The following is a 56,489-nucleotide window of genomic DNA, read 5'->3' on the forward strand; positions in this document are numbered from 1 at the left end:
GTATTACGCCTTGCCGGTCGTCCCTGGCTATCAGGGAGGCGATGTCGAGGAGCTTTTCCGTCTGTCCGGCCGTAGCGCGTGTGGCCGCCAGAGCCTGGACGGCCTCCTTGTGCGGCTCGGCACCTGGCGCGGACATCGCTGCGAGGCAATCGCCAAGCTCGGCTTCGGAGGTTGCGGCCGCATAGCGGCGCAGCAACGCGCCATTGATCGTCTCGCCAAAGCCGCCGGGCGCCAGAAGCGTCAGCGAGGCGACGCGTTCGGGCTGGGCGAGGGCGGCGAGGGCCGCGACGGCGCCGCCCATCGAATGGCCGATGAGATGAGCCTTTTCGATGCCGCGAGCCTCAAGGTCGGCAAGGACCGCGCGTGCAGCCGTCTTGGCCGGACCGGCCTCCGGCCAGTCGAGCGAACGCCCGTGGCCCGGCAGGTCGTAGGCGATCGTGCGTCTTGAGCCGTCGGCGAGGGCAGTGGTGATCGGCCGCCAGACGCCGTGGAATGCCCCGAAGCCGTGCAGCAGGACGACCACGCTGGGGCCTGTGCCGAGTTCCTCGGCGAATAGCGAAGGCGCTAGAGCTTGCAACGAACTGGGCTCCTCAGCTTGGATCGGCGAGGCCGGACGCCCGAAGGGTGGTCACCAGCCTGTCGACGAGATCGGAAGGATATTTTGCTGTTTCGAAGAACTGGCGCGGGTCGGCTGCGAAGGACGGAAAATCGGTGACGATCTCGTTGGCGAGGCTGTCTGCCAGACCGGCATTGCCGGCGTTGCCGGCCGCGATCAGCCTGGCGGCGAGATAATGGGCCTTCTTCGTCGACATCAGAGCCTCCGTGGCCCGCGATGCCCGGTCGGTGTCGCCTATCATGAACTCGGCGAGAAACAGGGCGTAATCCCACCAGCCCGGGTGAGCACTGGACGCCTCGACCGCGCGTTCAATGATCGGCGCGGCTGTCTGGTAGTTTCCGGAAAAGACGAGCACGTAGCCATAGGCTGCCGCCATGCTGAGGTCGTAGGTGTTTAGCTCATAGGCTTTGCGCATGAAGCGGATCGCCTCTGTGGGGTCGCCGACGCGCGAGTTCGCGAAGCCGTAGGCGCGGTGTGCGCAGGGGCTGTTGGGTCCTGTCAGGACGGCGCGATGGGCGAGCGTCAGCGCCTGATTCGGCGAGGCGTCACGCGGATAGCGATGGCCCTCGGTGACGGACTTCAGGACCAGAACGGCCAGTTCGGCGTAGACGAGCGGCGATTTGGCCTCGCCGTCAGCAAGTCGACTGAAACAGCGGTAGGCCGCTTCGTGCTTTTGCGGCGTCGGGTCGAGATAGTAGTGGTTATTGAGGAGCAGGCACTCGACGAGGCCGGATGCGAGACGGTTCTGGTCGAGATAGCCATAGAGCGCGCCCGAGACGGGGATCGTGGCGCTCAGCAGGTCGGCAATATGGTTGTCGAGGGCATCTGCATCCAGCTCCTCAGGCGCCAGCACTCGCGACAGCAGAACCCTGCCGCTGACACTGTTTTCCAAATCGATCGTCACGCTGCCGGCCATCGATCCCGGCGATACTTCAAACACGAACTGCAGTGGGCTGATGATCGTATCGGCATCGGTCGACGGGTCGCGTGCGATCAGACCGATGGTGTCGAAGCCGCTCAGGCCGGTGCGCAGCACGGCGGCGACGCGCGCGATGTCGGCACTCTCTCCTCGGGGCTTGATGTAGACCGTGGGCAAGGCCAGCGCCTTGGCAGGAATTGCGATGCTCCCGGTCGGGGTGGACGAGGCATCCTTCATGGCAATTTCGCCAGGAGCAGCGTGCATCCGGAAGATCACGAAACCAAGCATGGCGATCACGACCGTCATGGCTGCCCAGAAGTAGCGCAGATGCCGCATGACCCGCGCCTCCGCCGCGAGGGCTGCAGCCGGAACGGCCGTATCTATGGCGGCAGCCGCCGTGCTTGCCGGCTGTTTCGGCGGCTGTGTGCTTGTCGCTTGCTCCCGCCGTGAGATTGCAGGCAGGGGGGCTGCTTCCAGCGTGTCGGCTATTTCATAAGTGGGAACGTAGCTTCCGCGTGCGATGACGATCCGAATCGGGTCGTCGGCGCCTTCGGTCTCGGCATACTGCTTCAGAAGCTCGCGCAGCCGCCGCGCCTGCACCCGCACCACCGCATCGGCTGAGGAATCGAAATCGGCGTCGCGGCCGAAGACGTCGATGGCGATGGTGAAGCCCTTGAGACGGTCGGCGTGTCCGGCCTGCTCCTGCTCGACCAGATAGCGCAGCAGCTTGCGTGCGCGCTCCGAACGTCCAAATGTCTCGCTGGCAAGCGTTCGCTTCAGCGCGTCGAGCACTGCGGGGGCAGCAGGCCTATTGTGTGGCAAGCGTCGGACCTTTCGAGAGCGGCGCCCAGGATAGGCCGATGATAACGCGCGCCCAATCCGCGACAAGAAGCCAATGCGGGATCGTCAAGCGACCCGGCCCGAAATCCACCGGCCGGGTCTGACATGGTTAATGAAGGCCTAACTCAGCCGATGATGCGGTTGGCCGCCGACACCACCGCCTCGAGCGAGGCTGCGACGATGTTGGTGTTGATGCCCACGCCGAAGGTGCGCCCGCCCGGATGCTCGACCTCCATGTAGCAGACGGCCGAGGCGTTCGAGCCGCGCTGGATCGAGTGCTCGGAATAGTCGAGCACCGAGAGCGGCACGCCGATATGGCGCGAGAGCGCGTCGACGAAGCCGTCCACGGGGCCGTTGCCGGTGCCGGTGATGGAGACTTCCTTGCCGTTGTCGACGATGGTCGCCTCCACCACGCGCTGGCCCTTGTTGGCCGTGTCGGGATAGGTGTGGTGGTCGACGAATTTCAGCCGCGCGCCGGGCTGGTCCACATAGCGCTCGATGAAGCGCTCATGGATACGCTTGGGCGACACTTCCTTGCCCTCGGAGTCGGTGATTGCCTGGATGTCCTGGCTGAACTCGACCTGCAGGCTGCGTGGCAGGTTGAGGCCATAGTCGGCCTGCAGCACATAGGCGATGCCGCCCTTGCCGGACTGCGAGTTGATGCGGATGATCGCCTCGTAGGAGCGGCCCACGTCCTGCGGGTCGATCGGCAGGTAGGGCACTTCCCACAGGGGCTTGTTGGCGGTCTTGATCGCCTTCATGCCCTTGTTGATGGCGTCCTGGTGCGAGCCGGAGAAGGCCGTGTAGACCAGCTCGCCGACGTAAGGGTGACGCTCGGCGATCTTCAGCTGGTTGCAGTATTCGTAAACGTCCTTCATCCGGTTGATGTCGGAGCAGTCCAGCTCGGGATCGACGCCCTGCGTGAACATGTTCAGCGCCAGGTTGACGATGTCGACATTGCCGGTGCGCTCGCCATTGCCGAACAGCGTGCCCTCGACGCGATCGGCGCCGGCCATCAGCGCCAGCTCGGTGGCGGCCACGCCCGTGCCGCGGTCGTTGTGCGGATGCAGCGAGATGATCAGGTTCTCGCGGTTGTCGAGATGCCGGATCATCCACTCGATGCGGTCGGCATAGGTGTTGGGCGTTGCCATCTCGACCGTCGACGGCAGGTTGAGGATCAGCTTGTTTTCAGGCGTCGGCTTTACGATCTCGGCCACCGCGTTGCAGATCTCCAGCGCCACTTCCAGCTCGGTGCCGGTAAAGCTCTCGGGCGAATACTGGAAGCGATAGCCACCGCCGGCCTTGGCCGCCATGTCGGTGATCATCTTGGCGGCGTCGGTCGCGATCTGCTTGATGCCGGCAACGTCCTTGGCGAAGACGACGCGGCGCTGCAACTCGCTGGTGGAATTGTAGAAATGAACGATGGGGCGATGCGCGCCCTGGAGCGCCTCGAAGGTGCGGGCGATCAGCTCCGGGCGGCACTGCACCAGCACCTGCAGGGACACGTCATCGGGAACGTTGCCTTCCTCGACGCACCAGCGGTTGAAGTCGAAATCGGTCTGCGAGGCCGAGGGGAAGCCGACTTCGATCTCCTTGAAGCCCATGTCGAGCAGCAGCTTGAACATGCGCACCTTGCGGTCGTGGCCCATCGGATCGACCAGGGACTGGTTGCCGTCGCGCAGGTCGACCGAACACCAGATCGGCGCCTTGTCGATGGTCTTCGAGGGCCAGGTGCGGTCGGGCAGATCGATCTTGGGGTAGGGCTCGTACTTGATGCCGGCCGTCGGCATGCCGTGGCGGCTGGATACGACGGGTTCCGAAGTCATCTTGTTCATTCTCGATCTCGTTCTCTCTGCCGCCATGCGCGGATGCGCGTCGTCAGGCGGTCTTAAACCAGAAATTCAGTTCGGTTGTGAAGAGCAAAGGAGCATCTGCCTGGCGGCATTTCGACCGCCGGACGCTCCTTCAACGAGCCCGGCGATCGCCGATAAGGCCGAGAAGAAGAAGCGTAGCCGAAAGCGCGCGCGCGGTCTCGGCCGCGAAAGCGGTCGGACGGGAGGCGAGCTTGTTCGGACGCGATGTCATGCCGCGCTTCATACAGGAGCTACGCTGCGGAAGCAAGGGGCGCCGGCGCCTCCATCCCCCTTGAGGGGAGGGTGCCGAGCGAAGCGAGGCGGGAGGGCAGGCCCAAGCAGCGCTCTGGCGCAACCTCTGACGGCAGGCGCGTTGGAGGAAGCGCGGTTCGGGTCTATGCTGGCCGGCGTGCAGACGGAGGAAGGGGCAGCGATGAAGGTGACGCCCGTTTTGGCCCTGTTCAGCATTGGCGGCACGCTGGCCTATCTCGGGCTGGCGATCCTCGGCAAGGGTGGGTTTGCCGCCTTTTTCGGAAACCCGGCCCTGGTAGCGCTGGCGGTGATCCTGCTGGTGATGGCCGGCGTTGCGCTTTTCACCCAGGGCAACCTGAGTTCCGGCGAGCGCGAGGATCGCGCCAACCGCTGGGTTCTCGTGGCCTTCGGGTTGCTTGGGGTGGTCGCCGGCTATCTGCCGGCCTACACCGACCGGATCGACTTCTGGACCATCGACGGCCAGCCGCTGCGCTGGATCGGCGTGGCACTGTTCGCCATTGGCGGCGCGCTGCGCCTTTGGCCGGTCTTCGTGCTGGGGCGCAGGTTCAGCGGGCTGGTCGCCATCCAGCCGGGGCACAGGCTGGTGACGACCGGCATATACCGGGTCATCCGCAATCCCAGCTATCTCGGCATGCTCATCACGGCGCTGGGATGGTCGCTGGCGTTCCGGTCCGGCGTCGGCGTGCTGCTGACCGTGCTGCTTCTGCCGCCTCTCGTCGTGCGCATCCGCGCCGAGGAGGCGATGCTGCGGAGCCAGTTCGGGGAGGAGTACGATGCCTATTTCGCTCGGACGTGGCGGCTGGTGCCGGGGATTTACTAGGGGCCGGCCTCACTCCCTCACCAGCTTCGCCACCAGCCGCGCGACCGAGGGACCGAAGATCAGAACGAACAGAAAGCGCGCGGTCTGCAGCGCCATGATGAAGGAGAGGTTCACATTGCTGGAAGCGGCGGCGATGATGGCCACCGAATCCATGCCGCCGGGGCTCGTCGCCAGGTAGGCGGTGAGCGGATCGACGCCGAGATAGTGGCTGAGCATCCAGGCGAGGCCGCCGCAGAAGGCCATCAGCGCCAGGATCGACATGATGATCTGCGGCAGGGCGCGGGTGGCGTGGATGAGGATGCCGCGGGTGAAATTCAGCCCGACGGTCCAGCCGATCAGCGCGTAGCTGATGGCGAGCAGCCATTCCGGCAACTGGAACGTCACCAGCCCGCCCAGATGCAGCGCCACGCCCAGGATCATGCTGCCGAGGAAGAAGGGCGAGGGCAGGCGCAGCCAGCGCCCGGCCAGTCCGCCGACGACCGCGACGCCGATGGTCGACAGGAAGGCCGGCCATTGGATGGGCGGGAACCACGGCACGGGCGGCAGCTCGACGCCCGAGGTTTCCACCCACAGCCGCGCGATGAAGGCGGCGGCGACCGAGACGAAGATGACGCGCATATATTGCATGAAGGCGACGAGGCGGGCGTCGGCTCCGAAGGCGCCGGCCATCAGCACCATGGCGGTGGAGGCGCCCGGCGCCGTGCCCCAAACAGCGGTGGTGCCGGGCAGGATCTTCCAGCGGCTGATGAGCCAGCCGAGGAAGCTGGACGCCGCCAGCGTGGCGAGCACCGAGCCGACGAAAAGCGGCCAGTCGTGCAGGAAGGAGACGAAGATCTCGAACTCGATGGAGGCGGCCACGAGGCAGCCGATGACGGCCTGCGCGGCGTAGAAGATCGGACGCGGCAGCCGCACGGTGGCGCCATTGGTACCGGCGACGATGGCGGCGAGCATCGGCCCGATCAGCAATGCGGCGGGCAGGTTCGCAAGCTCCAGAAGGCCGGCGAGGATGAGCGAAAGCAGCAGGATGACGCCCCACTGCAGGCCGGGCGCCAGGCGGGCCAGGGGCTCCGAGGCGGTGCTTTGGGCTGACGTCTCCATGGATGCTCCGTGTTCCTGCCGGGCCCGCTTCGGCGAAAACGGCACCATTTCCCCTTACGCGATTCCTGCGCCCGAGCGAACGGCCGGCTTGCGCTCGATAGCTGGTCCAGGCACGGCGAGGTGCTCCACCTAAGGGCGGACACGGGCGCAAATTGCGCGCGGCGCACTTTTTTTTTAGCATGAAACCATGAGACGGCGCGGCGGGTTGGCGCGATCGACTGGAGGTACCGATGTCGTTGCACAGGTGTCTTCCTCGTCTTGCCCTCGGAATTCAGCTGGCCGCGCTCGCCGGTCCGGCGCTGGCGGACGGCAATTCGCGGTCCGTCCCGACGCCGACAGAGACCAGCAACGCCGACCCCGCCCAGCCAACACCTCCGAACCCGGCGCCGGCAGAGCCGTTGCGCAAACTGCTGCAGCCGGATCAGCCATTCTGCTACGGCGTCGACTACGATCAGGCATTTCTCGACCAGAATGCCGACCAGCAGACGGTGTCGATCCGCGTCTCTCGCGGGCCGGCAGAAATTGCCGCTTACCGCACCCGCAAGTCGAAGAGCTGGCCGAATGGCGCCAACATCGCCGTTGCCGTGAAGACACGGGAAGGCACCGACGCGGTCCAGCAGAGCTACACCTGTTCGCCGGAGGGGGAGCAGTGGCGCTGCGTCTCCAACGCGTCGGCCGATGCGGCCTGCGAGATGCTGACGCGGGAAGTCTTTCTGAACCAGGGCGCGGAGAACACGATCATGCTCGGCAATCCCAGCGACGGCCTGCCCAGTGTCGAGCTGTGCTCGAAGCTCGACGCCAGCGAGACCGCCGACAAGAGTTTTCAGCTGAAGCCGATGTCGCTTTCGGAGTGCGGGCTCTGAGGCGCGCCGCGCCGCTGGAAAATGCCTTCAGGCGAACGGCACGGCGGTGGTGCCCTTGGGCAGCTTGGCCTCGTCGTCCGGCTCGACGTGGATGGTCACGCGCACGGAGGGGATTTCGGCTTTCAGCGCTTCCTCGATGCGGTCGCAGATGACGTGGCTGTCGCCCACGCTCATCTCGGCCTCGACGACGAGGTGGAACTCGATGAAGACGGCGCGGCCGGCGATGCGCGTCTTGAGATCGTGCACCTCGATCGCGCCCTTGGAGTTGGCCGAGATGACGTCGCGGATGCGCAGCGTCTCCTCGTGGTCTACGGCGACGTCCATCAGGCCCTGCAGCGAGGAGCCGATCACGTGCCAGCCCTGCCACAGGATGTTGAGCGCCACGATGACGGCGAGTGCCGGGTCGAGGATGGTCCAGCCGGTCAGGACCGCGCCGACCAGGCCGATGATGACGCCCACGGAGGTGATGACGTCGGTCATGATGTGCTGGCCGTCGGCGAGCAGCGCAGGGTAGCGATGCCGCCGGCCGTTGCGGATCAGCAGCTGCGCCCAGCCGGCATTGACGGCCGCCGCCGCGCCGTTGATGGCAAGGCCGAGCCATGGTTGTTCTAGCGCGCGAGGCTCCTGCCAGGCGAACCAGACCTCGCGCAGGATGAGCAGGGCCGCCAGCACGATCAGCACGCCTTCGAGCACAGCGGAAAAATATTCTGCCTTGTGGTGGCCGTAGGGGTGGTCCTGGTCGGCAGGCTTGTGGCTGACGCGAATGGCCCAGAAAGCCGCCGCCGCGGCGATGACGTTGACCACCGATTCCAGCGCATCCGAATAGAGCGCGACCGAGCCGGTCAGGTGATAGGCGAGATATTTCAGCCCCATCACGCCGAAGGCGACGGCGATGGACCATGCGGCCAGGCGCTGGATCTTTTCCTTGGACGTCATGCTCTTCACTTTTGCCATGGCGGTCGCCGTTCCGGGCGTCAAAAAAACGGAGGCATGGTTCCCATGCTTATGCCATGGGAACCATGCCTCATTATGTCAAATGCGGTGTCCGGTCGACTCCGGTTTACGCCGCCTTTTCCTTGGCCTTGCGCGGCATGTGGGCGACCACGTTCTCGATCATGCGCATGCCCGCGTTCTGGCCCAGCGTCATAATCGATTCGGGGTGGAACTGCACCGCGGCAACGGGTTCCCTTTTGTGCTCGAAGGCCATGATGACGCCGTCATCCGTCTCGGCGGTGACGACGAAATCCTCCGGCAGACGGGCAGGGTCGGCGAAGATCGAGTGGTAGCGGCCGACCGTGACCTCCTGTGGCAGGCCTGAGAAGATGATGCCGGGCTGGGAGACGCGGATGCGCGATGGCTTGCCGTGCATGGGCACGTGCAGCTGGCGCAACTCGCCGCCATAGGCTTCGGCCAGCGCCTGCAGGCCGAGGCAGACGCCGAAGATGGGCAGGTCGCGCGCGCGCGCCTTCTTGATCGTGGCCGCAGTGTCGAAGTCCTTCGGCAGACCGGGCCCGGGCGAAAGCACCACGAGATCGGGCTGAAGCGTGTCGAACAGCTCGTCGGGCACCGGCGCGCGCACGGTCGAGACATCCGCGCCGGTCTGGCGGAAATAGTTGGCCAGCGTGTGCACGAACGAGTCCTCGTGGTCGACGAGGAGGATCTTCACCCCGTCGCCGACGCGGGCGGACTGGCGTTCGGTGGCGGCAATGTTGCCGGCCTTGGCGTCGCGGATGGCGGAGAGCATGGCGGATGCTTTCAGTTCGGTTTCGGCTTCTTCTTCCTCCGGCACGGAGTCGAACAGCAGTGTAGCACCGGCCCGCACCTCGGCGATCCCGTCCTTTATGCGGATGGTGCGCAGCGTCAAGCCGGTGTTGAGGTCGCCGTTGAAATGCACCATGCCGATGGCCCCGCCATACCAGGCGCGCGGGCTTTTTTCGTGCTTTTCGATGAAGCGCATGGCCCACAATTTCGGCGCGCCGGTGACGGTGACGGCCCAGGCGTGGGAAAGGAACGCGTCGAAGGCGTCCATGCCTTCGCGCAGGCGACCCTCAATGTGGTCGACGGTGTGGATGAGCCGCGAATACATCTCGATCTGGCGCCGGCCGATGACGCGCACCGAGCCCGGCTCGCAGACGCGGGATTTGTCGTTGCGGTCGACGTCGGAGCACATGGTGAGCTCGGACTCGTCCTTCTTGGAGTTGAGCAGTTTTATGATCTGCTCGGCGTCGGCAATGGCGTCGTCGCCGCGCTTGATGGTGCCGGAGATCGGGCAGGTCTCGACGCGACGGCCATTCACCCGCACGAACATTTCCGGCGAGGCGCCGACCAGATATTCGCCTTCGCCCAGATTGATGAAGAAGGAATAGGGCGAGGGATTGATCTTCTTCAGCCGGCGCGAAATCTCGGCGGGCGTGCTGTCGCAGCGTTCGTAGAACATCTGCCCCGGCACGACCTCGAACAGGTCGCCGCGCTGAAAACTCTCCTTGGCCTTCTCGACGATTTTCGCATATTCGCCCGGCTCGTGGTCGCCGCGCGGCGGGATGCGGTCCGACGGGCGGAAGGGCTGGATGTCGCCGTAGCGCGGCAGGCCTTCGGTGGAAAAACCTTCGCCGGCATAGTCGTAGCGGTCGTGCCAGGCCTTGGCGGCGTGGTGGTCGACCACCAGGATCTCGTCGGGCAGGTAGAGCACCAGGTCTCGCTGGCTTTCGGCCCGCTTCAGCGTGTGCTCGACCGGGTCGAACTGGAAGGCGAGATCGTAGCCGAAGGCGCCGTAGAGGCCGAGATTGCTGTCGTGCTCGCTGCGGAACAGCGCTGTGATGGCGCGCAGCACGGTGAAGACGGAGGGCGCACGGGAGCGCTCTTCCTCGGTGAAGACGCGGCCGGGCTTGGCCACGTCGAGCGTGATCAGGCGCTTGTTCTCGCCGGTGACCTTGACCTCCTTCAGAGCCTTGACCGCCGGGGCGATTGCGACGAGCAGCGCTTCGCCACGGGCGTTCAGCGCCTCGATGCGCATGGCGCGGCCGCGGGCGCTGATGGCAACAGGCGGATCGATGATGGCGGTGTCCCAGCGGGTGTAGCGGCCGGGATACTCGTAGTTTGAGGAGAAGACCGCGCCGCGCCGCGAGTTCAACCCGTCGACATAGGTGTCTATCGCATCGCCATAGACCGCGTCATGGCGCTGGCGGGTGATGACCACGCCGCCCGCCGTTCTGTAACTTTCCGAACCGTCTTCAAGGGTTTCGATCGACATTTCCGTTTCCTTCCCATTTGTCGGCAGGGTTCCGGAAAGCCCACAAAAACAAAATGGCCGCCCGGATTACTCCTGCGGCCACCAAGTTTTCAACGCGCACGCGCGCTCGAGGCCGCTGTCAGCAAGCCCACCACCAGAGCGTCGTGTGCGAAATCGTCATCATCGCGTTTTACATAGCGGCGAAGGGAGGGGCCGGCAAGGGGGATTCCGCGGAGGCGCAATCCGCCACTGCCAAGCCTGGATCAGCCCTGGTTGAGGAAGCGCTTGAAGATATAGCCTTCCTTGCCGTCGTAGGAGACCTTGCACCACCCCTTGCAGCTGATGATGTCGACGGAGGCGTTGGCCGGAACCACCGTCACCACGTCGGCGTCGTTGTCGGCGCTGGCGCGCATCTTGACGGCCGAGTTCACCTTGGCGCTGCCGCTCACGGGATCTGGGGCAGCGGTTTGCGTCGGCGCGCTGGCCGGCTCTGCCTTCGCGGCCGCTGGCTTGGCCTTGGCGGGCTTGGCGGGCGCCGGCTTGGCCGCTGCAGGCTTGGCCGGCGCGGGCTTGGCGGGGGCGGGGGCAACGGGGATTATGCTGCCGGTCGTGGAGTCGTCGGACTGCGGCGCGGCCGCGGCTTCCGGCTCAGCCGTGGCGCTCTCCGGGCTCGCATGGGCCGGCTGGAACGTGGAAGGCTGTGCAGCCTGCGGATCGTCGGCGCGCGCCCAGCGCTGGTCGTGCGTTTCGAGCGTTGAGGCGGCGGGCGCCGGCTGCGGCGCCGATGCCTGCGGCTGCGTCAGGGCAGCACTAGCGGTGGCCGGAGCCGGCGACGTGTCGGCGGAGCTGGGGGCTGCGGGCTGAGGGGCAGGGGCGGAGGTTGCTGGCTGGGCGGTGCTGTCCGTGGCCTGCTCGACGGCAGGTGTGGCGGGCGCAGCCTCGACCGCGGGAGGCTGCGAAGAAGCGACCGCCACTGGATCGTCGTGCGACGGGTTGGACAGCAGGGTGAGGCCCACGCCCAAGCCGCCGAGTACGGCAACGCCGGCAATCCCCAGCGCCAAGCGGCGCCGCGACGGCATGGCCTGAAGCCAGGCCGCCTTTTGCGCGATCTGGCGATAGCCTCGCGTGGCCTTGTCGAGGAAGGACGGAGGAGTTTTTGCTTCCGGCTCTTCCGCGATACTGACGCGGGAATCCCAGTCATAGCGGAAATGCGGCATGACGGCGTCGTCGTCGGCCGGGGGTGTCCGCAAGGCCGCCGGCGGCTGGCTGAGTGAGGCATTGGGGGCAGTGTTGGCCGGTGCGGCAACGGGAGGCTGGCTTTGCGGCGGCCGGGCAGCGGTGACCGGCGCAGAGGGGCGCAGGGGCGATTGCGGGACCGTTGCGGCAGGCGAAGGCGCAGTGCCCTGGCCGGGCAGGGGGGCACGGGCAGTCGGGGTGGGCTGGCCGCTCAGCGGTCGCGCGGGATTGGCCGGGGCGGCGGGGCGCAGGGCCGATTGCGGGGCTGGGGTGGCTGGCGAGGTGGCCGGGTTCGGCTGGGGCACGCGGGAGGCAGGCGAGGGCTGGCCGCTCAGCGGTCGTGCGGGATTGGCCGGCGTGGCGGGGCGCAGGGGCGGCTGCGGGGCTGCCGGGGAAAGCGAGGGCTGTGCGACCGGGTTCGGCTGGGGCACGCGGGCAGCCGGCAGGGGCTGGCTGGTCTGCGGTTGTACGGCAGCGGCGGGCGCAGCCGGGCGAGAAAGCCATTGCGGGACCGGGGGGACGGCAGACGAGGACTGCATGCCCGGATTGGGCAGGGGCGGGCGAGCGGCCGGGGCGGGCTGGCCGCTCAGCGGCCGCGCAGGAGCCTGCGCGGCGGGGCGCAGGGTCGGCTGCGGGGCCGCGGCGGCAGGCGAAGGCGGCGTGCTCTGGTTTGCGGGCGAGGGAAACGGCCGGGAAGCCTGCGCGGGAAGCGATTCGTCGGGCCTCGCCGGCGCGGCGGGCGCGGGGCCGGCCGGGTTCGTGACGCTGCGCCACAGCTCGTATTCGAGCGCGTCCACGTCATGGGGGGCATCTGCGAGTTTGGAAACTTTCAAGGACTTACTCCACGCACAATCTTGCCCGGAACGATCGAACGCATGCCCAACCGTTCGCGCGAAATGGCGCGCCTACGGCCGAGATTTGCGTCGGATGATCCGGTAAGTCCCCCGCACCCAAGCTGCCCAACCTTTATTGGTAAATATGGCGTTACTGCGCCCGGCTTCCGGCAATTCGCGGGCATTCTGGGCTTTCGGGCGACTTTTGGCGCGCTTCAGCAAACAAAAACGCCGCGCGGGGTGGCCGCGCGGCGCTGAAGGGCAGGTGGGCCGGCGACGACCGCCGGCCTGGTCCGGGCCTAGAACAGGCCCTCGATCTGGCCGTGTTCGTTGAGGAAGATCTTTTCCGACGACGGCACCTTGGGCAGGCCCGGCATGGTCATGATCTCGCCGCAGATGACGACGACGAAGCCGGCGCCGGCCGACAGCCTGACCTCGCGCACCGGCACGGTGTGGCCGGTCGGCGCGCCGCGCAGGTTGGGGTCGGTCGAGAACGAGTACTGCGTCTTGGCCATGCACACCGGCAGGTGGCCGTAGCCCTGTTGCTCCCAGGCGTGCAGCTGGTCGCGCACGCTCTTGTCGGCGATCGCCTCGGAGCCGCGGTAGATGCGCTGGACGATGGTGTTGACCTTGTCGAACAGGCTCATCTCGTCGGGGTAGAGCGGCGCGAACTGCGCCGCACCGCTCTCGGCGAGCTGCACCACCTTGTGCGCCAGCGCCTCGATGCCGGCCGAGCCCTCGGCCCAGTGCTTGCACAGGATCGCCTCCTCGCCCATCGCGGCGACGAAGTCCTTGACCGCCTGGATCTCGGCTTCGGTGTCGGAGTGGAAGTGGTTGATCGCCACCACCGCCGGCACGCCAAACTGCTTGACGTTCTCGATGTGGCGGCCGAGGTTGGCGCAGCCCTTCTTCACCGCCTCGACGTTCTCGGCGCCGAGGTCTTCCTTCTTGACGCCGCCGTTCATCTTCAGCGCCCGCACCGTGGCGACGATGACCGCCGCCGCGGGTTTCAGGCCGGCCTTGCGGCACTTGATGTCGAAGAACTTTTCCGCGCCGAGATCGGCGCCGAAGCCGGCCTCGGTGACGACGTAGTCGGCGAGCTTCAGCGCGGTGGTGGTGGCCATCACCGAGTTGCAGCCATGGGCGATGTTGGCGAACGGGCCGCCGTGCACGAAGGCCGGGTTGTTCTCCAGCGTCTGCACCAGGTTGGGCTGCATGGCGTCCTTGAGCAGCACGGTCATGGCGCCATCGGCCTTGATGTCGCGGGCATAGACCGGGCTCTTGTCGCGGCGGTAGGCGATGATGATGTCGCCGAGGCGCTTCTCGAGGTCTTTCAGGTCGGTGGCCAGGCACAGGATCGCCATCACCTCGGAGGCGACGGTGATGTCGAAGCCGGCCTCGCGCGGATAGCCGTTGGCGACGCCGCCGAGCGAGCAGACGATCTCTCTGAGCGCGCGGTCGTTCATGTCCATGACCCGGCGCCAGGCGACGCGGCGGGTGTCGATGCCCTGCTCGTTGCCCCAGTAGATGTGGTTGTCGATCAGCGCCGACAGCAGGTTGTGGGCGGTGGTGATGGCGTGGAAGTCGCCGGTGAAGTGGAGGTTCATGTCCTCCATCGGCACCACCTGGGCATAGCCGCCGCCGGCGGCCCCGCCCTTGACGCCGAAGTTGGGCCCGAGCGAGGCCTCGCGGATGCAGATCACCGCCTTTTTGCCGATGCGGTTCAAGCCGTCGCCGAGGCCGACGGTGGTGGTGGTCTTGCCCTCGCCGGCCGGGGTCGGGTTGATGGCGGTGACCAGGATCAGCTTGCCGTCCTTGTTGCCCTTGACCGACTGGATGAACTCGGCCGAGACCTTGGCCTTGTCGTGGCCGTAGGGCAGCAAATGCTCGTTGGCGATGCCGATCTTGGCGCCGATCTCCTGGATCGGCCGCTTCTTGGCGGCACGCGCTATTTCGATGTCTGTCTTGAATTCGGGCATAGGCAGAAGGGTCCCTCGGTTGGTTGAAGATTCACGGCAGCCTCACCGGGCGCCTTTGCGACGGCATAGAAGCCCGAGAGGGCGGGCATTCGCCGTCTCAAAACAGCCGCGCAATACACGGATTGCGACAGCAAAAACAGGGGGTGCGGCAAGCGGGCTGGGGACGGCAAGCGGCCGGCCGGCGCGATGCACGTTTGCGTTTCCTCCCTCATATGTCCTGCCTCTCCGCCATCCGCCCTTTAGCGCGACAGCACGTTGCTGATCTCGACCAGGTTGGAGCGCACGCGCAGGATGTAGAAGCCCATGGTGATCAGATGCGACGGCATGAGCCAGCCTGCCTCGGCGCCGTTGGAGATGATGAAGGGTTGGATGTTGAGCGCCGAGCGCGTCTGCTGCTCCATCGTGTTCCACAGGCTGTCGAGGTTGCGCGTGCGCAGCACGTCCTCGAAGTCGGCATGGGCGGCCTTGAGCAGGCCGTAATAGCCGTAGAGCTGGCCGTAGGCGAACCAGAAGCGGTCGTCGGCGCGCGGGTCGAGCCAGCCATTGGCGTGGTTCTCGGCGCGGTCTTTGAGGATGGCCGAGGTGCTGCCGATGTCGTTGGAGATGCGGTCGATGAACTGGATCAGGTTGTCGGCGCGCGCGTCGAAGACGGCGCCGCATTTCTCCAGACGGGTGTTGAAGGCGCGCAGGCTCTTGATGGCCGAGCGGTAGTAGCTGGGCGTTGGCGTCTTGGGGCCGAAGGGGCTGAGGCCGAAATACCAGGTGTATTCGTCGAACTGCATGTTGCCGCGCGCCGACTGCAGGTCCGAATCGACCTGGCTGGTGCCGCGCAGGCGGCCGAGATTGTCGGCGAGCTCGGTGGTCGTGCGCCGCACAGCCTGGTTGATGCCGCGCTGGAAGGACGCCTTGTTGTCGAGGAAGGGGGTGTCATCCCAGGACATGCCGAAGAAGCCGAGCCTGTAGAGAAGCATCGACGAGATCCAAGCGTTCTGGTTGACGTTGAAGTCGGTGAGGTCGGCGGTGACGTCGGCGATCGCCGAGCGCGCGCAGGTCTTTGCCGCGCTGCCGTTGTTATCGGCCAATTCTTCGCCTGCCGTGGTGCTGCGCTTTTCGAACTGGTAGGCGTCGACATAGTCGGGATTGAAATTGGTCCAGACCTGGGTCGTCCAGATGAAATAGCCGTAGAGGCCGACGAGGCAGACAGCGCAGGCGGCGACCACGGCCTGCGTTATCCAGCCGCGCCGGGAATACCACTGCCAGGCCTTTCGAAATGGCCAGGCGAGGCCACGCCCGATTCCCTGCAAGGCCCGGATGAAGACGTTCGAACTCTCATCACGCATCTGGTCGCAAGTCCCTCTCTGGCGCGTGGTCCCGCCGGCGAGTCGGCAGGCTGCCGCCTCTCTTTCGCCGTCTGGCCGGGTGAAGCTCCGGGCCGCATGCGCAGCTTTCCAGATATGTGTTTTTCGCCCTTTCCACAACATGCGCTCGGAGATCGGATGCAGCCTACGGCCGGGCCGTGTCGTCCCTCAGGGGCGAAAATTGTCGCCTTGAGCAAACTCCGCGCCGCGCCTTGCCCTTTGGCGATGCTTGAAACCATTCCAAAATGATGTTTGGCTAAAACTTGAATGGCCTAAGCCACACGCTAGTCGCCGCAAATTCACAATGGGAGAAACGCATGTCGCGTATGAAATCATTCGCCATTTCACTCAGCATGGCGGCAGTTCTATATTCTGGCACTGCATTCGCCGCCGATCCGGCAAGCTGCAAGACCGTGCGTCTGTCCGATGTGGGCTGGACCGATATCCAGGCGACCACCGGGGTTGCCTCGGTATTGCTCACCGCGCTCGGCTATGAGCCGCAGGTGATCCAGCTGTCGGTGCCGGTGACCTATGCCTCGCTGAAGAACAACGACCTCGACGTCTTCCTCGGCAACTGGATGCCGTCGATGACGAACGACATCAAGGACTATGCGGCGGAAGGCTCCGTCGAGACCATCAGCGAGAACCTGTCGGGTGCGGGCTACGGCATCGTGGTGCCGACCTATGTGGCGGAAGCCGGCGTCAAGACGCTTACCGACCTCGGCAAGTTCAAGGACAAGTTCGGCGGCAAGATCTACGGCATCGAGGCCGGCAATGACGGCAACCGCATCATCCTCGACATGATCAAGAACCCGGCCGATAACCTGGAGGGCTTCGAGCTGGTCGAATCTTCCGAGGCCGGCATGCTCACCCAGGCCGAGCAGTCGATCAAGAACAACGAGTGGATCGCCTTCCTCGGCTGGACGCCGCATCCGGTGATGGGCGCCATGAAGATCACCTATCTCGACGGCATGGGCGATTCCGGCTTCGGCGCCGCCACCGTGCACACCAACGTGCGCAAGGGCTACACGAGCGAGTGCCCGAACGTCGGCAAGTTCATCGCCAACCTCAAGTTCAACTTGGACATGGAAGGCGAGATGATGGACAAGATCCTCAAGGGCGGCGACGCGAACGAGGTTGCGACCGAGTGGTTGAAGGCGCATGCGGACGCAGTGGCGCCTTGGATCGACGGCGTCACCACCTTCGACGGCGGCGACGCGGCCGCGGCCGTGAAGACCGCGCTGGGCGGCTGAGCGCCTTGCCCTTCCCCTTGCGGGGGAGGGGCCATCCGCGTAGCGGAGCGGGGTAGGGCGGATTTTCAATCCATCGCCCTCACCCCACCCGGCGCGTTCCGCGCCGACTTCCCCGCAAGAGGGAGGATTCAAGAAAAATGAAGGGACGAGATGGATCCGGTTTCGCAATTCCTGGCCAGCTACAAGATACCTATCGGCGCCTGGGGCAAGGCGTTCTTCACGTTTCTGACAGACAATTTCGATGCCGTCTTCCGTGGCTTTTCGAGCGGGCTGAACCTGGTGCTCGACGGGCTGGTGAGCGGACTCTTGACCTTGCCGCCGGTGCTGGTCATCGCGCTGATCGTGGCGCTTGCCTATTTCCTCCAGCGCTCCAAGGGCCTGGCCGTGGGCGTGGCGCTGGGGCTTATTTTCATCCTTAATCAAGGGCTGTGGAAACAGACGCTGCAGACGCTGGTGCTGGTGGTGGCGGCTGCCGCCGCTTCCATGGCGATCGGCGTACCGCTCGGCATTTGGGCCGCGCACAAGCAGAAGGTCTACCGCGTGCTTCTGCCGGTGCTCGACATGATGCAGACGCTGCCCACCTTCGTCTATCTCATTCCGGTGCTGACCCTGTTCGGCCTCGGCAACGCGCCGGGCCTGATCGTGACCATCATCTTCGTCATTCCGACGGCGGTGCGCCTGACGCATCTGGGCGTCACCTCCGTGCCGACCGCGATCATCGAGGCGGGCGAGGCCTTCGGCGCCACCAAGCGCCAGCTTCTGTGGAAGGTGGAACTGCCGGCGGCGCTGCCGACCATCATGGCCGGGCTGACCCAGTGCATCATGCTGTCGCTGTCGATGGTGGTGTTTGCCGCTCTCATCGGCGCGGGCGGGCTGGGCACAGAAATCAACCGGGCGCTGGGCTCGCGCAAGATCGACCTGGGGCTTGAGGCCGGGCTGGCGATCGTGGTGCTGGCCATCGTGCTCGACCGCATGACCCGCATCGGCGTCGGAGGTAAGAAATGAACGTCGCCGCGGATGTGAAAACGAACGTCGCCGTCGATTTCAAGAATGTCGACATCGTGTTCGGCCCGGATACGGCCGAAGCGCTTGCCATGGTGGACCGCGGCGCGACGCGCGCCGAAATCCTCCAGAAGACGGGAAATGTGCTGGGCTGCGCCGGCGCCAACCTGACCGTGCGCGAGGGCGAGATTTCCGTGCTGATGGGCCTGTCGGGCTCGGGCAAGTCGACGCTGCTGCGCGCTGTCAACCGGCTCAACCTCGTCTCCCGGGGGCAGGTCCTGGTCAAGGACGGCGACCGCACGGTCGACGTGGTAACCTGCGACGAGGCGACCCTGCGCCGCCTGCGTCAGAAGCAGGTCGCGATGGTTTTCCAGCAGTTCGGCCTCTTGCCGTGGCGCACGGTGGAGGAAAATGTCGGCCTGGGGCTGGAGCTTGCCGGCGTGCCGGAAGCCGAGCGCCGCGAGCGCGTGCAGCGCCAGCTGAAACTCGTCAATCTCGACCAGTGGGCGAAGAAGTTCGCGCATGAGCTTTCGGGCGGCATGCAGCAGCGCGTGGGCCTGGCGCGCGCCTTCGCCACCGAGGCGCCGATCCTGCTCATGGACGAGCCCTTCTCGGCGCTGGACCCGCTGATCCGCACCAAGCTGCAGGACGAACTGCTGCAACTGCAGGCCAAGCTGAAGAAGACGATCATCTTCGTCAGCCACGACCTGGAGGAGGCGCTGAAGATCGGCAGCCACATCTCGATCATGGAAGGTGGGCGCATCGTGCAGACCGGCGCGCCGGAGGACATCGTGCTGCGCCCGGCCAACGACTATGTGCGCGACTTCATCTCCAACGTGAACCCGTTGTCGGTGCTGACGGCGTGGAACGTGATGCGCGACCGCCGCGACCTGGAGAAGGCGGGCGAGGACGGCTGGCTGTGGCTCGACCGGCGCCAGACGACGCGCTTCAAGATCGACGCCGACGGGCTGGTAGCGGCGGCCGAGCGCAACGGCCAGCCGGCGATCTGGGCTTCGTGCGACGAGGTGGAAGGCCTCTCGCCGGATGGCTCGCACGTCTTCTGGGCGCGGCCCGGTACCTCGCTGAAAACGGTGATGCTGGCCATGCACCGCTCGCAGACCGCGCCGGTGGCGCTGTTCGACGAGCAGTCGCGTTTCGTCGGCGCAATCGGCATCCGGGACGTGCTGTCGGCGGTGCTGCGCAGATAGCCCCGCGACTTGTCGGCCGGTGACACGGCGGACGCGAATGCAGGAGGCCGGCTATGCCCGATCTGCTTTTCACGGGGACCCAAGAGGCCCGGCTCACGCTGGTGCTCGCGCACGGCGCGGGAGCGGCGATGGATTCGGCCTGGATGAATGCGATGTCGGACAAGCTGGCGGGGCGTGGTGTCCGTGTCGTCCGTTTCGAGTTCGCCTACATGGCCGCCCGGCGCTCGGGCCAGCGGAAGCCGCCTCCGCGCGCCGAGACGCTGCTCGGCGAATACCGCGACGCCGTCGCTGCGCTGGGGCAAACGAATGGCCTGTTCATCGGCGGCAAGTCGATGGGCGGGCGCGTGGCGAGCATGGTGGCCGAAGAGCTTTTCGGGCAGGGCACGATCGCCGGTCTCGTCTGTCTCGGCTATCCGTTCCATCCGCCTGGCAAGCCAGAGAAATTGCGGACGGCGCATCTGAAGCGGCTGGCTGTGCCGACGCTGATCTGCCAGGGGATGCGCGATCCATTCGGCACGCGCGAAGAGGTTTTGTCCTACGAGCTTTCGTCGGAGATCGCCGTCGACTGGCTGGAAGACGGCGACCACGATTTCAAGCCGCGTAAGCCGTTGACGCTGGAAGCCAACCTGGACGCGGCCGCGACCGAAATTGCCGCGTGGATGCGGAAAATCGCTGCTGAATAGGATAAAGCGAGAGCGGCAACTCTCCAAAAACGTTGCCGAAATGGAACGCCTCGGCTGAAAACGGACCTTTCAGATGCCCCTGCGTAACCCCGAAGCGCCGCAAGGCTTGCCAGAAGGCCCCAAATGAGGGCAGAATCAACCTGTGACTGCATTGCGACGTGTATGCGAGGGGTGACATGGCATTGGCACTGCGCAGGGGAACACAGTCTATAGCCCTTTCTTTGCTGGCAGCGACGGCACTGGCCTCCTGGCCGGCCTTCTCCGAGGACTTCACGATCAAGTCCGGGGAGACGGTGGGGCAGCAGGTCATGGATAGCACCGGCGATACTGGCGCCGTGCAGTCGGGCGGCAAGATCAGCACGACCGATGACAACGAACCCGCCGTCGAGATGCAGAAGGCTGGCCAGAAGCTTACCAACGACGGAACGATAGAGACGTGGGGCGACGACACGCCCACGGTCTACACCAAAGGCGCCGGCGCGCAGGTGACAAACAAAGGCTCGCTGTTGGCAGGGGGCAATGGCTCGGCCGGCATCGCCAGCGAGGGCCAAGGCACGATCATCGTCAATAACGGCCTGCTGCGCGCAGACAACGATGCTTTCGCCGGCATCTTTGCGACCGGCGGCGATACCCGGGTCACCAACGCCGGTACGGTCGAGGTCGGAGGGAGCAACGTCTTCGGCATTTTCGTCGGTGGTGAGAATTCAAGCGTCGCCAACGGCGGGACGATCCATGCCCTGGGCGACGGTGCCGTGGGCATTGTGGCAGCTGGAAACGGCAGCCAGGTCACAAACAGTGGGCTAATCGACACGACGGGGTTGGCGACTGTGGGCATCGCCGTAGGTGATCCCGATCCCTTGGTAGTCATCTCGGATGTGGCGGTGCTGAATGACGGCACGATCCGTTCTAATAGCCTTGCAAGCACAGGCGACGTCGTTAGCTTGGGCATCACTGTCAACGCACATGGTGCGCATGTCGTAAATGACGGCTTGGTGGATGTGAGTGCAGTTACCGCCGATGGTGACAGCGCGAGTGGTGGCATTGTGGTCGACGGCAACAATGTAACTGCCGTCAACAATGGTTCCATTAACGTATTCGGATCTGCGACCAACGGCGATGCTGCTGTGAGTGGCATAGCGCTCAGTGGCAACAATGTGATTGTCGTCAACAGTGGTTGGATCAATGTGGGAGGATCTGCGGCTGGCGATGCCTTTGTGAGCGGTATCGCTCTTGGGGGCGATCATGCGACAGTCACCAATTCCGGCACGCTGCTGAGTGATGACCTTGCGATCCTGTTCGGCGGCGACGATGCGCGGCTGAACCTGCAGGCCGGCACGGCCATCCAGGGCGACATCGTCTTCGGCGGTTCCGACAACACCGTTTCCTTCGGCCCCGGGCTGAATGCGGTGATGACGTTCTCCGGCTTGCCGGACGTGATCATGACCGGCGGCCGGCCCTATGTCGTTCGTGACGACACTGTCGCGGTGCTCGACCCGGCCGGCTTCCGCGGCGCGCATGCGGTGGTGACCGATCTCACCGGCAACATTGCCGGCGCGATCGAGGACAGGCTTGCGCTCGCGCGGAATACGGGCTTCGGCGAACTCGGCCTGCGCGGCCCCATCGTTGCAGATGGCGTCGTCGAACCGGCGGCTCCCTTGGGGCCGGTGTTCTGGGCCACGGCCATCGGCAGCTATCGTTCGGAGAGCCATTCGGGCGATGATGAACGCTTCCGCAATTCGGTCGGCGGCGGGATTGCGGGCTTCGACGCGGAGGTTTCCGACCTATGGCGCGCTGGCGCCTTCCTGGGTGGCGCCGGCGGCTCGGTTCGCGTCGACGACTCCGGCCACGACAGGAGCTACAGCAGCTTCTTCGGCGGCGGCTACCTTGGCTATGCGGCGGGCCTGAACTTCGCCGATCTGTCGATCTCCGTCGGTTCGCTTCGGCAGAACGCCGACCGCCGCATTGCCAACAACATGGTGCTGGGCGGCATCGAGACGGGGCGCGCCAATGTCAACGGCGTCTTCGTCAGCCCGGCGGTGACATTCGGCACGCATGTGGCGATGGGGGACACGATCATCGTCCCGAGCCTTCGACTGCGCTATGCCGGGCTGTTCCTCGACAGCTATTCGGAAGAGGGCGCTCATGACGAGCTGAGCGTGGACTCGCGCCACGTGAATGTGTTCGAGGCACGCGGCCAGATCGCGCTGCCGCTGGCGCCGCAGGTCACCGACAACGGCGTGTGGGCGGCCTCGCTCCGGGCCGGCATCGACGGCATCGCGCAAAGCGGCGGCAGGGTTTCGGCGACGATGCTGGGGCAGGACATCTCGTTTACGCCAGACGACCGCAAGGGCGTGGTGCGCGGCTTCGCCGGTGCCGACTTCACCTTCCTCAACGACAGCCGGATGCAGCTGCAGGGCACCATCGAGCTCGGCTACGGCAGCGACAGGGCATTTACGGCGTTTGCGCGCGCGGGGCTGAGCGTTCCGTTTTGAGGCAGCGGCTGGCTGGATTTGGTCGCAGGCGCGCGGAATGCTGCGGAGCCGAAGGTGGCCCGCGCGAAACGCGTGTGCGTCCGATCGACGTATTGGAAGCGGCCTAGTCGAGGCCTGGATCCCCGGAACCTCCGCACTTCGCTTCGCTCGTGCTCCGGCCCGAGGATGACGGAGGCATTGTGGCTCTTCGCAAATCTCCAGCGCTGACGATTTGCATGCCAAAGCAGTAGTCACGCGAGCAGACAGCTAGTCTCTCCGGAGCAAGCAAGCGCAGCCTTACGCGGGTAACGTGAGAGTAGCCTACCGTCCCTCGCGATACCACATGGCGCCGAGGGCGGCGAGCAGCAGGCCCAGGCCGAAGAACCCCGCAAACAGCGGCACGCGGCTGACCGACTTCAGGACGCTGTCATTGGTGGTCTTCAGCCCGATCCAGTCGCGGCCGGCGGCTTCGGCATTGCCGCGCACCGGCACGATGCTGGGCACGTTGACGCCGGAGAGGGCGGCCAGCCGGCGCACGCTGCCACCGGTCTTTTCGGCATAGGGTTTGAGAACCCCCTCGGTGGAGACCATGTCGCCGAATTCGGGCGCGTTGACGGGTCCGATATGCGCGAGCGTGCTCAGATTGCCGTTGGCGACCTGGTAGAGGCCGATCTCCTTGGTGACCACGCTGCCGGAGAAAATGCCGGGCTCCGTCTGCGCGAGCGGCACGGTCATGGCCTTGCCGGACGGGGTGATGACCTGCGCGCTGCCCGGATTGTCCTTCATCGTCTGGCGGCGCACGTCCAGCGTCATGCCGCGGCCGTTGGCGGTGAGGCGTTCTTCCTCAAGCTCCGGCTCCTTCATCAGCCAGTGCGCGATGCGGCGATAGAGGGAGACATGCGGGCCGCCGCCCTCATAGCCGCGCGCCCACAGCCAGCCCTGGTCGGACAGGAACATGCCGACGCGGCCTTCGCCCTTGTGATCGAGCACCAGAAGCGGCCGGTCGTCGGGACCCTTCATGACGACCTCGCCCTCGGGATGATCGACACCGATGATGCGGAACCAGCGGCTCCATTTCGGCGGCTCGCTGGTCGAGCCCTCCAGGCCGCGCGTGACCGGGTGGCGTTTGCCGAGGTCGGTGAGGCGCGGATAGAACGGTTTTTCCACCACCTCGCCCGTGGGCATGGCCGGCAGCGCCGGGAGCAGCGGCGTGCGCGCGATGGACTGCTGGCCGGCATATTCGGGGCCGGCGGCGATCAGCAGCGCGCCGCCCTTTTCGACATATTCGGCGATGTAGTCGTAATAGAGGATCGGCAGCACGTCGCGGTGCTGGTAGCGGTCGAAGATGATGAGGTCGAACTCGTTGATCTTGTCGACGAACAGCTCGCGCGTCGGGAAGGCGATGAGCGACAGTTCGTTGATCGGAGTGCCGTCCTGCTTCTCCGGCGGACGCAGGATGGTGAAATGCACCAGGTCTACCGAGGCGTCGGACTTGAGCAGGTTGCGCCAGGTGCGTTCGCCGGCATGCGGCTCGCCCGAAACCAGCAGCACGCGCAGGTTCTCGCGGATGCCGTCGACCAGCGCCACGGCGCGGTTGTTGATGTCGGTGATCTCGCCGTCCTCATGGTCGACGGCGACCTCGACGATGTTTCGGCCGGCGCCGGGGACGGTGATGTGCAGCGGCATTTCCTGGCCGATGGTCGCCCGCTCGACGGAAACCTGCTGGCCGTTGATCGACACGCGCACGTCGACCTGGCCGGTCTCGCCGCCGGAAGTGATGACGCGATAGCTCATGTCGAGCGGCTTGCCGACGATGCCGAAGCGCGGCGCCTTCTCGAAGCGGATGCGGCGGTCCTTCTCGCCTTCCTCGCCGGTGATCAGCGCATGCAGCGGTGCGTGGAAGGCTGGCGCCCCGGTGGGCACGTCGTGCACCTGGCCGTCGGTGATCATGATCGCGCCGCCGATGCGTGAGGGCGGCACGTCGCGGAACGCGCCGTCAAGCGCCGAGAACAGCCGCGTCTCGGTGCGCTCGTCGGCGGCGTCGGCCTTGCCGGCCTCGACCACGCGCACCTCGAACTGCTTGAGCCGCGATAGCCTTTCCTGCAGCGCGGCCAACGCCTGGTCGGTCTGGGCGGTGCGGTTGCCGATTTCCTGGCTAGGGCTGCGGTCGACGATCAATGCCACCACGCTCTGCAGCGGCTCGCGGTTTTCATCAAGCAGGACAGGGTTGAAAAGGGCGGCGGCAAGGGCGACGAGCGCAGCCAGGCGCAGCAGGGAGCCGCGCCGGCGGAACCACAGGCCGGCCAGTGTCAGGATGGCAAGCGGCACGAGAATGATGGCCAGCAGCTGCCAGTTGAGCAACGGTTCGAAGGAGAGCGACCAGCTGTTCATGCTACTGCCCCAGCCTCTCGAGCAGAGCCGGCACGTGGACCTGGTCGGACTTGTAGTTGCCCGTCAGCATGTACATGACGATGTTGACGCCGACGCGATAGGCGTAGAGCCGCTGCATCGGATCGGACGGCACGGTGGGGAACATCGGGTCGCCATTGGCGTCGACCGCCCAGGCGCCGGCGAAATCGTTGGCGGTGATCATGATCGGGGTAACGCCGTCGCCGGTGCGCACCGGGCGGTGCTCGGGATTGGCGGCTTCAAGCGACGCTTCGACCCAGAGCGGGCTGCCGTTGAAGCGGCCCGGAAACTCCGGAAGGATGTAGAACGACTTGGTCAGCACGTGATCGGAAGGCACGGGCTCCAGCGGCGGCACGTTGAGATTGGCCAGGATGTCGCGCAGCCTCTGGGTGGCGGGGCTGGCGGAGTTGGCGTCGATGCCGCCGGCATACTGGTCGCGCGTGTCGAACAGCACAGTGCCGCCCTGCTGCATGTAGGCGTCGATGCGGGCGATAGCCTCCTGCGAAGGCATCGCCGCCTTGGGGTCGATCGGCCAATAGATCAGCGGATAGAAGGCGAGCTCGTCGCGAGCGATGTCGACGCCGGCCGGCTTGCCCGGCTCGAGCGCGGTCTTGTCGACCAGGAAGCGGGAGAGGCCGTCGAGACCCGCGCGGCTGATGGCGTCGACCGAGGCGTCGCCGGTGATGACATAGGCAAGCCGGGTCTTCGACACGGCCTCGATGGCCTGGTCGTCGCCGGGCTTCGAATCGTCGGCGCGCGCATGCGGCGCAGACGCGAAGAAGAGCGCGCCGGCCGCCAGCAGCACGACAGCAGCGCCCGCGCCGCGCGCCGCGGCGTCGCGGCGGCCACGTCCGGCGAACATGCCGCCCAGCCAGAACACCGCCAGCGTGTCGAGCAGCATGAGGGCGAGCGCTGCGGCCACGAGCGGTCCCTTCAGGTCGTGGGTTTCGTTCAGCGCATAGCGCATTTCGGTGACGGGGGCGGCGATGCGGGGACGCGCCAGCGGCGCAAGGGTTGCGTCCGCGCCGAGCAGGTTGTGGGCGACGACGCCGTCCTCGCTGCCATAGAGACCGGGCGGGTTTTCGATGGTGACCGGCACCGGGCCGCGCCCTACCGTCAGTGGCCGCGCATCTGCGGGCGGCGGCACCAGCGTGCCGTCGGCCGCGATCATGCGGTACGGCGCCAGCGAGGCGACCTGGCCCTCGGCGGATGCAGCGAGGCTGCCCTGGTTACGCGACATCTGCACCAGGCGGCGCAGCATTTCGACAAAGGTGCCGGAGATCGGCAGGTTGGACCATGTCGCCTCGGGCGCGGTGTGGAAGAGGACGACGGTGCCCTTTTCGCGCCGCGCGCCGGTGACCAAGGGCGTGCCGTCGGCGAGGTTGGCCCAGGTGCGTTCGCCGAGATCGGCGGTGGGCTCCGCCAGCACCTGGCGGCTGACGGTAACCTCCGACGGCGGGGCGAGATCGGAGAACGGACCGGTCTTGGGGAATTCGGTGACCGGCTGCGGTTCGGTCCAGGACATCGCGCCGCCCAGCGAGCGCTCGCCGGTGCGCAGGCGGACCGGCAGGAGGTCGTCATCATTGCCGGCCGCGGCGAGGCGGGAGCCGGCGAAGCGCACCAGCAAGCCGCCATTGTTCACCCATTCCACTAGCTTCTGGTGGGCGGGCTCGGGGATGTTGCCGATGTCGGCCATGACGATCATCGCCGGCTTCTGTTCCAGAAGCTGGGGGATGGCGTCGGCTATGTCGCGGCTCTGCGGCTCGACGAGGTCGGCGAAGGGGGAGAGCGCGCGGCGGATATAGTAGAGCGGAGCCAGCAGCGGCTGCGCCTGGTCGGACTCGGCCTGGGAGATGAGGCCGACGCGGCGGCGCTTGGAGCTTTCGTCCAGCACGCGCACGGCGCCGGCATGGTTCTCGCCGTCGATGCGGATGGCGGCGAAATCGTTGCGCAGCTCGAACGGGACCTTCATCAGCCCGGTGCCCACGGCTGCGCCCGCGCCGAAGGTGATGGCCGCATCGGCGATGCGGCGGCCCTTGTCGTCGAAGGCGCCAGCCGTGACCTGCCGGGGGGTGGCGTCGGAGGACGGGCGCACGGCGGTGAGGGCAAAGCCGTCGAGCTGGTTTTCGGCCTTGGTCAGGCCAGCCGTGGCGATGCGGTCGGGCATTGCCCAGATGACGCTGGCGGGGCCCTTGCTGAAGAGCGTGCCGAAGGCGGCATCGTCGCCTTGGGCCGCGAGGCCGTCAGCGAGAACGGCGATACTGGCGCCAGGCATCGTGTCGAGCGCGGCGGCGACGCGGGCATAGACGCTGGGCCGGTCGGTCGGGATCGGGCGGGGCTTGGTGGCGCGCAGCTTGTCGCGCGCGGCCTTCGCGTCGAAGGGGCCGATGTCGGCGTTGGGTTTCTCGGCGGTGAAGGCGAGCAGCACCCGCTGGCCGCTTGCGGCAGCGTCATCGATCAGGCGTTCGGCTGTGGCGACGTGGCGTTCCCAATCCGGCGAAGCCGCCCAGCCATTGTCCACGACCAGCGCAAGCCCGCTGCCGGCGGCCGGCAGCTTCTCGCGCGGATTGAAGACGGGCTCGGCCAGCGCCATGACCACCAGCGCGGCCATGAGCAGCCGCAGCAGCGTCAGCCACCACGGGCTCTGCCGGGGCGTTTCCTCGCGGCGCAGCACCCGCGCCAAAATCTTCAGCGGTGGAAAGACCTCCGTCTCCGGCTTGGGCGGGGTGAGCCTGAGCAGCCACCAGATGACCGGCAGCGCGAGCAGGCCCCACAGGATGGCCGGGAAACCGAAGGAGAGCGGCAGCCAGCTCATGCGCGCACCCCGGAGGCGTAGCCGCTCTCGGCGCTCATCGCCATGTGCACCTGCACCAGCGCCTCGGAGGCGAGGCGATCGGTGTGGTTGACGGTGTAGCTCCAGCCGAGGCGCTTGCACCAGGCGGCAAGCTCCTCGCGGCGGGCGGAGTAGAGCAGGCGGTAGTCGGCGCCGAGTTGCTCGGCGCGGCCGGCGGTGAGCTTTTCACCGGTCTCGGGATCGGTGAATTCGGTGCGCCCGGAATAGGGGAAGCTTTCTTCGGCCGGATCGGCGATCTCGATCAGGTGGGCGCGGGCGCCGCGCCGGGCGAGCGTGTCGAGCCATTCCTTGGTTTCCTCGACCGGGTCGAGGAAGTCGCTGGCGATGACGACGTCGGAAAAGCGGCGGACGGCAGCGAGGTCGGGCCGGTGCGGCAGCGCGCCGGCATGCGTCAGGTGGGCGGCCAGCCGCTCGGCGCCGTTGCGGGCGGTGAAGGGATCAGTGAGGCCGGGCCACGCGATACGCTCGCCGCCGCGCGACAGAAGCTCGGCCAGCGCCAGGACGAGCACCAGCGCGCGCGATTCCTTGGAAACGCTGGCCGTCCTCGACTGGTAGAGCATGGAGGGAGACGGGTCGGCCCATAGCCAGACGGTATGGGCAGCCTCCCATTCGCGGTCGCGCACATAGATATGGTCGTCGCGGGCCGAGCGGCGCCAGTCGATGCGCGACAGGCTCTCGCCCTCGACATAGGGACGGAATTGCCAGAAATTCTCGCCGATGCCGCGCTTGCGGCGGCCGTGCCAGCCGGAGATGACGGTGTTGACCACGCGGCGCGCCTCGATCAGCAGGTCGGGCACGAGAAAGGCGCGCTGCCTTGCGCGGGCAAGGGCGTCCTTCGTACCGACAGGAGGCGAGGCCGCGCCGATGCGTGCCATCAGATACCCTTCACCAGCCGCGCTACCACGTCGCGCACGCTCATGCCTTCGGCGCGGGCGGCGAAGGTGAGCGCCATGCGGTGCTGCAGAACCGGCTCGGCAAGCGCCTTCACGTCGTCGATCGACGGCGCAAGGCGCCCGTCATAGAGCGCGCGGGCGCGGGCGCACAGCGTGAGCGCCTGGCTTGCGCGCGGGCCCGGACCCCAGGCCACATGCTTGTCGGTCTCGGCGTTGCCCTGGCCCGGGCGCGCCGAGCGCACCAGTTCGAGGATGGCCTCCACCACGCTTTCCGGCACCGGCATGCGGCGGATGAGCCGCTGGATCTCCTGCAGGCGCACGGGCGACAGCACATTGGCCGCCCTGGCCTCTTCGACGCCGGTGGTTTCCAGAAGGATGCGCCGCTCGGCGTCGACGTCCGGATAGTGGATGTCGATCTGCATCAGGAAGCGGTCGAGCTGGGCCTCCGGCAGCGGATAGGTGCCTTCCTGCTCCAGCGGGTTCTGGGTGGCGAGCACGTGGAAAGGAGCGGGCAGGTCGTGGCGCACGCCGGCGACGGTGACGTGGTATTCCTGCATCGACTGCAGCAACGCCGACTGGGTGCGGGGGCTTGCGCGGTTGATCTCGTCGGCCATCAGCAGCTGCGCGAAGATGGGGCCCGGGATGAAGCGAAAGGAGCGCTTGCCGTTTCCATCCTGTTCCATCACCTCGGAGCCGAGGATGTCGGACGGCATCAGGTCCGGCGTGAACTGGACGCGGCGCGAATCCATGCCGAGCACGATGCCGAGCGTCTCCACCAGCTTGGTCTTGGCAAGGCCCGGAACGCCGACCAGCAGGGCATGGCCACCCGCCAGCAGCGCGACCAGCGTGCGCTCGATGACGCTTTCCTGGCCGAAGATGACCTTGCCGATACCCTCGCGAACCTTGGAGATGTCGCCCAACGCTCTTTCGGCGTCCGCGATCATTTCCTTTTCGCCGATCGAGGGATCCTTGATCACTACGCTCATGCCGCTTCGATCCTCATTTGTTCGGGAAGGGGGCTGCCGTCTCGTCGCTCACGATTAGCACTTTTGCCGCGCAGGTGAATGAACTTAAATCACGCACCAAGGCTGACAAGCTTAACAACAGTGACTATTTCGTGACCATGACCAAAGACGAAGCACATATCGAAGGCGAGCTCACGAAGGTCGGCGACACGGCCAGCCTGCAGGCACTTATCTCGCGCGCGGCCCGCGCAGGACAAGGCCTGCCGCCCGTGGAACGCTGGAATCCCGACTTCTGCGGCGATCTCGACATGGAGATCCGCCAGGACGGCACCTGGTTCTATCTCGGCACGCCCATCGGGCGCATGCCGCTGGTGCAGCTTTTCTCCACGGTGCTGCGCAAGGATGCCGACGGCAAGACCTATCTGGTGACGCCGGTGGAGAAGGTGGGCATCCGCGTGGTGGATGCGCCTTTCGTGGCAGTCGAGATGACGGTGACGGGCGAGGGCGACGGCCAAGTCATCACCTTCCGCACAAATGTTGGCGATGTTGTGGAGGCCGGGCCGGACCGTCCGATGCGCTTCGTGGACGAGGACGAGACGGGGGGCTTGAAGCCCTATGTGCTGGTGCGCGGCCGGCTGGAAGCGCTGGTGGCGAGGCCGGTGATGTATGAACTGGTTGAACATGGCGAGGAGATCGAGATCGACGGCGAACCGATGTTTGCCGTGCGCTCCAAAGGGGCCGTCTTTCCCATCATGCCGGCCGAGAAGCTGCACCAGTTGAGTGCCTGATCCATGAACAGCCTTGCCGCATCATCATTTTCCGCGCGCGACTTTCGCGAGCGCGTGGTGCGCCTGCATCCGGAAGATGTCACGCACGACTATGGCGACCACTATTTCAATCCGGGCTTCGGCGACCTGATCCGGCGCGACAATCTGCGCGCGGCGGCGGTGCTGATTCCCGTGGTGGATCATGGCGACGAGGCGAGCGTGATCCTGACCAAGCGGGCGGAGAAGCTGCGCAGCCATTCGGGCCAGGTGGCCTTTCCGGGCGGGCGCATCGACATCACCGACCCGACGCCGGAGTTTGCGGCGCTGCGCGAGACGACCGAGGAAATCGGTCTCGGCGCCGACCGCGTCGAGATCATCGGGCGCATGCCGGACTATGTCTCGGGCAGCGGCTACCTCATCGCACCTGTGCTGGGCATCGTGCAGCCCGACTTCCACCTGACGCTGAACGTGCATGAGGTCGACACGGCCTTCGAGGTGCCAATGCGCTTCCTGATGGACCCGGCCAACCACCACCAGGGCAGCCGCATGTGGGACAACCGCGAATGGGTCTATTACGACATGCCCTATGGCGGACAGCGCATCTGGGGCGTCACCGCCGGCATCATCCGCACCCTCTATGAAAGGTTCTATGCATGAGCGGCAGCGTGTCGATCGCCGGCAAGGCGCCATGGCTGGACAATGCTGAACTGCAGAAGCTGCTGAAGTCGCTGAATGCGGAGGGCGAGGAGGCGCGGATCGCCGGCGGGGCGGTGCGCAACGCGCTGCTGGGACAGGCGGTGTCCGACGTCGACATTGCCACCACCACCGAGCCGGACGAAACGGCGCGGCGTGCCGAGGCGGCCGGCTTCAAGGCGGTGCCGACGGGCGCCGACCACGGCACGATCACGGTGATTGTCGGCGGCAGGCCGTTCGAGGTGACGACGCTGCGCGCCGACGTGGAGACCGACGGCCGCCGCGCCAAGGTGCGCTTCGGCCGCGACTGGAAGCTTGACGCAGAGCGGCGCGACTTCACCATCAATGCGCTCTATGCCGATGCTGAGGGGCATGTGGTCGACCTGGTCGGCGGGCTTGCCGATCTGGAGAGCCGCACGCTGCGCTTCATAGGCGATGCCGAGACGCGCATCCGCGAGGACTATCTGCGCATCCTGCGCTTCTTCCGCTTCTTTGCCTGGTATGGCTCCGGGCGGCCGGACGCGGAGGGACTGAAGGCCTGTGCCCGGCTGAAGGAAGGCCTCGACCGGCTCTCGGCCGAGCGCGTGTGGAGCGAGCTGAAAAAACTGCTTTCCGCGCCCGATCCGTCGCGCGCGCTGCTGTGGATGCGGCAGGCCGGGGTGCTGACGCGCATTCTGCCCGAAAGCGAGAAATGGGGCATCGACGCGATCCACGCGCTGACCCGAACCGAGGCCGATCTCGGCTGGCCTGCCGACCCGCTGCTTCGGCTGGAGGCGATCGTGCCGCCGGATGCGCCGCGCATGGCCGCGATGGCGGAGCGGCTGCGGCTTTCGAACGCGGAGGCCGAGCGGCTGGCGCAGTGGGCGCGCTCGGAAAAGCCCGCGTCGACGCTGACGGAAGGCGCGCTCGCCAAGATGCTTTATCGCGGCGCCCCGGGAGGCATCGTCGACCGCCTGAGGCTTTCACTGGCGGCCGCGCGCGGCCGCGCCGTCGAGGACGACAAGGCGATGATGGAGGCCGGCGGCTATTCGCGTCTGCTGGGCTATGCCCTGTCGTGGGAAAGGCCGGTTTTCCCGGTCAACGGCACCGATCTCGCCGCACTCGGCGTCGCCGCGGGGCCGAAGCTCGGCGATATGCTCAGGGCGCTCGAAGGCGCCTGGGTCGATTCGGGCTTTGCGCTGGAACGCGGCGCACTCCTCGAACGCGCCGCCGAAAGCCTGAAGACGCCAACCTGAGCCGGTTCGGGTCAGGCCGCGTCGCGAACCTTCTCGATGCGGGAGCGGATCGCCTCGATCATCGTCTCGCGGATGATGGTTTCGCCATGGGTTTCGCGCATGTGCTCCACCGCGCGGCGCATGACTTCAGCTTCTTCTTCGTGACGGGTATGCCATTGGCAGCCGGGGACGAGTGAGCCGCACTGAAATTCCTTCATTGTGTCACTCCCTTTGTTTTCATTGGGCTAGTTCCTTATGTCGTCGCGCAGCCTAGCCTTTAGGGCCAAGCGGGACATTCCGTCATCCTGTTGTTCCAGGACCGCGGGCCCTCGCCGGCCGCCTCCACGCCCGGCGAGAACGGTATTTTTACCAGAAACCTGTTCCGATGTCCCCACGAGAAGGCGATGGCGCGGGAAAATGAGGCCTCCTAAACCTGGCGCGACCGCTTGGGGCGGCGGGCATCCTGACGGATGCGGTTATTCCGTTCTATCTCATTGTTTTAGCCGCATTTATGCAACGCCAAGCGATTCCGCTAGGCTGCAAAATGGCCTGGCCATGCAAGAGACCAAGCAGCCATCGTTGCAACGGGCTGAAGATCGGCCGTTTTCCTGGGGGATCGTCGGAACCGGCGCGATCGCGCGGCAGTTCGCCAGCGATCTCAGCCTTCTCGGCTACGCCCGGGTCGTCATCTGCTTCCATCCAGTTTTGCGGCGGCAGTTGAGGGCGGGCGAATTAAGATCTGGTGAAAGGGCGGGTTCGGTTCGTGCGCCGCTAGTTCAGCGAAACCGCGTTGGACCGCGCCAGCCACTCGCTGACGATCTTGACGTCCTCGTCGCCAAGACCGTGGCCGGCCTTGATGGTGCGGGCTTCGAGATAAGCGCCGTGGCCTTTCAGCGTTGCTTCCAGCGCCGGCGCAAAGGGCGCGTAGGTGGTGTCGGAAGCCCCGGCCACCACGAGGAAGCGCGTGCCGGAGAGGCTGACGTCGGGCACCTTGTCGAGCACCGGCATCGGCCGCAGCAGCACCGCGCGCTCGATCAAGCCCGGATGCAGCAGCGACAGCGCAGCCAGCAGGTTGGCGCCGTTGGAATAGCCGAGGAAGACGGTGTGATCGAGATCGAGCACCTTCTGCTTCACCGCATCCGTGAGGAAACGGGCGAAGGCGGCGGCCTCCGAATGGATGTCGCGCTGGTCGAAGCTGGTCGGGGTCAGGCGTCGATACCAGCGCTTCTTGCCGTCCTGCACGATGCGGCCGCGCACGCCCATCAGCACCGCGCGCGGCGCGATGCGCGAGGCGAGCGACATCAGCGTTGTCTCGTCGCCGCCGGAACCGTGCAGCAGCACCACCGTCTCGGGGATAGCGTTCTCGGGCCGCTTGACGAGGACGGTGAAATTCTCGGCGTGGATGATGGACGAGGCGTTGGCGTCTGCGGGCAGGGCCGGAGCCTTCGGCGCCTGGCCGGCCTTTGCCGGCTGCGGGGCGCTCTTTGCATCGGCCGACAGGTCGGGACAGCCGCGCTGGGAGGGGGGCGCCGAGAGGAGGCGTTCCTGGGTCGTCGAAGCCGCCATCTTTGCCTGCGATCCGTTGCGCTCGCATTCAGATAGGTCGCGGGCGCTGGCGGCGCCAGCGACGCCGAGCGCGAGGAGCAGGGTGAAGGTGCCGATAAACGATTTCTTAGCCATGCGCGGAGACTGTCAGCTAAAGGTTAACCAACATTCTAGGGCGCAGACGGAGGCCTAAGTAGGGCCGCGTCAGGCCGCGCTTCTTCTCTCCAGGCGCTTGCGCATTTCCGTCGCCCTCACGGCCATTTCACCGCCGGCGGCATGCTCGACAGGATGGAATTGACGTTGCCGCCGGTCTTCAGGCCGAAGATGGTGCCGCGGTCGTAGAGCAGGTTGAACTCGACGTAGCGGCCGCGGCGCACCAACTGCTCCTCGCGGTCGGCCTCGGACCAGCCGGTGCCAAAATTCTTGCGCACCAGATGCGGATAGACCACCAGGAACGAGCGGCCGACATCTTGCGTGAAGCGGAAATCGGCGTCCCAGCCGCCCTTTTCCTCCGGCGAGTGCAGCCAGTCGTAGAAGATGCCGCCGATGCCGCGCGCCTCGTTGCGGTGCGGGAGATAAAAGTACTCGTCGCACCAGGTCTTGAATTTCTCGTAGTCGGCGACTTCAGGATGCTTGCCGCAGGTGAAGGCAAAGATCTTGTGGAAGGCCTGGGTATCCGGATCTTCCTGCGTACGCCTCCGGTCGAGCACGGGGGTGAGGTCGGCGCCGCCGCCGAACCACTGGCGCGAGGTGACCACCATGCGCGTGTTCATGTGCACGGCCGGCACGTTGGGGTTCCAGGGATGGGCGATGAGCGAGATGCCGCTGGCCCAGAAGCGCGGGTCTTCCTCGGCACCGGGCATCTGCTTGCGGAACTCGGGCGAAAACTCGCCATAAACGGTGGAGGTGTGCACGCCGACCTTCTCGAAGACGCGGCCATGCATCATCGACATGATGCCGCCGCCACCCTTGCCTTCCTCGCGCTGCCAGGGCGTGCGCTCGAAGCGGCCGGGTGCCCAGGATGCGGCCTGAGTGGCGGCAAGCTCGTCTTCCAGTTGCTCGAAGGCGGTGCAGATGCGGTCGCGCAGTTCCTCGAACCAGAGGCGGGCCGTTTCCTTCTTGGCTTCGATGTCGGCGGGCAGGCCGGCCGGGATCTCGGGGCGCTCCATGCGGTCTCCACTGGTTCTGGCAATGCCGGCCACCCGTCGTGGAAGGCATACTGCACAAATGACTCGTTTTTTCTTGGCGTGATCCCTAATCTGTAAAAGATCTGGGTCAAGGAGTTCCTCGTGCGTACCCCGACAAGACCGCCGCTCGATGGTCTGAAGAAAAGGCTGGAAGAAAGCCGGGCCGAGCGCGCGCGCACGCCGCGCGACGGCTTTCTGCGCGAGACCTATGTGCTGCCGCGCCGCGATGCGCGCGCCAAGGCCAAGGAGTGGTTCGACCGCTGGCCGAAGCAGGCCTACTGGACGACCATTGAAAGCTGGTTCGAGCGACCCGGCGACGTGATCGAATTCACGATCCGGCGCCTGCCTTCGTCCGACTAGCCGCCTTTCGCGCCGCCCCGACCAGGAGACGCCGGGGGCCCGACCCTTCGGCGCCAAGCCGGTCGTCCGGATTGTGCAGCGGACAGCGGTCGAGCGACATGCAGCCGCAACCGATACAGCCGGTCAGCCCGTCGCGCAGTTTCTGCAACTGTTCGATGCGCCGGTCGAGGTCGGTCGCCCAGCCTTGCGAAAGCATGCGCCAGTCCTCGCGCGTCGGCGTGCGGCCGTCCGGCAGCGAGGCGAGCGCGGCCGCGATGTCGGCGAGCGAGATGCCCACTTCCTGCGCGACGCGGATGACGGCGACGCGGCGCAGCACGTCGCCGCTGTAGCGGCGCTGGTTGCCCGCCGTGCGGTGGCTCCGGATGAGCCCCTTGGTCTCGTAGAAATGCAGCGTCGACACCGCCACGCCGCTGCGATGCGCCACCTCGCCGACGGAAAGCTCCTTGACCATTCGATTTCCCGCTTGACCTCAAGTTAAGTTGAGGTTGTAGCAAGGCATCCTTCGACACGCAAACCGAAGGATGCAGACATGTTCATGAGACTGGCAGTGGCGGGATGGCTGACGCTACGCGGACGACGCGTCGGACGGTTCACCGTGGTCTTAGAGCGAGATGTTTTCTCGTTGAATCATGACGTCGCTCTAAGCTTTTGTTTTTGCCGCATGATCTTGTCCGACAAGTCCGCAACTTTTCGGGGTCATGCTCTGGGCGTGGCGGACCTGTCAGCCAAGCTGCCGCATCGCTTCGCCGGCGGCCATGGCCGCGCTGAGCGCGAGGTTGAGACTGCGGCCGCCCCCGCGCATGGGAATGAGGAGCCGGGCGTCGGCGCGTTCGTGCACGTGGTCGGGTACGCCGGCCGACTCGCGGCCAAACAATATTACGTCGCCATCGGCATAGCGGAAATCGGTATAGGGCAGGGCGGCTTTCGTGGTGAACAGGACGAGCCGGCGCCCTTCCGCCGTGCGCCAGGCGTCGAAGGCCGCGAAATCGACATGGCGCGTCAGGGCAGCCATTTCGAGATAGTCCATCCCGGCCCTGCGCAAGTTTCTGTCGGAGAGATCGAAGCCGGCGGGCTCGATGATGTCGACGGCGAGGCCGAAACAGGCGGCCATGCGCAGTATGGTACCTGTATTGCCGGCGATGTCGGGCTGGTAGAGCGCGATGCGGATGCCTTCGTTCAATATCTTACTCTGCTAACCTGTTGCAAGTTGGCAACTGTTTCATTTTCGTCACGGAATTTTACTTGGTCGGCATGGTCTTTTGCGCCGAAAGGGGCTATAGAGCGCGCATTGTCAACTCGAACCGAGGGAGGAAAGCATGGCTGTACGTATGTTTTGGCTCCACCGAGGCCATAGGGCCTGACGGCGGTTTCGGTTCGACGCTTTATCATTTCCTGACATTCCAAAGCAGCATCGTCTCGATTTCCGCCGGAACTTTTTCTCCGTTCCCGAAGGAATCCTGCGATGTTTTATCCGTTTGCCAAGGGGCCCGAGGCCCCGTCTGAACTGCCCTCCCGAATTGCGCGCCGGCTGAACTGCGGCACCAGCCTGCATGAGCGCAAGCTTGCCGCCTGGGCGCTGGCCATCGGCGCGCGCGTGCCGCTCGAGCAGCCATCCGAAGGCAGGCGGCGCGGCGGCCTGCCCGACATCGACCTGTCGGGCGCCGGGCCTGATCCCGGCTATCGCTCGCCGATCCGGCGGCTGATCGACTGGCTGGGCGCCTTCGCCCAGCCGGCCAAGCCGATCGCGGCTCCCGCCATGACCGTGTCAGGAGCGGCGTGCAGGGGGATCGGCGCGGACGAACAACCATATTACACTGGTCGGGCCGGAATCGTTGCCGCCGGCGATTCCGCTCCGACCGGCGAAGAGATGCAAGAAGACGCATGCGAGCGCCCGCTGCAGCACGCCGCATGACCCGAACGTGAAGAGAATGACGATGTTTCGCTGGTTTGAACAAAGACTGGACCCGTTTCCCGCCGACAGACCCGTGGAGCCGCCACGGACGCTGGTCGCGTTCTGCTGGCATTTCACGAAGCCCGCCTGGCCCTTCGTGCTGATTGCCGCGATCACCATGGCGCTGATCGCGATCATGGAAGTGTGGATGTTCGGCTTCCTCGGCAACATCGTCGATTGGCTCTCGGCGCACGACCGCGCGACTTTCCTGCAGACGGAGTGGTGGAAGCTGCTCGGCATGGCGCTGGTGGTCGGTGTCGTCTTGCCGGCGACGGTGGCGCTGTCGTCCTTCAATACGTACCAGACGCTGTTCGGCAATTATCCGATGCGCATCCGCTGGCAGGTGCACCGCTACCTGCTGAACCAGTCGATGACCTTTTATCAGGACGAGTTTGCCGGCCGCATTGCCACCAAGCTGATGCAGACGGCGCTGGCCGTGCGCGAGACCGTGATCAAGTTCGTCGAGGTGCTGAACTACGTGATCGTCTATTTCCTGGGCGTACTGGTCATCGTCGGCTCCGCCGACTGGCGGCTGGTGGCCCCGTTGCTGGTCTGGTTGGGCTGCTATCTGGTCGCGCTGCGGTACTTCGTGCCGCGGCTCGGCAAGGTTGGGGCAGCACAGGCCGATGCCCGCTCGCTGATGACCGGGCGCATCGTTGACAGCTACACCAACATCCAGACGGTGAAGCTGTTCTCGCATGCACGGCGCGAGGCCGATTATGCCCGCCAGGGCATGGGCGAGTTCATGCAGACGGCCTATGCCCAAGGCAGGCTGATCACGCAATTCTACATGGTCGTCTATGCGCTCAATTCGGTGCTGCTGCTTTCGATCGGCGCGCTTTCGATCGGTCTGTGGCTGGACGAGATCGTCACGATCGGTGCGGTGGCGGTGGCGATCGGCCTGGTGCTCCGGCTGTGGGGCATGTCGCAATGGATCATGTGGGAGGTCTCCGGCCTGTTCGAGAACATCGGCACGGTGCAGGACGGGATCACCTCGATTTCGCTGCCGCGGCTGGTGGAGGACAAGCCCAATGCGCCCGAACTGTCGGTCAGCAAGGGCGAGATCGAGTTCGACCGGATCGGCTTCCACTACGGCAAGGGCAGGGGCGTCATCGACAACCTGTCGCTGACCATCCGCCCCGGCGAGAAGGTCGGCCTGGTCGGGCGCTCGGGCGCGGGCAAGTCGACGCTGGTCAACCTGCTCCTGCGCTTCTACGACCTGGAAAGCGGGCGCATCACCATCGACGGGCAGGACATTTCCGCGGTGGCGCAGGATTCGCTACGCGCGCAGATCGGCATGGTCACGCAGGATACCTCGCTGCTGCATCGCTCGGTGCGCGAGAACATCCTCTATGGCCGTCCCGATGCCGGCGACGAGGCCATGGTGGAGGCGGCGCGGCGTGCCTCCGCGCAGGACTTCATCGCGACGCTCGCCGATGCCAAGGGCCGCAATGGCTATGAAGCGCATGTCGGCGAACGCGGCGTGAAGCTGTCCGGCGGCCAGCGCCAGCGCATCGCGATTGCCCGCGTCATGCTCAAGGACGCGCCGATCCTGATCCTCGACGAGGCGACCTCGGCGCTCGACTCCGAGGTCGAGGCGGCGATCCAGGAAAACCTCTACCGGCTGATGGAGGGCAAGACGGTGATCGCCATCGCGCACCGGCTGTCCACCATCGCCGCGATGGATCGCCTGGTGGTGATGGATCAGGGCCGCATCATCGAGGAAGGCACGCATGAGGAACTTGTCGCGCGCGGCGGACTTTATGCCCAGTTGTGGATGCGCCAGTCCGGCGGCTTCCTGCCACAGGAAGTCGACACCGCAACGGTCGGAAAGGAACTCGCCGCCGAATGAGTTGTACCCATGAGGCGTTCGGAAGATGCGGGAGGAAGAGGCCCGCCGATCCCGGCGCTGGTGCAGCGGGTCGAGTGTGCGGGTATGGCGCGTGTCTTCCGGCGGCGGGCACCTATATTGGAGAGCACACGGGCTGCATTCGGTGCCGGCAGGCGTCGGGCTAGAATGATGACGAGACGGCAAGGTCGATTTGGATGAAGGAGGAGGACGGGTTGCGCGAGAAGCTGTGGCGGCGGGTCGAGGGTTGGATTGATCCGTTCCAGGATACCGACCGCGAGGTCCTGCCGAGCAACGCCTGGCGCTTCATCCTCTATTTCGCCCAGCAGGCGAAGGGTCCCTTCCTGCTGCTTCTGATCGTCGGCGGGGTGGCCGGCGCGGTGGATGCCGCTCTCTACTGGTCGATAGGTTGGCTCATCGACCTTCTCGACAAGTCATCGCCGCAGACGCTCATCGCGGACCACTGGCCCAAGCTCGTCGCGCTGCTGGGGCTGCTGCTGGTGGTGCGCACGGCGGTGATGGTGGCTTCGGCGTTGGCCGAACAGCAGATCATCGTGCCGGGCTTCTTCTCCATGGTGCGCTGGCAGGCCTTCCGGCGCGTCATCGAGCAGCCCTACGGCTTCTACCAGAATGATTTCGCCGGCCGCATCGCCACCAAGATCATGCAGGGCGGCGAGGCAGTGGGCGACTTCATCGTCAACGTACTGCAGACCATGTGGTCGTTCCTGACCTTCGTGGTGCTGACCACCACGATACTGATGACGCTGGACCCCTGGATGGGGCTTGTGATCCTGCTGTGGTTCATCGCCTATGTGGCGATCATCCGTTTCCTGCTGCCGGAGATGCGGCAGGCCGGGCGCGCCACGGCCGACCAGCGCTCCATCTTCAACGGCCGCATGGTCGACGCCTTCACCAACATCGTCGCCGTAAAACTCTACGACAGCGGCCGGCGCGAACATGCCTTCGTGCGCGAGGGCATGGTCGGGCTCTATGACGCCGTGATCCGCCTGACGCGCGCGATCACCACCGTGCGCTCGGCGGTGGCCTTCACCAACGGCGCCATGATGGCAACGATCGCGGCGCTGTGCATCTTCAAATGGACCGGCGGCGGCATCACGTCGGGCGCCATCGCCTCGGCGCTCGGCCTCGTCTTCCGCCTCAACCAGATGTCGGGCTGGATGATGTTCAACATCAACAGCCTGATCCGCTCCTATGCCACGATCCAGGACGCGACCGGGACGATTTCGGTGCGGCCGGCGATCCGCGATGCGGCCGATGCAGTTGCGATGCCGCGCGCCAAGGGCGACATCCGCTTCGAGAACGTCTCGTTCCATTACGGGGCCGCGGACGGCGTGATCGAGAACCTGAGCCTGCATGTCCGGCCGGGCGAGCGCGTGGCGCTGATCGGGCCGTCGGGCGCGGGCAAGACCACCATCGTCAATCTGCTGCTGCGTCTGTTCGACGTCGAGAAGGGGCGGATCCTGGTGGACGGCCACGATATACGCCAGGTCACCCAGGCGTCGCTGCGTGCCCAGTTCGGCGTCGTCAGCCAGGAGGCGATGCTGATGCACCGCTCCATTCGCGACAATATCGGCTATGGCCGGGAAGGGGCCACGCAGGCCGAGATCGAGGATGCGGCGGAGCGGGCGGTGGCGCACGATTTCATCCTCGGCGTCTCCGATCCCAAGGACCGGCGCGGCTACGACGCCCATGTCGGCGAGCGCGGGGTCAAGCTTTCCGGCGGCCAGCGCCAGCGCGTGGCGATCGCGCGCATGATGCTGAAGGATGCACCCGTGCTCATCCTGGATGAGGCGACCTCGGCGCTCGATTCGGAAGTCGAGGCGGCGATCCAGGACAATCTCTACCGCATGATGCAGGGCAAGACAGTGATCGCGATCGCCCATCGCCTCTCCACCATCGCCGCTCTCGACCGGCTGATCGTGATCGACGGCGGCGCGATCGTGGAGGAAGGCACGCATGACCAACTGCTTGCCCGCGACGGCCTTTATGCGCAGTTGTGGAAGCGCCAGTCCGGCGGCTTCCTCGGCGACCGGCTGGCGGCGGAGTAGGGGAGGGCGCGCCATGGCCTTGCGACCGCCAAGCCGTCGTTCCGCAGCCCTCGGCCGTGAAACCGGCGAGGATGTGCTGGGGCACGAACTGCTCGAAGAGATGGCGATCTCGCTCGGCAGGGCAGGACGGATCGCCGAACAGGCGCTGTCGCGGCTGCGCGAGCACAAGGGCACCCCGCAGGAGCGGGTGAAGCTGCTCTCGGCGGCGGCCGAATCGGTGCACGCCTATTTCATCCAGCGAGAACTCTGCGGTCTGCGCCGGCACGACGACGTGATCCGCGATTTCGAAATTCCACGCGAAGTACTGGTACGGTTGGGAGTAACTGAGCGGAAGCCATGATCTCGCCGCTTTCCTGGGCCGGGGTGCCATTGCTGTGGGCAGCCGCGACAATCTGCCCTCACCCCTTTGTCCCGTCTGGACAAGAGCAGCCTTCACGCATAAACCGATCCCGAATGCCGGAGGACACTTCGTCAGCCTGTTCCGCTATGCGGGCCGGGCCGTCGACAAATGAGCGGGGACTTGTTTGGCTCTGCCGCCGGTGAGGGTAAGGCGAAAGGATCATAATCCCGTGAGCGCAAACGATACGATCGACCCAACCCGTCGTGACTTTCTCTACGTGGCGACCGGCATGGCCGGTGTCGTGGGCGCGGCGGCTGTCGCCTGGCCCTTTATCGACCAGATGCGTCCCGATGCTTCGACGCTGGCCGCGTCGGCCATCGAGGTGGACGTCTCTTCGCTGACGCCGGGCATGTCTCTGACGGTCAAGTGGCGCGGCAAGCCGGTGTTCATCCGCAATCGCACGCCGGAAGAAATCAAGGCCGCGCAGGACGTGCCGCTGGACCAGCTCAAGGATCCGGTTGCGCGCAATGCCAACCTTTCCGGCGACGCAACGGCGACCGACACCGACCGCTCGGCCGGCAAGGATAAGGAAAACTGGCTGGTCATGGTTGGCGTCTGCACCCATCTGGGCTGCGTGCCGCTCGGTCAGCAAGGCGATTTCGGTGGCTGGTTCTGCCCCTGCCACGGTTCGCACTACGACACTGCAGGCCGCATCCGTAAGGGGCCGGCGCCGCAGAACATGGCCGTGCCGGTATTCTCGTTCATTTCCGACACCACCATCCGTATCGGCTGAGGCAGAAGGACTTACTTCCATGAGCGGTGGACACTCGACCTATTCGCCCAAGACGGGCCTCGGACGCTGGATGGATGCGCGCTTGCCTTTGCCGCGCCTCGTCCACGATTCCTTCGTTTCCTATCCTGTTCCGCGCAACCTGAACTACAGCTACACGTTCGGCGGCATCCTTTCGCTGATGCTGGCGGCGCAGATCCTGACCGGCATCGTGCTGGCCATGCACTACGTGTCCGACACGACGCTGGCCTTCCAGTCGGTCGAAAAGATCATGCGCGACGTGAACTCGGGCTGGCTGCTGCGCTATCTGCACGCCAACGGCGCCTCGATGTTCTTCATCGCCGTCTACGTGCACATCATGCGTGGCCTCTACTACGGTTCCTACAAGGCGCCGCGTGAGCTGCTGTGGATCCTCGGCTGCATCATCTATCTGCTGATGATGGCAACGGGCTTCATGGGCTACGTGCTGCCGTGGGGTCAGATGTCCTTCTGGGGCGCGACCGTCATCACCGGTTTCTTCACCGCCATTCCGCTGGTGGGCGACTGGATCCAGCAGCTGCTGCTCGGTGGCTTCGCCGTCGACAACCCGACGCTGAACCGCTTCTTCGCGCTGCACTACCTGCTGCCGTTCATGATCGCCGGCGTCGTCGTGCTGCACGTCTGGGCGCTGCACGTCACCGGCCAGACCAATCCGACCGGCATCGAGGTGAAGTCGAAGACCGACGTGGTTCCGTTTACGCCCTATGCGACCATCAAGGACGCTTTCGGCATGATCGTGTTCTTGCTGGTGTTCGCGTACTTCGTCTTCTACATCCCGAACTATCTCGGCCATCCGGACAACTACATCGAGGCGAACTCGCTGAAGACCCCGGCCCACATCGTACCTGAATGGTATTACCTGCCCTTCTACGCGATCCTGCGCGCCATCACCTTCAACATCGGCCCGATCGACTCCAAGCTGGGCGGCGTCATTGCGATGTTCGGCTCGATCGCGGTGCTGTTCTTCGTGCCGTGGCTCGACACGTCGAAGGTTCGCTCGGCGGCCTATCGTCCCTGGTACAAGCTCTTCTTCTGGCTCTTCGTTGCCAACGCCATCTTCCTGGGCTGGCTCGGCTCGCGTCCGGCGGAAGGCACCTATGTGGCGATGGCCCAGATGGCGACCCTGTACTACTTCGCGTTCTTCCTCGTCATCATGCCGGTCCTCGGCCTGATCGAGACCCCTCGGCGCCTGCCGAACTCGATCACCGAAGCCGTGCTCGAGAAGAACAAGGCTGGTGCGTCGGTTCACCCCGCGGGTGCTGCGGCATCGCCGGAAACCAAAGGCTAAGCGAGAATCTTGAGAGGGATATCCGCATGAAAAAGATTCTCAACGGATTGGCTGCTTTCGGTCTGGTCATGGCCGGCACGTTCGGTGCCGCCCTCGCCGCCGAGGAAGCTCACAACGAGGCAGAGCCCACGCACTTCCCGATCATCAAGCCGACGCAGGAGAAGTGGACATTCTCCGGTCCGTTCGGCCGCTACGACCTGGGCCAGCTGCAGCGCGGCCTCAAGGTCTACAAGGAAGTGTGCTCGGCCTGTCACTCGATGAACCTGGTGACCTTCCGTACGCTCGAGGACCTCGGCTACTCGGAAGCGCAGGTGAAGGCCTTCGCCGCCGAATACGACATCCAGGACGGTCCGAACGCCGAAGGCGAGATGTTCACCCGCAAGGGCATTCCGAGCGACCACTTCCCGGCGCCGTTCCCGAACGCCGCCGCTGCTGCTGCCGCCAACAACGGTGCGGCTCCGCCAGACTTCTCGCTGATCGCCAAGGCACGCGCCGTGGAGCGCGGCTTCCCGACCTTTGTCTTCGACATCTTCACGCAGTATGCCGAAGGTGGTCCGGACTACATCCACGCGCTGCTCACCGGCTACGATCACGAGCCGCCGGCAGGCATGGAGATCGCCGAGGGCACGCACTACAACCCGTACTTCATCAGCGGCAAGTCGCTGGCCATGGCCAAGCCGATCTCGGACGGCCAGGTGACCTACGAGGACGGCTCGCCGGAGACGGTCGACCAGTATTCGCGTGACGTCGCGTCGTTCCTGATGTGGGCGGCCGAGCCGCACCTGGAAGCGCGCAAGCAGACCGGCTTCCGCGTCATGGCCTTCCTGCTGCTGTTCGGCGCGCTGGTCTATCTGACCAAGCGCAAGGTCTGGGCAAACGTCGCCCACTGATGACAGAAACGGCCGCCGCGGCGGAATGTTGAGGAAGGGCGCTACGGCGCCCTTTTCTTTTCGCGCGAGCGGCGCATAACTAGCTGGTAACGGAAAACCCGCCCATGAAGCCTTCCCTAGAAGACACGCTGCTCGCGTCGATCCGCAACATTCCCGACTATCCGAAACCGGGCGTGATGTTTCGCGACATCACCACTCTGCTCGGCAATGCGCGCGCCTTCCGGCGAGCCATCGATGAGTTGGTGCACCCCTTTGCCGGCTCCAAGATCGACAAGATCGCCGGCATCGAGGCGCGTGGCTTCATCCTCGGCGGCGCCATTGCCCACCAGCTTTCGGCCGGCTTCGTGCCGATCCGCAAGAAGGGCAAGCTGCCGCACGAGACCGTGCGCATCGCCTACAGCCTGGAATACGGGCTGGACGAGATGGAGATGCACAAGGATGCCGTGGAGCCGGGTGAGAAGGTGATCCTGGTCGACGACCTGATCGCCACCGGCGGCACTGCGGAAGGCGCGGTCAGGCTGCTGCGTCAGATGGGAGCCGACGTCGTTGCGGCGTGCTTCGTCATCGACCTGCCCGACCTGGGTGGCCGCGCCAAGCTCGAGGCACTGGATGTGCCGGTGCGCACGCTGGTTGCTTTCGAAGGGCACTGAGAGCAGGCCAGAGATCTCGTCTCATCTCCCCTCGGGGAAGAGGATGTGCGCGAAGCGAGCGGGTGAGGGGGTATGCGATCGCCCCACCGAGGGCGGGTGCAAACGTGTCAGTCCGCCTTCACCAGAACCGCACTTTCGAACTCCAGCACCTTGTCGCCGGTGGAATCGAAGGCCTCCGCGCGCAGCGTCAGGACTCGCCAGCCGGGTCGGCTGGCGATGGGGCGATGGCCAAGGCTCGTACGGGTGAAGGTGATGGTCTCGCCGGCATAGACCGGCTTCAGCCATTTCAGGTTCTTGAAGCCGGGTGAGGGGCCGAATTCCGGCACCGGGCCGGGCCCCGGCCAGCGCTTGTCGCCGGCCTCAACCTGCTGGGCGAGGTTGTAGCGCATCCAGGTTGCGGTGGTGTGCCAGCCGGAAGCGCAAAGCCGGCCGAAGACGCTGCTCTGCGCCTTCTCCTCATCGATGTGAAAGGACTGCGGGTCGTATTTCGTCGCGAACGCCTTGATTGCCTCGGGCGTGAAGGTGTGCGAGCCGAGCGTGACGGTGACGCCGATGTCGAAGAATTCGTCGAGCGTCATGCCGCGCCCTCGCGTGTCAGGAACATGCAGGTGTTTTCCAGTTCGAACACCGCCTCGCCCTTCTGATTGAAGAGTTCGTGGCGGCAGGTGACGAAGCCGAGCTGGGGCCGCGACCTGGACAGGCGCTTGCCGACCACCGTGCTGCGGCCGGTCAGCATGTCGCCGGCGAGCACAGGCTTCTTCCAACGCACATATTCGATCCCAGGAGCCCCCTGAGACGTGGAGTCGAGCAGGAAGGCATCGCACATCATCCGCATGAACATCGCGCATGTGTGCCAGCCTGAGGCCGAAAGACCGCCAAGAATGCTGGCCTTGCCCGCCTCTTCGTCCAGATGCATCGGCTGGGCGTCGAACTCGCTGGCAAATTCGATGATCTCGGCGGCAGTTACGAGCTTGGAGCCGAGTTCGATAGAGGCGCCTTCAGCAAAATCCTCATAGGCCCATTTCTTGCCTGTCATGCCAGAATCCTGTTCACGCTTGAACTTCCATTGTGGCCGCTGGCCCCGCGATAGGCAAGCGCCGGAGAAGCGCCACAGGGTGGCCACCCATTGCTACAGCCAGCCGCGCCGCTTGAAGTAGACGTAAGGAAGCACCGCCGACAGCACCATCAGGAACAGCGCGAACGGATAGCCGAAGCTCCATTTCAGCTCGGGCATTATGTCGAAGTTCATGCCGTAGACGGAGGCGACGACCGTGGGCGGCAGGAAGATCACCGCCGCAACCGAGAAGATCTTGATGATGGCGCTCTGCTCGATGTTGACCATGCCGAGCGTGGCGTCGAGCAGGAAGATGGTCTTGTTGGAGAGGAACGAGGCGTGATCGGTGAGCGAGGCCACGTCGCGCGAAAGCATCTTGGTGCGGGCGCGCAGGTCCCTGTTCTTGCTCTGCATCATGACATTGCCGAGGAAGCCGGAAAGGCGCTGCAAGGTCATGAGGCTTTCGCGGATGTTGGACGTCAGCTCCTCCTTGCGGCCGATCGTCTGGAACACCTGGCGGAAGTCGTGGTCGCGTTTAGATGGACTGTCGGAACTCGGCTGGAAGATGCTGCGCGAGATGCCATCGATGTCATGCCCGATGCGCTCCAGCACGTCGGCGAGGCGATCGACGACCGCCTCCAGCAGGCTGACCAGGATGGTTTCGCCGGTGGTGCAGCCCATGGCGGCCTTTTCGGCGCGCATGGGGAAGGTAAGGAAGGCGCGCGGCTCGTGATACCGCACCGTGACCAGCCGGTTGCCGGAAAGCACGAAGGTAACCGGCGACATGAGGGGATGCTCTTCCTCGGTCTGCGCGGGCAGGGTGGCGGTCATGAAAATGGCGCCGTCCTCTACGTAGAGGCGCGACGAAATCTCGATTTCCTCCATTTCCTCGCGGGTCGGAATGCTGACGCCGAGCATCTGCTCGATGGCAAGCTCTTCCTCCCTGGTGGGGGAGAGCAGATCGGCCCACACCACGGCAGCCTTGTGCTGCTGCAGGTCGTCCACCGAACGCAGCCGATCGCCATCGACCACATATGCCTTGATCATCGTCGGTTCTCCGTGATCGAGGGAGGAAGAGCGCCGGGGCGCGCGGATACCTATCGCGCTTAACGGCAGCGATTCGGCGCGTCAAGGATGGCGGCCGGAGATGACGCTGCCGTGTCGGGCGATCAGGTGTTGAACTTGAACAGCATCACATCACCGTCCTGCACGACGTATTCCTTGCCTTCGTCGCGCGCCTTGCCGGCCTCCTTGGCCGCGACTTCGCCGCCGAGCGTGACATAGTCGTTGTAGGCGATTGTCTGGGCGCGAATGAAGCCGCGTTCGAAGTCAGTGTGGATGACGCCCGCGGCACCCGGCGCCTTGGTGCCCTTCTGGATGGTCCAGGCGCGTGTTTCCTTGGGGCCGGCGGTGAAATAGGTGATGAGGTGCAAGAGGTCGTAGCCAGCGCGGATAAGCTTGTCGAGGCCAGGCTCATCGAGGCCGAGATCGGTGAGAAACTCCTTGGCCTCCTCGTCGGGAAGCTGGGCCACCTCGGCTTCGATCGCCGCCGAGATGATGACGGTTCCCGCGCCCTGGGCGGCCGCCATCTTTTCCACGGCTGCGGTGTGCTCGTTGCCGGTCGCGGCCTGGCTTTCGGCGACGTTGCAGACATAAAGGACCGGGTGCGAAGTCAGCAGGTTCAGGCCCTGCAGGATGACGAGGTCCTCGTGTGCGATGCCCTTGAGCAGGATGCGCACGGGCTTGCCGTCCTGGAGCAGCGCCAGTGCCTGTTCCATCATCGGCAGGACGGTCGTTGCTTCCTTGTCCTTGCCGGCGGCGCGCTTGCGGATCTGCACGATGCGGCGCTCGAGGCTTTCGAGGTCGGCGAGCATCAGCTCGGTCTCGACTGTCTCGGCGTCGGCGACGGGGTCGATGCGGCCCTCGACATGGGTGATGTCGTCATCCTCGAAGCAGCGCAGCACGTGCACGATGGCGTCGACCTCGCGGATATTGGCGAGGAACTGGTTGCCCAGGCCTTCGCCCTTGGAGGCGCCGCGCACTAGGCCGGCAATGTCGACGAAGGAGATGCGGGTGGGGATGATCTCCTTGGACTTGGCGGCCTCGGAGATCTTCTTCAGGCGCGGATCCGGAACCGCCACCTCGCCGGTGTTCGGCTCGATGGTGCAGAAGGGATAGTTGGCGGCCTGCGCGGCGGCGGTGCGCGTCAGGGCGTTGAAGAGCGTGGACTTGCCGACGTTGGGCAGCCCAACGATGCCGCATTTGAAACCCATGGTGTATCAGCCTTATCGAGAAGCGAAAACTTGCCCAGGGCTATGGGCGAAAGGGTCGACGATCGTCAAGCCTTCGATGGCCTGACCGTCCTGCAAATCCTCCGAGAGGAAGAATTCGCAGCCCAGTTCGAGCGCTGAGGCGAGGAGAAGGCAGTCCCACCAGGAATAGCGGGTCTGGAGTCGGAAGCGCCGGGCTGTTGCTACAGTTTGCTGATCGATGGGGCTGACGCCAAGGAAGCGCAGTTCATCGATCTGAGCAAAAATCTCTTCCGGAGAGAGATCGCCACGCTTGCGAAGCATGACGTTGGTGACTTCGTTCAAGACCTGCAAGTTTGCGCAGGCCAAATTGCGCCTCGCTGCCTCTCGCATCCAGTCGAGGGCTGATTGCGCCTTTTCCGAAAGTTCCAGATCGCGGGTATAGAGAAGGATGTTGCTGTCTACGAAAACCCTAGCGCCGGGCATTGCGTTCCTCGGCCGTAGGCATCCTTCCGTTTTCCGAAATATTCAGCTTGGGCCCTGCAAAGAAACGCTCCAGCGCTTCCAGTTGCCTGTTTTTGCCGGTCTTGACCGCCTTCGCCGCAAGGGCTGTTTCAACGATGTCCGCGATGAATTCCGACGTGCTTACGCCGGCCTTGGCAGCTTCCGCTTGGGTGAGCTGCAAAAGCTTTTCGTCCAAGGAGATCGTGACATTCTTCATGGATCGCCTCGCCATGAAATACGCTTCAAGCATAGCCAAGATAGGCCTGCGGGCAATTTCAAGCAAGAATGGCGCGAAAAGTGCCTGCCGTCCTATTCCTTATGGAACAGCTTCTTCAGCATGGCGGCCATGGGGCCTGTCTCGGGCGCCTTGACGGCCGGTGCCTGCGGGCGCGCCTGGCGGATGTGACTCTGCGCCTTGGCGGGCTTCTGCTTCGGGGGCGGGGTGTCTTCCTCGCCGGTCGGTTGCAGCTTGTCGCGGAGCGCCAGCGTCACGCGGTTCATGAAGCCGCTTTCGTCGCCCTTGGCGATGAGGTCGGCATTGTCAGCAATTGCGTCGAGCAGTACTTCGAGCCATTCGCGGTCGGCCTTGGCGAAGTCGCCCAGCACATGGCCGTGCACCATTTCCTTGACGCCGGGGTGGCCGATGCCGATGCGCACGCGGCGGTAATCCTTGCCGCAATGCTGGTCGATGGAGCGGATGCCGTTGTGGCCGCCGGCGCCGCCGCCTGTCTTCACCCGCACCTTGCCGGCGGCAAGGTCGAGCTCGTCATAGAAGACGGTGAGATCGGCAGGGGAGAGCTTGTAGAAGCGCATGGCCTCGCCGACCGACTGGCCGGACAGGTTCATGAAGGTCTGGGGCTTCAGCAGGATGACCTTCTCGCCGCCGATCTTGCCCTCGGCGACCTGGCCCTGGAACTTCTTCGACCAGGGCGAAAAACCATGGCGGCGGGCAATCGCCTCCGCCGCCATGAAGCCGACATTGTGCCGGTTGTTGGCATACTGGGCGCCCGGATTGCCGAGACCTGCAAATAGCAGCATCGCTGCGACCCTCCAGGCGCCTGAGGATTACTCCTCGGTCGCGGCAGCTTCGCCCTCGGCCGCAGCAGCACCTTCCTCGCTCTTGAGGCCGGCAGGCGCGGCGACGGTCGCGATGGTGAAGTCGCGGTCGGTGATGACCGGCTTCGCGCCTTTCGGCAGCTTCACGGCCGAGATGTGGACCGAGTCGTTGATGTCGAGGCCGGTGAGGTCGATCTCGATGAACTCCGGAATCGAGTTGGCCGCGCAGTGGAGTTCGATCTCGTGACGCACGATGTTGAGCACGCCGCCGCGCTTGATGCCGGGCGACTTCTCTTCATTGATGAAGTGCACGGGCACGTTGACGTTGACTTCGGTGTTCTTGCCGACGCGCAGGAAGTCCACATGCATCGGGAAGTCACGGACCGGATCCAACTGGTAGTCCTTGGGCAGGACCTGGATCTTCTGGCCGTCGACGTCGATCGTGGCCACGGTGGTCATGAAGCCGCCGCCGTGAATCTTGTAGAAGATTTCCTTGTAGGACACGGTGATCGCGAGCGGGGGCTGCTTATCACCGTAGATGACTGCGGGAATCTTGCCGTTGCGGCGAATTTCCCGGGCGGACCCCTTACCGACCCGTTCGCGTGCCTCGGCCTTGAGCTCGTAAGTATCGCTCATGGCATTTCCTTTCTTGTTGATTGGAGCGCTTGAGAGGGCAGGGCCCGAACCTCAAACGTTGAAAGCGGCCGCTGGCCGCCCCCATCCGCGTTGCCTCCAAGGGTGTCTACGCGGGTGGCGGCTCTATAGCGGAAGGTGCCCGCAAGCGCAAGGTTTTGACGCTGGAATGCGGGCCGGCATCGTGTCTTCAGTTGGACGCTTTCTTCGCAAACTTCTTCTTCGGCTTCTTGTATGGTGCATCACCGGCGTGCTTTCCGGCGTTGCTTTTGGGCTTCGGCTTGAACTTGCCCTTCTTTTCGCTGTTCCAGGACGGTGCGGCAGCCTCGCGGGCAGGCTTTTCGCGAGGGGGCGCCTTGCCCTCCATGCGCTGGATGGTCACGCCCTTCTCGCCGGTTCCGGTTTCCTTCACCGCCGCCCAGAAGGCGTCGGCCTTGTCGCCGGCGATCTCGAATTGGGTGTCGGCGTCCTGGATCCGGATCGCGCCGACCGCACGCTTGGTGATGTGTCCCGCCTTGCAGATTAGCGGCAAGAGCCAGCGCGGCTCGGCGCGGTGCTTGCGCCCGACGGTGACACGGAACCAGACGCCGTTGTCGAAGTCGCTGCGGTCGCGCGGAGACTCGTCGCGGGCCTCGCGGCGCGGTGCGCGCTCGGCGAAGACCGGCGCTTCCATCAGATCTTCGGGCGCGGGGCGGGCGGCAAGCTGCAGCCTGAGATAGGCGGCGGCGATGTTTTCGGCGCCGTGCGCCTCCATCAGATCGCGCACGAAGGCGATCTCGTCCTCGCTCGGTGCAAGGCTCAGCGCCGCATCGTCGAGGATGCGCTGACGGTTATGGTGCTCGATGTCGCTCGCCGTCGGGGCAGGTACGACGGTGGCGGTGAGCTTCGCCAGCTTCAGCACGCGGCTGGCGGCGCCGCGCCGATGCAAGGGCACGATCAGCGCGCAGATGCCCTTGCGGCCGGCGCGGCCGGTGCGACCGGAGCGATGCAGAAGCGTGTCGGGGTTGCTCGGTAGGTCGGCATGGATGACGAGGCCCAGATTGGGCAGGTCGATACCGCGGGCGGCGACGTCGGTTGCCACGCAGACGCGGGCGCGGCCGTCGCGCATGGCCTGCAGGGCGTTGGTACGCTCGGCCTGGCTGAGTTCGCCCGACAGCGACACCACCGAGAAGCCGCGGTTGGAGAGGCGGCTCGTCAGATGCTTCACGCCCTCGCGGGTGTGGCAGAAGACGATCGTGTTCTGCTGGTCGTGGAACAGCAGCGTGTTGATGATGGCGTTCTCGCGGTCGGCCGGCGCGACGAAGATCTGCTGGTATTCGATGTCGCTGTGCTGGCCGCTTTCGCCCTGCACGGTGATGCGCCGGGCATCTCGCTGGAAACGCTTGGCGAGCTGCGCGATCTGGGTAGGAACGGTGGCCGAGAACAATAGCGTGCGGCGCTCGGCCGGGGCGGCGGCGAGGATGAACTCCAGGTCGTCGCGGAAGCCGAGGTCGAGCATCTCGTCGGCCTCGTCGAGCACGACGGCGCGCAGTTCCGAAATGTCGAGCGAGCCGCGGGTGATGTGGTCGCGCAGGCGGCCGGGCGTGCCGACGACGATGTGCGCACCATCGGCCAGCGCGCGGCGCTCGCTGCGCATGTCCATGCCGCCGACGCAGGAGCCGATGCGTGCACCGGTCTCGCGGTAAAGCCATTCCAACTCGCGGCGCACCTGCATGGCCAGTTCGCGCGTCGGCGCCACGATGAGCGCGAGCGGCAGGCCGGCCGGCTCGAAGCGGTCGCGGCCGTTGAGCAGGGTAGGGGCGATGGCAATGCCGAATGCCACCGTCTTGCCGGAGCCGGTCTGGGCGGACACCAGAAGGTCGGCATCTTGTGCCTCTGGTTCCAGCATCGCGTGCTGGACGGGCGTCAGCGTCTCGTATCCACGCGATGTGAGTGCGGCCGCCAGCGCGGGCGCCATCATGTCGAAGTCGGTCATCAAAACAGGCTTTCTTGGTCGGCGCGGAGGCGACTGCTTCGTCAGCGATAGGCCGCGCGGTTCGTATCTTTCGGGTCTTCCTAATGCCTCGCCGCGAAAGCGGCAAGCCGCCGTGGGGTCGCGGGGGCAGGGCCGGCATGGCCTGGATGCTCTGGAAAGCAAAAGCGCCGCGCACCCGAGGGGTGCGCGGCGCTGCAGTTTTTGACTTCAGCTCTAGTCGAACAGGCTGGAGACGGATTCTTCCGACGAGGTGCGCGAGATTGCCTCGCCGATCAGATCGCCGATGGAGATGGTGCGGATGTTGTGCGCAGCTTCCACCGTCGAAGTCGGCTGGATGGAGTCGGTGATGACCAGTTCCTGCAGCTTGGAGCCGGTGATGCGGGCGACCGCGCCGCCCGAAAGCACACCGTGGGTGATGTAGGCGGTGACGCTGGTGGCGCCGTTGGCCAGAAGCGCGTCGGCCGCGTTGCACAGCGTGCCGCCGGAATCGACGATGTCGTCGATCAGCAGGCAGTCCTTGCCGCGCACGTCACCGATGACGTTCATGACTTCCGACTCGCCCGGCCGCTCGCGGCGCTTGTCGACGATGGCGAGCTGGGCGTCGAGGCGCTTGGCCAGCGCACGGGCGCGCACCACGCCGCCGACGTCAGGCGATACGACCATGACGTTGTTGATCTGCTTGTACTTGGCCTTCACGTCGCGGGCCATGACCGGCACGGCGAACAGGTTGTCGGTGGGGATGTCGAAGAAGCCCTGGATCTGACCGGCATGCAGATCGAGCGTCAGGACGCGGTTGGCGCCGGCATGGGCGATCATGTTGGCGACCAGCTTGGCCGAAATCGGGGTGCGGCCCGATGCGCGGCGATCCTGGCGCGCATAGCCGAAATAGGGGATGACCGCCGTGATGCGCCGCGCCGAGGAGCGCATGAAGGCGTCGATCATGATGAGAAGTTCCATCAGATGATCGTTGGTCGGGAAGGAGGTGGACTGGAGGATGAAGACGTCCTCGCCGCGCACATTTTCCTGGATCTCGACGAAGATCTCCTGGTCGGCGAAGCGCCTGACGCTGGCTTTGCCGAGCGGGATGTTGAGATAGCGGGCGACGGCTTCAGCCAGCACCCGGTTGGAATTGCCTGCGAAGAGTTTCATGCACCGTTCCTGGTGAAGGATTTCGGAAGGAGGATTTTAGCGGGCTTTTAGCGGGCTGGGCCGCTATTGCAAGCCGAGTCGCGGATTTTTGGCTAATATTCGGCTGGCGGAGCTTAGCCGGTGTGGCCCGACAGCCACGAAGAAAGCTGATCGATGGTCGTGTCGGCGATGGTCTGCATCGCGGCCGACGGGACCGAACTCCATCCCTCGCCGCCGGAGATCCGGACCTTGTGCTGTCCATTTATGCGGTGCAAGCGCGTGCCGGCCGGATCGTAGACATCCCAGACATAGACGATCGTGGTTTCCTTGCCTTCGGTCAGCGCCGAGAAATAGCCCTTCAGCACATGGGTAGCGGTGGTGTCGGCGGAGCCTGCCAGGCGAATGCTGCGCTCGCGCGCCCGGACGGCAAGCCTCTCGGTGAGCGGCGTGGCGGCTTCGACGCTGGCGCCGACGATCGGCGCGATCTGAACGCGGGCACTGGTGGAAATCGGGGCGCCGGGCGCGCCGATGGAGGACGACGCGGCCTGAGTCCCTGCGGTGCTGCCGTCCGGTTGCTGGGCGGCGACGGCCGACGGCTCGAGCACGTCCTGGGTGCTGGTGCTGCAGGCCGAGAGCAGGGCGACGAAAAGCAGGGCTGCAGCCGATTGAGGCAGTCGCTTTTTCGTCATGGTTTCTCCCGCTTGCAGCCGCATCATGGTCACAACGGTTTCACTTTACGATCAAGTCGAGATCATGGCGAGAAAGCGGCCGGGGCTGCGTATCCGTCGTCAAATAGGTGCGGCCGAGCGTCATAGCGGTCTCGGTCTCGGCGTCCATGATGATCATGTGCGCAAACAGCGTCATGTCGGGCGCGATGGGCTCGGGATTGCCCTGGTAGAACATCGGCATGTCCATCCAGGACGGGGCGAAGCGGGCGCCAAGCGAATAGCCGCAGGCGTTGAGCCGGTGCTTGGTGAGGCCGTGCGCCTCCATGGTGCGGGCGTGCGCGTCGAAGACGTCGCCGAAGGTGTTGCCCGGCGTCATCGCCTTTTCCACGGCCAGCAGCGCATCGCGGGCGGCGTCGAACAGCTCCTGATGGCGCCTCGACACCTTGCCGGTGAGAACGGTGCGCATCATGGCGGCGTGGTAGTGGTTGTAGACACCGGCCCATTCCAGCGTGAGCTGGTCGTTCTTGTTGAGCTTGCGGCGGCCCGATTTGTAGCGGCACAGCAGCGCGTCGGCGCCCGAGCCGATGACGAATTCATTGGCCGGATAATCGCCGCCGCCCTCGAAGATGGCGCCCTGCATGGCAGCAAGGATGGCGCCTTCATCGCCGCCCTGCTTGATAAGCGGCAGTGCCGCGTCCAGTGCGTCGTCGGCCAGCGCGGCGGCCTTCTCCGCCTTCTGGATTTCGGCCGGGCTCTTGAACAGGCGCAGGCGCGAGACGATGCCGGAGGCATCGGCGATCTGGCCGAAGGTCTGCAGCAGTTCGTCGAGCCGGCGGCCATTGTGGGCCGTCAGGCCGTGCGTGTCGTATTCCACGCCGATGCGTGCGCCGAGGAGGTCGAGGTCGTTGAGCAGGTTGCGCAGGTCGAGCGCCGGATTTGCAACGTCGCGGTCGGTCCAGAGCACGATGTTCTCGATGATCGAGGTCTGGCGGGCCTGGAGCAGATCGGCCGACCGCGTCAGCAGCACCATGGTGCCGTCGGACTTCACCACGAGGCACTGGAAGAAGCAGAAGCCGAAGGTGTCGTAGCCGGTCAGCCAGTACATGCTTTCCTGCGCAAACAGCAGGATCGCGTCCAGCTTCTTCTCGGCCATTTCGATGATCAGTCGGTCACGACGTGCGTCAAATTCGGAGCGTTCGAAATGCAGCGCCATCAAATGTCCTCCAGAACAATTGCTGAAATCTGTCGACCGTAATCCGCCTCCTTGCGGTGCGTCGAACGGCGGTAGGAATAAAACAGGTCTTCCTCCGCATAGGTGCAGCGGTCGAGGCATTCGGCGGCAACGCCGCTCCTGCGCAACCGGTCCACGGTGTAGCGGTTGAGATCGAACATCGAATGCCCGGCATTCACCGACGGCGCGAAATAGCGCTCGTTTTCCGCATCGGCGGCCAGGAAGCGGTCGACGAATTCCGGACCGACCTCGTAGTTCTTCGGGCTGATGGAGGGGCCGAGCACGGCGACGATGCGTTCGCGCCTCGCGCCTAGCTCTTCCATGGTCGCGATGGTGTTTTTGAGCACGCCACCGAAGGCGCCTTTCCAGCCGGCATGGGCAGCGCCGATGACGCGGGCCTCGGCATCGGCGAACAGAACCGGGCCGCAATCGGCGGTCGAGGCGGCGATGGCGATGCCGGGCCGGTCGGTGACGAGGGCGTCGCCTTTCGGTCGCGGCCCGTTGAAGGGTTCGCGCGCCACGATGACGTCGGGCGAGTGGATCTGGTGGGCGGTGAGCAGCGAATCGACGTCGACGCCCATCCATTCGGCGACGCGCCGGCGATTCTCGCGCACCCTCACCGGGTCGTCATCGGAGCCAGCGCCGATGTTGAGGCCGCGATAGATGCCTTCGGAAACCCCGCCGACGCGGGTAAAATAGCCGTG

At 65.4% G+C, this 56,489-nt stretch carries 50 protein-coding genes (2 of these 50 only partly in view); 19 read left to right on the plus strand and 31 right to left on the minus strand.

The annotated features are described in order from the left end of the window. The 3 genes from ABLE85_RS17660 to leuA all read right to left on the minus strand — a co-directional run. Positions 1 to 577, minus strand: the 5' portion of a protein-coding gene (locus tag ABLE85_RS17660) for an alpha/beta fold hydrolase (RefSeq protein WP_348794022.1). 194 nt of this gene lie to the left of the window's left edge; the window shows 577 of its 771 coding nt (coding positions 1-577); its start codon is at positions 575 to 577; the stop codon falls past the left edge of the window. Positions 578 to 590: 13 nt separating this feature from the next. Then, a complete protein-coding gene (locus ABLE85_RS17665) occupies positions 591 to 2,357 on the minus strand; it encodes a tetratricopeptide repeat protein (RefSeq protein ID WP_348794023.1) in 1,767 nt (588 codons plus the stop codon). Positions 2,358 to 2,500: 143 nt separating this feature from the next. Continuing rightward, positions 2,501 to 4,201 (minus strand): 2-isopropylmalate synthase, encoded by a 1,701-nt coding sequence (leuA, locus tag ABLE85_RS17670; RefSeq protein WP_348794207.1) that lies wholly within the window; start codon positions 4,199 to 4,201, stop codon positions 2,501 to 2,503. Between the two features lie 460 nt (positions 4,202 to 4,661). Here leuA and ABLE85_RS17675 point away from each other — a divergent pair, with 460 nt between their 5' ends. Beyond that, a complete protein-coding gene (locus ABLE85_RS17675; protein ID WP_348794024.1) occupies positions 4,662 to 5,321 on the plus strand; it encodes an isoprenylcysteine carboxylmethyltransferase family protein in 660 nt (219 codons plus the stop codon). A 9-nt stretch (positions 5,322 to 5,330) separates the two neighbouring features. Here the strand turns inward: ABLE85_RS17675 and ABLE85_RS17680 are convergent, their stop codons facing one another. Continuing rightward, the gene (locus ABLE85_RS17680; RefSeq protein WP_348794025.1) at positions 5,331 to 6,419 is read right to left on the minus strand and encodes an AbrB family transcriptional regulator; all 1,089 of its coding nucleotides are present in this window, start codon (positions 6,417 to 6,419) and stop codon (positions 5,331 to 5,333) included. Between the two features lie 230 nt (positions 6,420 to 6,649). Between ABLE85_RS17680 and ABLE85_RS17685 the strand changes: the two genes are divergently transcribed. Continuing rightward, positions 6,650 to 7,282 carry a hypothetical protein gene (locus ABLE85_RS17685; protein WP_348794026.1) on the plus strand — a complete coding sequence of 211 codons (633 nt, stop codon included), beginning with the start codon at positions 6,650 to 6,652 and terminating at the stop codon, positions 7,280 to 7,282. Positions 7,283 to 7,309: 27 nt separating this feature from the next. On the opposite strand, the gene ABLE85_RS17690 is transcribed toward ABLE85_RS17685, so the two are convergent. The 5 genes from ABLE85_RS17690 to ABLE85_RS17710 all read right to left on the minus strand — a co-directional run bounded on the left by ABLE85_RS17690 (position 7,310) and on the right by ABLE85_RS17710 (position 15,899). Beyond that, the gene (locus ABLE85_RS17690) at positions 7,310 to 8,218 is read right to left on the minus strand and encodes a cation diffusion facilitator family transporter (RefSeq protein WP_348794208.1); all 909 of its coding nucleotides are present in this window, start codon (positions 8,216 to 8,218) and stop codon (positions 7,310 to 7,312) included. Positions 8,219 to 8,342: 124 nt separating this feature from the next. Next, complete coding sequence (locus ABLE85_RS17695) at positions 8,343 to 10,532, minus strand: anthranilate synthase (RefSeq protein ID WP_348794027.1); 2,190 nt, start codon at positions 10,530 to 10,532, stop codon at positions 8,343 to 8,345. A 242-nt stretch (positions 10,533 to 10,774) separates the two neighbouring features. Further along, positions 10,775 to 12,580 (minus strand): SH3 domain-containing protein, encoded by a 1,806-nt coding sequence (locus ABLE85_RS17700; RefSeq protein ID WP_348794028.1) that lies wholly within the window; start codon positions 12,578 to 12,580, stop codon positions 10,775 to 10,777. 299 nt (positions 12,581 to 12,879) lie between these two features. Further along, a complete protein-coding gene (locus ABLE85_RS17705; RefSeq protein WP_348792870.1) occupies positions 12,880 to 14,559 on the minus strand; it encodes a formate--tetrahydrofolate ligase in 1,680 nt (559 codons plus the stop codon). A 239-nt stretch (positions 14,560 to 14,798) separates the two neighbouring features. Next, the gene (locus tag ABLE85_RS17710; RefSeq protein ID WP_348794029.1) at positions 14,799 to 15,899 is read right to left on the minus strand and encodes a DUF2333 family protein; all 1,101 of its coding nucleotides are present in this window, start codon (positions 15,897 to 15,899) and stop codon (positions 14,799 to 14,801) included. A 335-nt stretch (positions 15,900 to 16,234) separates the two neighbouring features. On the opposite strand from ABLE85_RS17710, the gene ABLE85_RS17715 reads away from it, so the two are divergent. From ABLE85_RS17715 to ABLE85_RS17735, 5 genes are all read left to right on the plus strand, one after another. Beyond that, the gene (locus ABLE85_RS17715; RefSeq protein WP_348794030.1) at positions 16,235 to 17,170 is read left to right on the plus strand and encodes a choline ABC transporter substrate-binding protein; all 936 of its coding nucleotides are present in this window, start codon (positions 16,235 to 16,237) and stop codon (positions 17,168 to 17,170) included. Between the two features lie 150 nt (positions 17,171 to 17,320). Then, the gene (gene choW / locus ABLE85_RS17720; protein WP_348794031.1) at positions 17,321 to 18,175 is read left to right on the plus strand and encodes a choline ABC transporter permease subunit; all 855 of its coding nucleotides are present in this window, start codon (positions 17,321 to 17,323) and stop codon (positions 18,173 to 18,175) included. Further along, a complete protein-coding gene (gene choV / locus ABLE85_RS17725) occupies positions 18,172 to 19,380 on the plus strand; it encodes a choline ABC transporter ATP-binding protein (protein ID WP_348794032.1) in 1,209 nt (402 codons plus the stop codon). The genes choW and choV overlap by 4 nt, the downstream gene beginning before the upstream one ends. Before the next feature lie 53 nt (positions 19,381 to 19,433). Beyond that, positions 19,434 to 20,063, plus strand: coding sequence for an alpha/beta fold hydrolase (locus ABLE85_RS17730; protein ID WP_348794033.1), 630 nt, complete (start codon positions 19,434 to 19,436; stop codon positions 20,061 to 20,063). A 176-nt stretch (positions 20,064 to 20,239) separates the two neighbouring features. Then, entirely contained in the window at positions 20,240 to 22,555 is a 2,316-nt protein-coding gene (locus ABLE85_RS17735) for an autotransporter domain-containing protein (RefSeq protein ID WP_348794034.1), read from the plus strand. Between the two features lie 300 nt (positions 22,556 to 22,855). Here ABLE85_RS17735 and ABLE85_RS17740 read toward each other — a convergent pair whose 3' ends face one another. From ABLE85_RS17740 to ABLE85_RS17755, 4 genes are read right to left on the minus strand one after another with little or no spacing between them, the layout of a single operon-like run. Continuing rightward, positions 22,856 to 24,925 carry a glutamine amidotransferase gene (locus ABLE85_RS17740; protein ID WP_348794035.1) on the minus strand — a complete coding sequence of 690 codons (2,070 nt, stop codon included), beginning with the start codon at positions 24,923 to 24,925 and terminating at the stop codon, positions 22,856 to 22,858. A 1-nt stretch (position 24,926) separates the two neighbouring features. Then, positions 24,927 to 27,758, minus strand: a complete 2,832-nt coding sequence (locus ABLE85_RS17745) for a DUF4159 domain-containing protein (RefSeq protein ID WP_348794036.1) — start codon at positions 27,756 to 27,758, stop codon at positions 24,927 to 24,929. Next, positions 27,755 to 28,672: a DUF58 domain-containing protein gene (locus ABLE85_RS17750; RefSeq protein ID WP_348794037.1), complete on the minus strand. Its 918-nt coding sequence runs from the start codon at positions 28,670 to 28,672 to the stop codon at positions 27,755 to 27,757. Before ABLE85_RS17750 ends, ABLE85_RS17745 begins: the two co-directional genes overlap by 4 nt. After that, entirely contained in the window at positions 28,672 to 29,676 is a 1,005-nt protein-coding gene (locus ABLE85_RS17755; RefSeq protein ID WP_348794038.1) for a MoxR family ATPase, read from the minus strand. The genes ABLE85_RS17750 and ABLE85_RS17755 overlap by 1 nt, the downstream gene beginning before the upstream one ends. A 137-nt stretch (positions 29,677 to 29,813) precedes the next feature. Here ABLE85_RS17755 and ABLE85_RS17760 point away from each other — a divergent pair, with 137 nt between their 5' ends. From ABLE85_RS17760 to ABLE85_RS17770, 3 genes are read left to right on the plus strand one after another with little or no spacing between them, the layout of a single operon-like run. Beyond that, positions 29,814 to 30,443 carry a DUF1285 domain-containing protein gene (locus ABLE85_RS17760; RefSeq protein WP_348794209.1) on the plus strand — a complete coding sequence of 210 codons (630 nt, stop codon included), beginning with the start codon at positions 29,814 to 29,816 and terminating at the stop codon, positions 30,441 to 30,443. 3 nt (positions 30,444 to 30,446) lie between these two features. Further along, positions 30,447 to 31,079 carry a CoA pyrophosphatase gene (locus ABLE85_RS17765; RefSeq protein WP_348794039.1) on the plus strand — a complete coding sequence of 211 codons (633 nt, stop codon included), beginning with the start codon at positions 30,447 to 30,449 and terminating at the stop codon, positions 31,077 to 31,079. Continuing rightward, positions 31,076 to 32,350, plus strand: a complete 1,275-nt coding sequence (locus ABLE85_RS17770; RefSeq protein WP_348794040.1) for a CCA tRNA nucleotidyltransferase — start codon at positions 31,076 to 31,078, stop codon at positions 32,348 to 32,350. The genes ABLE85_RS17765 and ABLE85_RS17770 overlap by 4 nt, the downstream gene beginning before the upstream one ends. A gap of 11 nt (positions 32,351 to 32,361) precedes the next feature. Here the strand turns inward: ABLE85_RS17770 and ABLE85_RS17775 are convergent, their stop codons facing one another. The 3 genes from ABLE85_RS17775 to hemF form a co-directional block, all read right to left on the minus strand. Then, the gene (locus tag ABLE85_RS17775; protein WP_348777687.1) at positions 32,362 to 32,547 is read right to left on the minus strand and encodes a DUF1059 domain-containing protein; all 186 of its coding nucleotides are present in this window, start codon (positions 32,545 to 32,547) and stop codon (positions 32,362 to 32,364) included. A 553-nt stretch (positions 32,548 to 33,100) separates the two neighbouring features. Continuing rightward, the gene (locus ABLE85_RS17780) at positions 33,101 to 34,009 is read right to left on the minus strand and encodes an alpha/beta hydrolase (protein WP_348794041.1); all 909 of its coding nucleotides are present in this window, start codon (positions 34,007 to 34,009) and stop codon (positions 33,101 to 33,103) included. Positions 34,010 to 34,125: 116 nt separating this feature from the next. After that, positions 34,126 to 35,043 (minus strand): oxygen-dependent coproporphyrinogen oxidase, encoded by a 918-nt coding sequence (gene hemF, locus ABLE85_RS17785; protein WP_348794042.1) that lies wholly within the window; start codon positions 35,041 to 35,043, stop codon positions 34,126 to 34,128. 120 nt (positions 35,044 to 35,163) lie between these two features. Here hemF and ABLE85_RS17790 point away from each other — a divergent pair, with 120 nt between their 5' ends. Next, the gene (locus ABLE85_RS17790; protein WP_348794043.1) at positions 35,164 to 35,421 is read left to right on the plus strand and encodes a hypothetical protein; all 258 of its coding nucleotides are present in this window, start codon (positions 35,164 to 35,166) and stop codon (positions 35,419 to 35,421) included. On the opposite strand, the gene soxR is transcribed toward ABLE85_RS17790, so the two are convergent. Continuing rightward, positions 35,390 to 35,872 (minus strand): redox-sensitive transcriptional activator SoxR, encoded by a 483-nt coding sequence (soxR, locus tag ABLE85_RS17795; protein WP_348794044.1) that lies wholly within the window; start codon positions 35,870 to 35,872, stop codon positions 35,390 to 35,392. The two genes, ABLE85_RS17790 and soxR, sit on opposite strands and share 32 nt — an antisense overlap. A 270-nt stretch (positions 35,873 to 36,142) precedes the next feature. Beyond that, entirely contained in the window at positions 36,143 to 36,601 is a 459-nt protein-coding gene (locus ABLE85_RS17800; RefSeq protein ID WP_348794045.1) for a tRNA (cytidine(34)-2'-O)-methyltransferase, read from the minus strand. A 282-nt stretch (positions 36,602 to 36,883) separates the two neighbouring features. Between ABLE85_RS17800 and ABLE85_RS17805 the strand changes: the two genes are divergently transcribed. From ABLE85_RS17805 to ABLE85_RS17840, 8 genes are all read left to right on the plus strand, one after another. After that, positions 36,884 to 37,333, plus strand: a complete 450-nt coding sequence (locus ABLE85_RS17805) for a hypothetical protein (RefSeq protein ID WP_348794046.1) — start codon at positions 36,884 to 36,886, stop codon at positions 37,331 to 37,333. Positions 37,334 to 37,349: 16 nt separating this feature from the next. Further along, the gene (locus ABLE85_RS17810) at positions 37,350 to 39,224 is read left to right on the plus strand and encodes an ABC transporter ATP-binding protein (RefSeq protein ID WP_348794047.1); all 1,875 of its coding nucleotides are present in this window, start codon (positions 37,350 to 37,352) and stop codon (positions 39,222 to 39,224) included. A 194-nt stretch (positions 39,225 to 39,418) separates the two neighbouring features. After that, the gene (locus ABLE85_RS17815; protein ID WP_348794048.1) at positions 39,419 to 41,290 is read left to right on the plus strand and encodes an ABC transporter ATP-binding protein; all 1,872 of its coding nucleotides are present in this window, start codon (positions 39,419 to 39,421) and stop codon (positions 41,288 to 41,290) included. Between the two features lie 13 nt (positions 41,291 to 41,303). Beyond that, positions 41,304 to 41,630 carry a DUF6665 family protein gene (locus tag ABLE85_RS17820; protein WP_348794049.1) on the plus strand — a complete coding sequence of 109 codons (327 nt, stop codon included), beginning with the start codon at positions 41,304 to 41,306 and terminating at the stop codon, positions 41,628 to 41,630. 229 nt (positions 41,631 to 41,859) lie between these two features. Beyond that, positions 41,860 to 42,423, plus strand: coding sequence for a ubiquinol-cytochrome c reductase iron-sulfur subunit (gene petA, locus ABLE85_RS17825; protein WP_348794050.1), 564 nt, complete (start codon positions 41,860 to 41,862; stop codon positions 42,421 to 42,423). A gap of 19 nt (positions 42,424 to 42,442) precedes the next feature. Beyond that, entirely contained in the window at positions 42,443 to 43,747 is a 1,305-nt protein-coding gene (locus tag ABLE85_RS17830; RefSeq protein ID WP_348794051.1) for a cytochrome b N-terminal domain-containing protein, read from the plus strand. 26 nt (positions 43,748 to 43,773) lie between these two features. After that, the gene (locus ABLE85_RS17835) at positions 43,774 to 44,637 is read left to right on the plus strand and encodes a cytochrome c1 (protein WP_348794052.1); all 864 of its coding nucleotides are present in this window, start codon (positions 43,774 to 43,776) and stop codon (positions 44,635 to 44,637) included. A gap of 104 nt (positions 44,638 to 44,741) precedes the next feature. Continuing rightward, positions 44,742 to 45,287 carry an adenine phosphoribosyltransferase gene (locus ABLE85_RS17840; protein WP_348794053.1) on the plus strand — a complete coding sequence of 182 codons (546 nt, stop codon included), beginning with the start codon at positions 44,742 to 44,744 and terminating at the stop codon, positions 45,285 to 45,287. Positions 45,288 to 45,394: 107 nt separating this feature from the next. Here the strand turns inward: ABLE85_RS17840 and ABLE85_RS17845 are convergent, their stop codons facing one another. The 13 genes from ABLE85_RS17845 to pgeF form a co-directional block, all read right to left on the minus strand. Further along, complete coding sequence (locus tag ABLE85_RS17845; protein ID WP_348794054.1) at positions 45,395 to 45,865, minus strand: MaoC family dehydratase; 471 nt, start codon at positions 45,863 to 45,865, stop codon at positions 45,395 to 45,397. Next, positions 45,862 to 46,323, minus strand: a complete 462-nt coding sequence (locus tag ABLE85_RS17850) for a MaoC family dehydratase (protein ID WP_348794055.1) — start codon at positions 46,321 to 46,323, stop codon at positions 45,862 to 45,864. Before ABLE85_RS17850 ends, ABLE85_RS17845 begins: the two co-directional genes overlap by 4 nt. 93 nt (positions 46,324 to 46,416) lie before the next feature. Then, positions 46,417 to 47,388 (minus strand): magnesium/cobalt transporter CorA, encoded by a 972-nt coding sequence (corA, locus tag ABLE85_RS17855; RefSeq protein WP_348794056.1) that lies wholly within the window; start codon positions 47,386 to 47,388, stop codon positions 46,417 to 46,419. Positions 47,389 to 47,510: 122 nt separating this feature from the next. After that, positions 47,511 to 48,614, minus strand: a complete 1,104-nt coding sequence (gene ychF / locus ABLE85_RS17860; RefSeq protein ID WP_348794057.1) for a redox-regulated ATPase YchF — start codon at positions 48,612 to 48,614, stop codon at positions 47,511 to 47,513. A gap of 12 nt (positions 48,615 to 48,626) precedes the next feature. Continuing rightward, positions 48,627 to 49,076 carry a PIN domain-containing protein gene (locus ABLE85_RS17865; protein ID WP_348794058.1) on the minus strand — a complete coding sequence of 150 codons (450 nt, stop codon included), beginning with the start codon at positions 49,074 to 49,076 and terminating at the stop codon, positions 48,627 to 48,629. Continuing rightward, positions 49,063 to 49,377 carry a hypothetical protein gene (locus ABLE85_RS17870; protein WP_348794059.1) on the minus strand — a complete coding sequence of 105 codons (315 nt, stop codon included), beginning with the start codon at positions 49,375 to 49,377 and terminating at the stop codon, positions 49,063 to 49,065. The genes ABLE85_RS17865 and ABLE85_RS17870 overlap by 14 nt, the downstream gene beginning before the upstream one ends. A 26-nt stretch (positions 49,378 to 49,403) precedes the next feature. Further along, positions 49,404 to 50,132, minus strand: a complete 729-nt coding sequence (gene pth / locus ABLE85_RS17875; RefSeq protein ID WP_348794060.1) for an aminoacyl-tRNA hydrolase — start codon at positions 50,130 to 50,132, stop codon at positions 49,404 to 49,406. 27 nt (positions 50,133 to 50,159) lie between these two features. Further along, on the minus strand, positions 50,160 to 50,786 hold the full coding sequence (locus tag ABLE85_RS17880) for a 50S ribosomal protein L25/general stress protein Ctc (RefSeq protein WP_348794061.1): 627 nt from the start codon (positions 50,784 to 50,786) through the stop codon (positions 50,160 to 50,162). A gap of 187 nt (positions 50,787 to 50,973) precedes the next feature. Continuing rightward, the gene (locus ABLE85_RS17885; protein ID WP_348794062.1) at positions 50,974 to 52,758 is read right to left on the minus strand and encodes a DEAD/DEAH box helicase; all 1,785 of its coding nucleotides are present in this window, start codon (positions 52,756 to 52,758) and stop codon (positions 50,974 to 50,976) included. 213 nt (positions 52,759 to 52,971) lie between these two features. Then, a complete protein-coding gene (locus ABLE85_RS17890) occupies positions 52,972 to 53,907 on the minus strand; it encodes a ribose-phosphate pyrophosphokinase (RefSeq protein ID WP_348794063.1) in 936 nt (311 codons plus the stop codon). A gap of 113 nt (positions 53,908 to 54,020) precedes the next feature. Beyond that, positions 54,021 to 54,575, minus strand: coding sequence for a hypothetical protein (locus ABLE85_RS17895; protein ID WP_348794064.1), 555 nt, complete (start codon positions 54,573 to 54,575; stop codon positions 54,021 to 54,023). A gap of 40 nt (positions 54,576 to 54,615) precedes the next feature. Then, positions 54,616 to 55,767, minus strand: coding sequence for a Xaa-Pro peptidase family protein (locus tag ABLE85_RS17900; RefSeq protein WP_348794065.1), 1,152 nt, complete (start codon positions 55,765 to 55,767; stop codon positions 54,616 to 54,618). Beyond that, positions 55,767 to 56,489 carry the 3' portion of a peptidoglycan editing factor PgeF gene (gene pgeF, locus ABLE85_RS17905; RefSeq protein WP_348794066.1) on the minus strand. 72 nt of this gene lie beyond the right edge of the window, so the window shows 723 of its 795 coding nt (coding positions 73-795); the start codon falls outside the window, past its right edge — the gene reads right to left on this strand; it ends in the stop codon at positions 55,767 to 55,769. The genes ABLE85_RS17900 and pgeF overlap by 1 nt, the downstream gene beginning before the upstream one ends.

This window comes from Mesorhizobium sp. KR1-2 (assembly GCF_040045035.1).
Lineage (GTDB): Bacteria > Pseudomonadota > Alphaproteobacteria > Rhizobiales > Rhizobiaceae > Pseudaminobacter.

Coding starts and splice junctions, on each gene's coding strand:
- ABLE85_RS17740 (WP_348794035.1), bottom strand. CDS start 24,925: ATGAACAGCTGGTCGCTCTCCTTCGAACCGTTGCTCAACTGGCAGCTG.
- ABLE85_RS17735 (WP_348794034.1), top strand. CDS start 20,240: ATGGCATTGGCACTGCGCAGGGGAACACAGTCTATAGCCCTTTCTTTG.
- hemF (WP_348794042.1), bottom strand. CDS start 35,043: ATGGAGCGCCCCGAGATCCCGGCCGGCCTGCCCGCCGACATCGAAGCC.
- ABLE85_RS17755 (WP_348794038.1), bottom strand. CDS start 29,676: ATGAGCGTAGTGATCAAGGATCCCTCGATCGGCGAAAAGGAAATGATC.
- corA (WP_348794056.1), bottom strand. CDS start 47,388: ATGATCAAGGCATATGTGGTCGATGGCGATCGGCTGCGTTCGGTGGAC.
- ABLE85_RS17885 (WP_348794062.1), bottom strand. CDS start 52,758: ATGACCGACTTCGACATGATGGCGCCCGCGCTGGCGGCCGCACTCACA.
- leuA (WP_348794207.1), bottom strand. CDS start 4,201: ATGACTTCGGAACCCGTCGTATCCAGCCGCCACGGCATGCCGACGGCC.
- ABLE85_RS17845 (WP_348794054.1), bottom strand. CDS start 45,865: ATGACGCTCGACGAATTCTTCGACATCGGCGTCACCGTCACGCTCGGC.
- ABLE85_RS17850 (WP_348794055.1), bottom strand. CDS start 46,323: ATGACAGGCAAGAAATGGGCCTATGAGGATTTTGCTGAAGGCGCCTCT.
- ABLE85_RS17810 (WP_348794047.1), top strand. CDS start 37,350: ATGACGATGTTTCGCTGGTTTGAACAAAGACTGGACCCGTTTCCCGCC.
- ABLE85_RS17705 (WP_348792870.1), bottom strand. CDS start 14,559: ATGCCCGAATTCAAGACAGACATCGAAATAGCGCGTGCCGCCAAGAAG.
- ABLE85_RS17900 (WP_348794065.1), bottom strand. CDS start 55,767: ATGGCGCTGCATTTCGAACGCTCCGAATTTGACGCACGTCGTGACCGA.
- choV (WP_348794032.1), top strand. CDS start 18,172: ATGAACGTCGCCGCGGATGTGAAAACGAACGTCGCCGTCGATTTCAAG.
- ABLE85_RS17820 (WP_348794049.1), top strand. CDS start 41,304: ATGGCCTTGCGACCGCCAAGCCGTCGTTCCGCAGCCCTCGGCCGTGAA.
- ABLE85_RS17815 (WP_348794048.1), top strand. CDS start 39,419: ATGAAGGAGGAGGACGGGTTGCGCGAGAAGCTGTGGCGGCGGGTCGAG.
- ABLE85_RS17710 (WP_348794029.1), bottom strand. CDS start 15,899: ATGCGTGATGAGAGTTCGAACGTCTTCATCCGGGCCTTGCAGGGAATC.
- ABLE85_RS17770 (WP_348794040.1), top strand. CDS start 31,076: ATGAGCGGCAGCGTGTCGATCGCCGGCAAGGCGCCATGGCTGGACAAT.
- ABLE85_RS17780 (WP_348794041.1), bottom strand. CDS start 34,009: ATGGCTAAGAAATCGTTTATCGGCACCTTCACCCTGCTCCTCGCGCTC.
- choW (WP_348794031.1), top strand. CDS start 17,321: ATGGATCCGGTTTCGCAATTCCTGGCCAGCTACAAGATACCTATCGGC.
- ABLE85_RS17865 (WP_348794058.1), bottom strand. CDS start 49,076: ATGCCCGGCGCTAGGGTTTTCGTAGACAGCAACATCCTTCTCTATACC.
- ABLE85_RS17695 (WP_348794027.1), bottom strand. CDS start 10,532: ATGTCGATCGAAACCCTTGAAGACGGTTCGGAAAGTTACAGAACGGCG.
- ABLE85_RS17840 (WP_348794053.1), top strand. CDS start 44,742: ATGAAGCCTTCCCTAGAAGACACGCTGCTCGCGTCGATCCGCAACATT.
- ABLE85_RS17680 (WP_348794025.1), bottom strand. CDS start 6,419: ATGGAGACGTCAGCCCAAAGCACCGCCTCGGAGCCCCTGGCCCGCCTG.
- ABLE85_RS17690 (WP_348794208.1), bottom strand. CDS start 8,218: ATGACGTCCAAGGAAAAGATCCAGCGCCTGGCCGCATGGTCCATCGCC.
- ychF (WP_348794057.1), bottom strand. CDS start 48,614: ATGGGTTTCAAATGCGGCATCGTTGGGCTGCCCAACGTCGGCAAGTCC.
- ABLE85_RS17750 (WP_348794037.1), bottom strand. CDS start 28,672: ATGGCACGCATCGGCGCGGCCTCGCCTCCTGTCGGTACGAAGGACGCC.
- soxR (WP_348794044.1), bottom strand. CDS start 35,872: ATGGTCAAGGAGCTTTCCGTCGGCGAGGTGGCGCATCGCAGCGGCGTG.
- ABLE85_RS17895 (WP_348794064.1), bottom strand. CDS start 54,575: ATGACGAAAAAGCGACTGCCTCAATCGGCTGCAGCCCTGCTTTTCGTC.
- ABLE85_RS17685 (WP_348794026.1), top strand. CDS start 6,650: ATGTCGTTGCACAGGTGTCTTCCTCGTCTTGCCCTCGGAATTCAGCTG.
- ABLE85_RS17805 (WP_348794046.1), top strand. CDS start 36,884: ATGTTTTATCCGTTTGCCAAGGGGCCCGAGGCCCCGTCTGAACTGCCC.
- ABLE85_RS17765 (WP_348794039.1), top strand. CDS start 30,447: ATGAACAGCCTTGCCGCATCATCATTTTCCGCGCGCGACTTTCGCGAG.
- ABLE85_RS17835 (WP_348794052.1), top strand. CDS start 43,774: ATGAAAAAGATTCTCAACGGATTGGCTGCTTTCGGTCTGGTCATGGCC.
- ABLE85_RS17830 (WP_348794051.1), top strand. CDS start 42,443: ATGAGCGGTGGACACTCGACCTATTCGCCCAAGACGGGCCTCGGACGC.
- ABLE85_RS17880 (WP_348794061.1), bottom strand. CDS start 50,786: ATGAGCGATACTTACGAGCTCAAGGCCGAGGCACGCGAACGGGTCGGT.
- ABLE85_RS17730 (WP_348794033.1), top strand. CDS start 19,434: ATGCCCGATCTGCTTTTCACGGGGACCCAAGAGGCCCGGCTCACGCTG.
- ABLE85_RS17675 (WP_348794024.1), top strand. CDS start 4,662: ATGAAGGTGACGCCCGTTTTGGCCCTGTTCAGCATTGGCGGCACGCTG.
- ABLE85_RS17890 (WP_348794063.1), bottom strand. CDS start 53,907: ATGAAACTCTTCGCAGGCAATTCCAACCGGGTGCTGGCTGAAGCCGTC.
- pth (WP_348794060.1), bottom strand. CDS start 50,132: ATGCTGCTATTTGCAGGTCTCGGCAATCCGGGCGCCCAGTATGCCAAC.
- ABLE85_RS17715 (WP_348794030.1), top strand. CDS start 16,235: ATGTCGCGTATGAAATCATTCGCCATTTCACTCAGCATGGCGGCAGTT.
- ABLE85_RS17775 (WP_348777687.1), bottom strand. CDS start 32,547: ATGAAGGAATTTCAGTGCGGCTCACTCGTCCCCGGCTGCCAATGGCAT.
- ABLE85_RS17745 (WP_348794036.1), bottom strand. CDS start 27,758: ATGAGCTGGCTGCCGCTCTCCTTCGGTTTCCCGGCCATCCTGTGGGGC.
- ABLE85_RS17760 (WP_348794209.1), top strand. CDS start 29,814: ATGACCAAAGACGAAGCACATATCGAAGGCGAGCTCACGAAGGTCGGC.